General features: G+C 62.9%; 42 protein-coding genes. 22 read left to right on the top strand and 20 right to left on the bottom strand.

All coding sequences use genetic code 11. From position 1 onward, the window contains the following. Positions 1 to 41 precede the first annotated feature (41 nt). From AC2YI2_RS33335 to AC2YI2_RS33295, 9 genes are all read right to left on the bottom strand, one after another. Positions 42 to 1,352 carry a TRAP transporter large permease gene (locus AC2YI2_RS33335; protein WP_487390831.1) on the bottom strand — a complete coding sequence of 437 codons (1,311 nt, stop codon included), beginning with the start codon at positions 1,350 to 1,352 and terminating at the stop codon, positions 42 to 44. Beyond that, positions 1,349 to 1,885 carry a TRAP transporter small permease gene (locus tag AC2YI2_RS33330; protein ID WP_487390830.1) on the bottom strand — a complete coding sequence of 179 codons (537 nt, stop codon included), beginning with the start codon at positions 1,883 to 1,885 and terminating at the stop codon, positions 1,349 to 1,351. The genes AC2YI2_RS33335 and AC2YI2_RS33330 overlap by 4 nt, the downstream gene beginning before the upstream one ends. Before the next feature lie 34 nt (positions 1,886 to 1,919). Beyond that, the gene (locus AC2YI2_RS33325; RefSeq protein ID WP_487390829.1) at positions 1,920 to 2,954 is read right to left on the bottom strand and encodes a TRAP transporter substrate-binding protein; all 1,035 of its coding nucleotides are present in this window, start codon (positions 2,952 to 2,954) and stop codon (positions 1,920 to 1,922) included. A gap of 455 nt (positions 2,955 to 3,409) precedes the next feature. After that, entirely contained in the window at positions 3,410 to 3,568 is a 159-nt protein-coding gene (locus AC2YI2_RS33320; protein WP_487390828.1) for a hypothetical protein, read from the bottom strand. A gap of 152 nt (positions 3,569 to 3,720) precedes the next feature. Next, the gene (locus AC2YI2_RS33315) at positions 3,721 to 4,782 is read right to left on the bottom strand and encodes an ABC transporter ATP-binding protein (RefSeq protein WP_487390827.1); all 1,062 of its coding nucleotides are present in this window, start codon (positions 4,780 to 4,782) and stop codon (positions 3,721 to 3,723) included. A 9-nt stretch (positions 4,783 to 4,791) separates the two neighbouring features. Continuing rightward, positions 4,792 to 6,306 (bottom strand): DUF5060 domain-containing protein, encoded by a 1,515-nt coding sequence (locus AC2YI2_RS33310; RefSeq protein ID WP_487390826.1) that lies wholly within the window; start codon positions 6,304 to 6,306, stop codon positions 4,792 to 4,794. Beyond that, positions 6,303 to 7,169: a carbohydrate ABC transporter permease gene (locus AC2YI2_RS33305; RefSeq protein ID WP_487390825.1), complete on the bottom strand. Its 867-nt coding sequence runs from the start codon at positions 7,167 to 7,169 to the stop codon at positions 6,303 to 6,305. Before AC2YI2_RS33305 ends, AC2YI2_RS33310 begins: the two co-directional genes overlap by 4 nt. Next, entirely contained in the window at positions 7,166 to 8,065 is a 900-nt protein-coding gene (locus tag AC2YI2_RS33300) for a carbohydrate ABC transporter permease (protein WP_487390824.1), read from the bottom strand. Before AC2YI2_RS33300 ends, AC2YI2_RS33305 begins: the two co-directional genes overlap by 4 nt. Before the next feature lie 57 nt (positions 8,066 to 8,122). Beyond that, entirely contained in the window at positions 8,123 to 9,370 is a 1,248-nt protein-coding gene (locus AC2YI2_RS33295; protein ID WP_487390823.1) for an ABC transporter substrate-binding protein, read from the bottom strand. A gap of 236 nt (positions 9,371 to 9,606) precedes the next feature. Between AC2YI2_RS33295 and AC2YI2_RS33290 the strand changes: the two genes are divergently transcribed. From AC2YI2_RS33290 to AC2YI2_RS33205, 18 genes are all read left to right on the top strand, one after another. Next, the gene (locus AC2YI2_RS33290) at positions 9,607 to 10,821 is read left to right on the top strand and encodes an ROK family protein (protein WP_487390822.1); all 1,215 of its coding nucleotides are present in this window, start codon (positions 9,607 to 9,609) and stop codon (positions 10,819 to 10,821) included. A 476-nt stretch (positions 10,822 to 11,297) separates the two neighbouring features. Beyond that, positions 11,298 to 12,458: an MHYT domain-containing protein gene (locus tag AC2YI2_RS33285; RefSeq protein ID WP_487390821.1), complete on the top strand. Its 1,161-nt coding sequence runs from the start codon at positions 11,298 to 11,300 to the stop codon at positions 12,456 to 12,458. 165 nt (positions 12,459 to 12,623) lie between these two features. Continuing rightward, complete coding sequence (locus AC2YI2_RS33280; protein WP_487390820.1) at positions 12,624 to 13,487, top strand: FAD binding domain-containing protein; 864 nt, start codon at positions 12,624 to 12,626, stop codon at positions 13,485 to 13,487. 10 nt (positions 13,488 to 13,497) lie between these two features. Next, the gene (locus AC2YI2_RS33275) at positions 13,498 to 13,998 is read left to right on the top strand and encodes a (2Fe-2S)-binding protein (protein ID WP_487390819.1); all 501 of its coding nucleotides are present in this window, start codon (positions 13,498 to 13,500) and stop codon (positions 13,996 to 13,998) included. Then, a complete protein-coding gene (locus AC2YI2_RS33270; RefSeq protein ID WP_487390818.1) occupies positions 13,995 to 16,415 on the top strand; it encodes an aerobic carbon-monoxide dehydrogenase large subunit in 2,421 nt (806 codons plus the stop codon). Before AC2YI2_RS33275 ends, AC2YI2_RS33270 begins: the two co-directional genes overlap by 4 nt. A 279-nt stretch (positions 16,416 to 16,694) precedes the next feature. Next, positions 16,695 to 17,573, top strand: a complete 879-nt coding sequence (locus AC2YI2_RS33265) for an AAA family ATPase (RefSeq protein ID WP_487390817.1) — start codon at positions 16,695 to 16,697, stop codon at positions 17,571 to 17,573. Next, the gene (locus AC2YI2_RS33260) at positions 17,570 to 18,775 is read left to right on the top strand and encodes a vWA domain-containing protein (protein WP_487390816.1); all 1,206 of its coding nucleotides are present in this window, start codon (positions 17,570 to 17,572) and stop codon (positions 18,773 to 18,775) included. The genes AC2YI2_RS33265 and AC2YI2_RS33260 overlap by 4 nt, the downstream gene beginning before the upstream one ends. Positions 18,776 to 18,783: 8 nt before the next feature. After that, positions 18,784 to 19,620, top strand: a complete 837-nt coding sequence (locus AC2YI2_RS33255; protein WP_487390815.1) for an XdhC family protein — start codon at positions 18,784 to 18,786, stop codon at positions 19,618 to 19,620. A 17-nt stretch (positions 19,621 to 19,637) separates the two neighbouring features. Next, the gene (locus AC2YI2_RS33250; protein ID WP_487390814.1) at positions 19,638 to 20,096 is read left to right on the top strand and encodes an SRPBCC family protein; all 459 of its coding nucleotides are present in this window, start codon (positions 19,638 to 19,640) and stop codon (positions 20,094 to 20,096) included. Between the two features lie 310 nt (positions 20,097 to 20,406). Further along, the gene (locus tag AC2YI2_RS33245) at positions 20,407 to 21,105 is read left to right on the top strand and encodes a GntR family transcriptional regulator (protein ID WP_487390813.1); all 699 of its coding nucleotides are present in this window, start codon (positions 20,407 to 20,409) and stop codon (positions 21,103 to 21,105) included. A 234-nt stretch (positions 21,106 to 21,339) separates the two neighbouring features. Then, the gene (locus tag AC2YI2_RS33240) at positions 21,340 to 22,911 is read left to right on the top strand and encodes an ABC transporter ATP-binding protein (RefSeq protein WP_487390812.1); all 1,572 of its coding nucleotides are present in this window, start codon (positions 21,340 to 21,342) and stop codon (positions 22,909 to 22,911) included. Further along, entirely contained in the window at positions 22,901 to 23,977 is a 1,077-nt protein-coding gene (locus tag AC2YI2_RS33235) for an ABC transporter permease (RefSeq protein ID WP_487390811.1), read from the top strand. Before AC2YI2_RS33240 ends, AC2YI2_RS33235 begins: the two co-directional genes overlap by 11 nt. Next, positions 23,977 to 24,897 carry an ABC transporter permease gene (locus AC2YI2_RS33230; RefSeq protein WP_487390810.1) on the top strand — a complete coding sequence of 307 codons (921 nt, stop codon included), beginning with the start codon at positions 23,977 to 23,979 and terminating at the stop codon, positions 24,895 to 24,897. Before AC2YI2_RS33235 ends, AC2YI2_RS33230 begins: the two co-directional genes overlap by 1 nt. Before the next feature lie 48 nt (positions 24,898 to 24,945). Then, entirely contained in the window at positions 24,946 to 26,046 is a 1,101-nt protein-coding gene (locus AC2YI2_RS33225; protein WP_487390809.1) for a BMP family ABC transporter substrate-binding protein, read from the top strand. A gap of 266 nt (positions 26,047 to 26,312) precedes the next feature. After that, on the top strand, positions 26,313 to 27,506 hold the full coding sequence (locus tag AC2YI2_RS33220; protein WP_487390808.1) for an amidohydrolase family protein: 1,194 nt from the start codon (positions 26,313 to 26,315) through the stop codon (positions 27,504 to 27,506). Beyond that, a complete protein-coding gene (locus AC2YI2_RS33215; RefSeq protein WP_487390807.1) occupies positions 27,506 to 29,083 on the top strand; it encodes a gamma-glutamyltransferase family protein in 1,578 nt (525 codons plus the stop codon). The genes AC2YI2_RS33220 and AC2YI2_RS33215 overlap by 1 nt, the downstream gene beginning before the upstream one ends. A gap of 14 nt (positions 29,084 to 29,097) precedes the next feature. Further along, positions 29,098 to 30,345, top strand: coding sequence for an amidohydrolase family protein (locus AC2YI2_RS33210; RefSeq protein WP_487390832.1), 1,248 nt, complete (start codon positions 29,098 to 29,100; stop codon positions 30,343 to 30,345). Next, a complete protein-coding gene (locus tag AC2YI2_RS33205; RefSeq protein ID WP_487390806.1) occupies positions 30,342 to 30,824 on the top strand; it encodes a nucleoside deaminase in 483 nt (160 codons plus the stop codon). Before AC2YI2_RS33210 ends, AC2YI2_RS33205 begins: the two co-directional genes overlap by 4 nt. Positions 30,825 to 31,487: 663 nt before the next feature. Here the strand turns inward: AC2YI2_RS33205 and AC2YI2_RS33200 are convergent. The 11 genes from AC2YI2_RS33200 to ehuR form a co-directional block, all read right to left on the bottom strand. Further along, a complete protein-coding gene (locus AC2YI2_RS33200; protein ID WP_487390805.1) occupies positions 31,488 to 31,745 on the bottom strand; it encodes a hypothetical protein in 258 nt (85 codons plus the stop codon). 245 nt (positions 31,746 to 31,990) lie between these two features. Beyond that, positions 31,991 to 32,995 (bottom strand): N(2)-acetyl-L-2,4-diaminobutanoate deacetylase DoeB, encoded by a 1,005-nt coding sequence (doeB, locus tag AC2YI2_RS33195; RefSeq protein WP_487390804.1) that lies wholly within the window; start codon positions 32,993 to 32,995, stop codon positions 31,991 to 31,993. Between the two features lie 3 nt (positions 32,996 to 32,998). Then, on the bottom strand, positions 32,999 to 34,180 hold the full coding sequence (gene doeA, locus AC2YI2_RS33190) for an ectoine hydrolase DoeA (RefSeq protein ID WP_487390803.1): 1,182 nt from the start codon (positions 34,178 to 34,180) through the stop codon (positions 32,999 to 33,001). Positions 34,181 to 34,209: 29 nt separating this feature from the next. Next, the gene (gene eutC / locus AC2YI2_RS33185) at positions 34,210 to 35,202 is read right to left on the bottom strand and encodes an ectoine utilization protein EutC (RefSeq protein WP_487390802.1); all 993 of its coding nucleotides are present in this window, start codon (positions 35,200 to 35,202) and stop codon (positions 34,210 to 34,212) included. Beyond that, positions 35,199 to 36,191, bottom strand: a complete 993-nt coding sequence (gene eutB / locus AC2YI2_RS33180) for a hydroxyectoine utilization dehydratase EutB (RefSeq protein WP_487390801.1) — start codon at positions 36,189 to 36,191, stop codon at positions 35,199 to 35,201. The genes eutC and eutB overlap by 4 nt, the downstream gene beginning before the upstream one ends. Before the next feature lie 2 nt (positions 36,192 to 36,193). Continuing rightward, entirely contained in the window at positions 36,194 to 36,973 is a 780-nt protein-coding gene (gene eutA / locus AC2YI2_RS33175; protein ID WP_487390800.1) for an ectoine utilization protein EutA, read from the bottom strand. Next, a complete protein-coding gene (ehuD, locus tag AC2YI2_RS33170) occupies positions 36,970 to 37,632 on the bottom strand; it encodes an ectoine/hydroxyectoine ABC transporter permease subunit EhuD (protein ID WP_487390799.1) in 663 nt (220 codons plus the stop codon). The genes eutA and ehuD overlap by 4 nt, the downstream gene beginning before the upstream one ends. Next, entirely contained in the window at positions 37,632 to 38,291 is a 660-nt protein-coding gene (gene ehuC, locus AC2YI2_RS33165; protein ID WP_487390798.1) for an ectoine/hydroxyectoine ABC transporter permease subunit EhuC, read from the bottom strand. The genes ehuD and ehuC overlap by 1 nt, the downstream gene beginning before the upstream one ends. A gap of 220 nt (positions 38,292 to 38,511) precedes the next feature. Beyond that, positions 38,512 to 39,363 carry an ectoine/hydroxyectoine ABC transporter substrate-binding protein EhuB gene (ehuB, locus tag AC2YI2_RS33160; protein ID WP_487390797.1) on the bottom strand — a complete coding sequence of 284 codons (852 nt, stop codon included), beginning with the start codon at positions 39,361 to 39,363 and terminating at the stop codon, positions 38,512 to 38,514. Between the two features lie 58 nt (positions 39,364 to 39,421). Then, positions 39,422 to 40,207 carry an ectoine/hydroxyectoine ABC transporter ATP-binding protein EhuA gene (gene ehuA, locus AC2YI2_RS33155; protein ID WP_487390796.1) on the bottom strand — a complete coding sequence of 262 codons (786 nt, stop codon included), beginning with the start codon at positions 40,205 to 40,207 and terminating at the stop codon, positions 39,422 to 39,424. Between the two features lie 122 nt (positions 40,208 to 40,329). Continuing rightward, complete coding sequence (gene ehuR / locus AC2YI2_RS33150) at positions 40,330 to 41,715, bottom strand: MocR-like ectoine utilization transcription factor EhuR (RefSeq protein ID WP_487390795.1); 1,386 nt, start codon at positions 41,713 to 41,715, stop codon at positions 40,330 to 40,332. A 97-nt stretch (positions 41,716 to 41,812) separates the two neighbouring features. On the opposite strand from ehuR, the gene AC2YI2_RS33145 reads away from it, so the two are divergent. The 4 genes from AC2YI2_RS33145 (at position 41,813) to AC2YI2_RS33130 (ending at position 46,482) form a co-directional block, all read left to right on the top strand. Further along, positions 41,813 to 42,295 (top strand): Lrp/AsnC family transcriptional regulator, encoded by a 483-nt coding sequence (locus tag AC2YI2_RS33145; protein ID WP_487390794.1) that lies wholly within the window; start codon positions 41,813 to 41,815, stop codon positions 42,293 to 42,295. Between the two features lie 206 nt (positions 42,296 to 42,501). Then, a complete protein-coding gene (locus AC2YI2_RS33140; protein ID WP_487390793.1) occupies positions 42,502 to 43,998 on the top strand; it encodes an NAD-dependent succinate-semialdehyde dehydrogenase in 1,497 nt (498 codons plus the stop codon). A 13-nt stretch (positions 43,999 to 44,011) separates the two neighbouring features. Next, a complete protein-coding gene (locus AC2YI2_RS33135; protein WP_487390792.1) occupies positions 44,012 to 45,385 on the top strand; it encodes an aminotransferase in 1,374 nt (457 codons plus the stop codon). 11 nt (positions 45,386 to 45,396) lie between these two features. Next, the gene (locus AC2YI2_RS33130) at positions 45,397 to 46,482 is read left to right on the top strand and encodes an alcohol dehydrogenase family protein (RefSeq protein WP_487390791.1); all 1,086 of its coding nucleotides are present in this window, start codon (positions 45,397 to 45,399) and stop codon (positions 46,480 to 46,482) included. Positions 46,483 to 46,735 lie beyond the last annotated feature (253 nt).

Below are 46,735 nucleotides of genomic sequence, written 5' to 3'. Positions count from 1 at the left end.
AAAAATCTGCCAAAGTAGTGCTAGGTTCCTCAGATCTTCAATCAGATCAGGAACACGCTGATAATGGGGAATGCCGTCAGGAGTGTGATACGAAGCAGGTCCGCACCGACGAACCATATGATCGCCCGATAGGTCTCGCGGATTGGCACCTCCTTGGCCATCGCGGCTATGATGAAAAGATTGAGGCCCACGGGTGGCGTGATCAGGCCAATCTCCGCCACCATCAGCACCAGGATACCGAACCAGATTGCAAAATGCTCCGGCGAGAGGCCGAAATCCATCGCGGTGACGATCGGGAAGAAGATCGGCACCGTGAGCACGATCATCGAAAGCGAGTCCATGACGCAGCCGAAGATGATGTAGAGGACCAGGATGATGATCATGACCGTCATCGGCGCGAAGCCCTGGGCGGTCACCCATTCGGCGCCGACCTGGGGCAGACGCGAGAAGGCAAGGAAGGAATTGAACACCGTCGCGCCGAGCACGATGAAGAAGATCATGCCGGTCGAAACCGCCGTTTCCTTGAGGCATTGGAAAAGCGCGCCCTTGGCGAGCCCGCCGTTCAGCCAGGCGATCAGGCCGGTGCCGACCGCGCCGACGGCTGCTGCCTGTGTGGGCGTGAACCAGCCGAGATAGATGCCGCCGACCACCAGCAGGAAGATGAGCAGAACGGGCCAAACCGCAACCAGCGGCTGGACGCGATCAGCCCAGGGCAGCCTTGCGACGGTCCCGGCCGAGCCCGGGTTGAGGCGGACATAGATCGCAATGACGGTCAGGTAGGAAAGTGCGGCGATTATCCCGGGCACAAAGGCTGCAAGGAAAAGCTTTGCGATATTCTGCTCGGTGAGGATCGCATAGAGCACCAGCACCACGGAGGGCGGGATCAGGATGCCGAGGGTGCCGCCCGCTGCCAGCGTGGCGGTCGCGAGACCGCCGGCATAGCCGTTGCGGCGAAGTTCCGGCAGAGCGACCTGCGCCATGGTCGCCGCCGTGGCGAGCGAGGAGCCGCAGATCGATCCGAAGCCCGCGCAGGCGCCGACGGCGGCCATGGCGACGCCGCCCTTTCGGTGGCCAAGGAAGGCCGAGGCCGCATTGAACAGGGCTTGGCTCAGGCCGCCGCGTGCTGCGAATTGGCCCATTAGCAGGAAGAGCGGGATGATCGACAGCGAATAGTTCGCGTTCGTGTTCCAGGGCACCGCCTTCAACTGGTTGAAGATGATCATCCATTTGCCGGTCACCAGCCAGGTGCCGATGATGCCGGTGCCGAGCATGGCGGCCGCGATCGGGATCCGGAGGAAGATCAGGAAAATCAAGACTGGAAAGGACCAAAGGCCGATTTCGATATTGCTCATCCGTGGCCCCCGAGCGGCAATTCGACGTCGATGCCACGCCTGATATCGTGGATGTCGGCATAGACCGTCCAACCGCTGACCACGAGATTGATGACGAGCAGGATCATGGCCGCGGCAAAACCCCACCAGATTGGAATGAAGAGGATCGGCGTGAACTCTCCGTTGCGGAACTTGTCGAGCGTGCCGATCCAGTGCCGCCATGTCAGGAGCGCGAAGAGCACGGTGATGATGACGTCACCGATCAACTGCGTCCAGTTGATTGCCTTGTGCCCCAGCATGCCGATGAAGAGATCGACCCCGACATGGCCCTTGTGGAGCTGGCAGTAGGGCAGGAAGGCGAAAACCGCCAGACCGCACAGGATCTCGACCACTTCGATCTCGCCCGGCAGCGGCTTGTAGGTCAGACTGCCGGCGATGGAGATGCCCGTGAGCACAGAGGCCGCCACGAGGCAGAGGCCTCCGACGATGGCGACCCATTCGGCGAGCTTGTGTATCGTCCGTCCGGCGGTGCCGGAGGAAGCAGTGTTTTGCATCGAACTCTCCCCCGGGATCGCCTGGTGTTTCGCGTTATTGGTTGTATTTGTCGATCAGGGCAACAGCGTCGTTGAACAGGGTGGTTCCATCCAGGCCCTTGCCATTCATGTCCTCGATCCAGGCCGTCGTAACCGTCTCCGAAAGTGTCTTCCACTTCTCGGTTTCGGCTTCATCGAGCATGATGATCTTGTTGCCGGCGTCCTCGGCGATCTTCTTGCCGCGCACGTCGCCTTCATCCATGGCGATGCCGAACTTCCTGGCCAGCTCCATGCCGGAATTCTTGTCGATCACCTGCTTGAGATCGTCGGGCAACGCATCATAGGCATCCTTGTTCATGGCAAACAGGAAGGTTGCCGTGTAGAGGCCCTTGTCGCCGCTGAAGCCGGTGTGATTGGGCGCGAGCTCGGCAATCTTGATGGCAGGCGTCACCTCCCAAGGAACGACCGAGCCGTCGATCACGCTCTTGGACAGCGCTTCCGGCACTGCGGTGACCGGCATGCCGACAGGCGAAGCGCCCATGGCCTCGAGCAAGGCGTTGACGACTTTCGAGGTGCCGCGCAGCTTAAGACCGCTCATGTCCTCGACACTGTTGATCGGCTTGCTTGCAATCGTGTGGATCAGCCCCGGGCCGTGCGTATGAACGGCGAGTACGTGGTAGTCGGCGAACTCGTCCTTCAGATGCTTTTCATAATATTCGTAAAACGCCTGCGAACTCTTCTCTGCCGTGGTGATCATGAAGGGCAGCTCGAATGCTTCGGTCTTGGGGAAGCGGCCTGGCGTGTAACCGATGACCGTCCAAACGAGATCGACGACACCGTCGCGCGCCTGATCGACCAAGTCGGCGGGCTTGCCGCCAAGCTGCATGGCCGGATAAAGCTCGACCTCGATACGGCCGCCTGAATCCTTCTTGATCTGCTCCGCCCAGGGCGTCAGCACCTTCGACGGAATCGTTGCTTGCGGCGGCAGCATCTGGTGCAGCTTGAGCGTCACGTCTGCGGCCAGCGCGGCCCCACCGGTAACGAGCAGCGTGAATGCGGACAAACCGGCCAAAACGAACTTTTTCAACATTGGCTCTCCTCCTCGATCGCCTTTGGCTCGCTCGGGTGTCGCGCTTCCTCCCGACGCCCTTCGAGCGACTGGATACTTTCAAATTGCGAGTGCAGGTTCAAATAAAATAATGCGGTCCAATCATAACGAAATGGTTATGTTTTGGCGGCATTCCACAGAAACTCGATTACATCTCAGGCACGCATCCATGTGGTCCAAGCGCCGTGCATCTTCTTGCCATCCGGATACGGTTCCGAATTGTTTGGCACCCGGTCTGTTCCCAATCAAGAGGTGCGGTCACGAATGGCGGCATCGGCTGGTCGGCATCCGGCCAACGGACGCCTGATGTTCCGCCCAGTGAAGCTCCTAGAGGCCGGACGCCGCTCAGGAAAGCGTTTCGCGGCACCCCAACAGCCTGAGGAACCAAGCGGTTGAGCGGGTCGACACCGGCGAGCTGCCGCATGCTTCCCCCCTCATCACCGGTCTTCGGCAACCAGCGACGACACGATGATGAAGAGCGCGGCCATCAGGGGTCCGATGACGTTGGCTTCGTCGTGGCATTCTATGTTGTTCTTGTCGCCGCTGTCATGGTGACAAGAGATGAAGAAGGCGAACCGGCCATAGGGAACGTCCACGTCTAGCTTGGCGTCTTTGCTGCAAAGTCGGGTTCGAATGCAAACGCAATACGTCCAGCAAAACTTTAGACTTCGGTAACGGAACTCACGGATTTCCTGACCGCGCTCGACGTTCGCAGGGTCTTGATGGGAATCGAACCGCCGACATAGCTTTATTCTGAGACCGCAATGCGCACACCGCTCGCTCGGTCGAACAGATGCGCGTGCTCGGAGGCTAGCGACACCATGAGCTGGCTGCCTGGCTGTATCTCCAGCCGTTCCTTGGATACAATTGTGATCTCATGTCGCGCCAGGCGCACAGTGACATGCGTTTCAGATCCCGTTGGTTCAACCACCAAGACTTCCGCAGGTACCGCATCCGCGCCGCCGATGGAGATATGGTCGGGCCGGATCCCGTAGGAAATGTCGGTACCCGGGGCGACGCTCTCTTTGCCGGCCACAGTCACGATGCCCGCTACCAGGATTCCCGTCTCCGTCGCCCGTGCCGGCAGAATGTTCATTGCCGGACTGCCCATGAAGGTGGCAACGAAGAGATTTGCCGGCCTGTCGTAGAGTTCGAGCGGCGTGCCGATCTGCTCGACGCGGCCGGCATTCATCACCACGATCTTGTCGGCCATGGTCATCGCCTCGATCTGGTCATGCGTGACATAGACGATCGTCGACTTCAGCCGCTGGTGCAGCGCCTTGATCTCGGCACGCATCTTTACACGCAGCTTGGCATCGAGGTTCGACAATGGTTCGTCGAACAGGAAGACCTTAGGGTGGCGCACGATGGCGCGGCCCATCGCGACCCGCTGACGCTGGCCGCCCGACAACTGCGCCGGCTTGCGGTCGAGCAGCGGGGTGAGCGACAAGATATCGGCTGCCTTCTCCACCTCCGCCTTAATCTCGGCCCTGGCTCGGCCGGCGAGTTCGAGCGCGAAGCCCATGTTCTGGGCGACAGTCATCTGCGGGTAGAGCGCGTAATTCTGGAACACCATGGCGATGTCGCGGTCCTTGGGTTCGAGATCGTTGACCCGCCTTCCGTCGATCGCGATGTCACCCGCCGTGACGGTCTCGAGCCCTGCGATCATACGGAGCAGTGTGGACTTGCCGCAGCCTGAGGGGCCGACGAGGATGACGAATTCGCCGTCGGCGATCGGAACATCGACGCCGTGCATGACGGGCACCGCACCAAAGGACTTCTTCACGTTGGAGATTTCGACGGACGCCATGATGTTACCTCAGTCGAGTTTGCGCACGCGCAGTGCAAGATAGGGCTTGCCCGGCAGTTCGACGCCGAAGGCGGCATCGGCCTTGCCGCCGCGGATCACGCTGCCATGCCGCTGCGGATGCGGCACAAAGGCATCGATCCGCTTGGCCGGCGTCACCGTCATCGCCCAGGTGTCGATGAGGTCGACCTCGTAGGACCCATTCTCGGTCGGCAGGCCGGTGGTCCACTGGGTCGGCTGGTGCTCGCCGAAATAGAGGAAGCTCACCTTGCCGCCGAGATCATGCGCGCCGGATATGCGGCTCCAGGGCCACTGGTCGTTCATGCCGATCGGTTCGAGGCCCTGCAGGCCGTCTTCCTGCATCAGCTCAAGGAGGAATTTTATCCGCTTCCAGCTCTCGCCATGCAGCGTGCCGCCCTTGGCCCACCAGATCAGATCGCCGGGGTCGACATAGGTCTCGCCGTGGCCGGCATACCCGCCGCGCGTGAGCGTGATCCAGAAGCGGTGCACCAGCTCCTCGGCGCTGATATTGCCCCAGTTATAGACGATGTTGCCTTCATATTCCGGCTCGTCGTTGACCACCGGCTTGCCATAGGCGAGGCGCCATTCCGGCGTGCGCTTCACATCCCAGTTCTGAATGCAGACATGGGTGATCCAGGGCTTGCGGTGATCGAAATTCATGTTCTGGTCGCCATTGTGGATCGACCGGAGATGCTGGGCGGGATCGTTTTCCTCAAGGATATGGCAGAAGCGATCCCAGGTCTGGACCGGGATCGTGTCGAGCAGGAAATCATATTCATTGGCCATCGCCCACCAGACATTGCGGAAGGCGGAGAGCCGCGCGGCGGCATATTCGACATAGCGCAGGTTCTGCGCCTCGCTCATCGTCGCGTAACCCCAGCGGTCATAGGGGTGGAACAGGATCAGGTCGGCCTCGATGCCGAGTTCGCCCAACCGGGCGATCTGCTTTTCCAGATGGCGGAAGGCTTCCGGATTGGGACGATCGAAGTCGATGCCGCCTTCTGCTTTCTCGGTGAAGATCGGCTGCAGCGGCTCGTTGGTGTTGAAGGGGTAATCCTTCGGGAACACGGCCATGCGGATCTTGTTGAACCCGCTCTTCTTCAGGCTTTCCAGCGTCTCTTCCTGCATCTCCAGCGGTTGGTGCGTCCAAGCATAGCAGGTCGTGCCGAAGGGATAGTAGGGCTTGCCGTCGTCATAGGCGAAGTGGAAGCGGTTGCGCACGCGTACCGGTCCATGCACGCCGCCCCGCGCCGGGGTGACTGTCAACTTGCCCGACTTGCCATCGAGGGCCGGCGCCGACGACGTCGTCGTGAACGTCCACTCCCCCACCATGTCCGGCATGAAGCGGATTACATAATCATCGCCGCCATCATAAAACCCCGTGACCCGAACCGAGCGATTGCCCTGGCTGAAATGCGCATGAAAGGTGACATCGAGATAGGGATTGCCGTCGGACGGACCTTTGAAGCGGACTTCGCAGATGTCGTAGAGATGGGTCATTGTCATTCCTTGACCGCCCCGGTCGTGAGGCCGGCGACGAAATAGCGTTGGAACATGAGATAGACGATGGCCGCCGGGAGCACGGTCATGATGATGGCGGCGTTGAGCTCGCCGTAATTGCGCGAGAACTGGCCCTGGAAATTCATCAGTCCGAGCGGCAGCGTCCACATGTCGGGGTCCTGCAGGATGACGAGCGCCATGGCGAACTCGTTCCAGGTGGCGACGAAATCCAGGATCAGTAGCGCCGAGAGCACCGGCAGTGACACCGGCAGGAAGATCCGGCGGAAGACCGTGAAATGCGAGGCGCCGTCGATGCGCGCGGCTTCGGAAAGCTCCTTCGGCACGGCGGAGAAGAAGCCGTAGAGAATGAAAACCTGATAGGGGATGCCGAAAGCGAGATAGGGCAGGATGATGCCGGGATAGGTGTTGATCAGGCCGAAGGCATTCACCTGCCGGAAGATCGGCGCCAGCATGACCTGGAAGGGCAGCATCGTACCGAAGACGAAAAGCGCGAACAGTGCCTTGTTGATCCGCATCGGCACCTTGGCCAGCGCGTAGGCCGCCATCGCGGAGATGAAGAGACCGAGCGGCACCTTGATGACCGTGATGACGATGCCGTTGAAGGCCGTTGTCGAGAAATTGCCGCGCTGCCATGCGGAGGCGTAGTTCGAAACTGCGAACTCTTCCGGCAGGTTGAAGGCGCTGGAACCCATCACTTCAGCTGTCGATTTCAGCGACGTGAAGACGATGAAGACGAAGGGTGCGATCCAGATGATGGCCAGCAGGATCAGCGAGATCCAGAGCGCGACGAGCACGGGGTCGATCTTGTTGGAGCCGATCGGGCGGAAGGCCTGGGCGAACAGGTTCATCGGCCCATCTCCTCGCGGCGGAACATCCAGCGCATGTAGGGAATGACGATCACCAGCGTGATCAGCAGCAGCACGACCGAGACGGCGGCGCCGCGGCCGAAGACGCCGAGCTGCATGGATTGCGTATAGGCCCACATGGCCAGCATCTGCGTCGACTGGGCTGGACCGCCGCCGGTCATGCCGTAGACGATGTCGAAGGCCTTCAGCGAATTGATCAGCGACAGCACGAAGACGATGGTGATGGTCGGCCCCAGCGCCGGTAGCGTGACGTAGCGGAAGACGCCCCAGCGTCCGGCGCCGTCGATCCGCGCGGCCTCGATCAGGGTGATCGAGACGCTCTGCAGGCCGGCGAGGAACAGCACCATGGAGAAACCGACCGTCTGCCACGCATGGGCGACGAAGACCGACCAGAGCGCCACCTTCCGGTCGCCGAGCCAGTCGAGGATCAGTCCGTCGAGCCCCCAGCTCATCAGCAGGCCGTTGAACAGGCCGAAGAACGGGTCATACATCCACTTCCAGATCGTGGCGACAGCGATCGAGGCGATGATGACGGGAAGGTAGAAGACGACCCGCAGGCTCGAACGCCCGGGAAGGTTCTGGTTGAGCGCCAGCGCCAGGCCGAAGCTGATCAGGTTGGGAATGACGACAGCCAGCGCCGTCCACCAGATCGTGTTCCAGAGCGCCCCCCAGAAGACCGGGTCCTGGGTCAGGATCGCGCGGTAGTTCGCGAGCCCGACGAATTTCGCCTCCGGGCTCAACCCGTTCCATGACGAGAAGGACATGCGGATCACGTCGATCATCGGGTAGACGGCGAACAGGAGATAGACGATCAGCGCGGGTGCCAGGAGGAAATAGCCCTCCATGCCGGCCCGCAGGGGCGGCTGCTGCTTGGACATGAGATCACCAAAGTCGTGGTTGGGCCCCCGGCTTGGCCGGGGACCCGCCCTGGGAGGTTAGCCTCTGTTGGCGATGAAGGTCTGCATGGCCTTGCCGGCATCCTCGGGCTTGATGTTGCCCGAGGCCACTTCGTTGATGACGCGGAAATATTCCGTCGTCACGTCGAGCGGGAAGGCCTGGTCGCCATTCATGAAGATCTTCGTATACTTGGCGAAGATGTCCATCCATTTCTGGTCCAGCGGATCGACCTTGTCATATTTGACATTGGCGTTGATCGAGATCGAGCCGAAGGCGCCGAGGTTGTCCTGCTGAGCCTTGTCCGACAGCATGAAATCCAGGAACTTCGCCGCGTCATCGGCCTGCGTGCTCTTGGACGAGACGTAGAGATATTCGGCGAAGCCATAGAGCCGGTCGGTGCCCGTCGGGAACGGGAAGATGTCGTAATCTGCGATCTTGCCGGCGTCGCGAAGCTGCCCGACCAGCCAGTCGCCCTCCAGCATCATCGCGGCGCGGCCGGCGAGGAACAGGCTGAAACTCTGGTTGTTGTCGATACCCATGAAGGGCTTCAGGATATAGTTCTGCGACCAGTCGTTCAGCTCGACGAAGCTCGCCGTCGCGCAGGGCTCGGTCGACCAGTCGAGTTTCATGTCCATCAACTGGTCGTGCTTGTCGGCACCGCATTTGGCCTCGAGGATCACGTCCATCAGGCGCATCAGGTGCCAATTGACCGTGCCGCCGAAGGTCATCGCCGGGATGCCGGCTTCCTTCAGCTTGGCCGCCGTCGCCTTCAGCTCGTCATAGCTTTTGGGTAGCTCGCTGATACCGGCCTTCTCGAACAGCGCCTTGTTATAATAGAGCGCCTCGCCATGGAAGGTGTAGGGTACGCCGTGCAGGCCGGGCGGATAGATCTTGGAGAAGCTCGCAGCCGTTCCGACGAGCCGGTCATCCCAGCCATATTGCTTATAATAGTCATCCAGCGGCTTCGAGAGGCCCGCCTTGACGAACTCGCCGCCGAGGCCGAGGCCGGCCCACATGAAATAGATATCCGGGCCTTCGCTCGATTGCGCCGCGACGCGCAGCGCCGCCTTGTGTTCATCGACCGAGCGGCCTTCGCGCGAGATGGTAATGCCAGGATTGGCTGCCTCGAATTCCTTGATGATCTTGTCCCAGGCCACATTCGCGGAATTGTTGTCGAATGTGAGCGTCCAGATCTTCACCTCGCCGGCAGTGGCGGGGCTTGCCGCGATTGCCGCGGACATTGCCAGCGCCGACAGCGTGGCGGAAACCAGTTTCCGAATTGTCATGAATGCCTCCCTCATGCGGTCCTCACCGCTGCGGGCAATCAACCAAAGTCGAAACCATCCGTCAATTACTTTGTTCGATTTTGAAAATAATATACGGCAATTCGGCGATTAACTCTCAGACATATGTTCATAATGGCGAAAATTCATGCTGCAAGTGCGAGGACATTTGCATATTTGAAAAAAGTTGACAGCGCCTTGGGTTCGGGCAAGAAAGTACGGGATCAGAGGCAAGCCCCATGCAAAACATCAAGGATCTTTTTCTCGATCAGGAATCGCCTGCCGGACGTCTGGTGCGGGCGATGGCGGCCTTGGGGGCTGCCACGGCCGGCCAGCTCGTCAAGTCTACGGGTATCGGACGCTCAACGGTTTCGACCCTGTTGAGCGAGCTTCGCGATGCCGAGATCGTCATCGATGTCGAGGTGAAATCCACCGGCTTCGGCCGCCCATCGCAGTTGCTGTCGCTCAATCCCGCATCGGGCCGCTGTGCCGGCGTGTTGCTGGGCCTCGGCGAAATCCGCATCGTCATCTGCGATCTCACCCATGCCGTGCTGTCCGATGTCTGGCTGCCCATTCACCGCGACTACACGCCCGAGGAAGCGGCGGACCAGATCCGTGACACCCTGACCAGGCAATGCGCCGCGCTCGGCCAGTCGATCCCCGATCTGCTCGGCGTCGGCCTCGCGATATCAGCGCCGCTCAGCTATGACGGCAAGGTCATGAACGGCGATGTCCTGCCCACCTGGGGCGGCGTGGATCTGGCGGAGATCTTCTCGACCCGCATCGACTGTCCGCTTCATGCCGAGAACGAAAGCCATTGCGGGGCGCTCGCAGAAATGACCTGGGGTGCGGCGATCGGCGAGAAGGATTTCGTGCTCTACAAGTTCGACCTCGGCGTCGGCGGCGCGATCGTGCGCGATGGTGTGGTTCAGCGCGGCTTCAACGGCAGCGCTGCCGAATTCGGCCATATCGTGCTGGACCCCAATGGCAGTCTCTGCCGCTGCGGCAATCGCGGCTGCCTCACGACTTTCGTCGGCAGCTATCATCTGATGAAGCATGCCGAGGAATTCAGCGGCCATCCCGTGACCATCGACCAGTTCATCGAACGCGCCCGCGAGGGCCGTCTCGGCTACCGGCGGCTAATCGAGGATGCCGCCGAGAAGGCAGGATGGGGCATGGGCATGACCGCTACCATCCTCAACCCGCCACTGTTTATCATCGTGGGCAAATTAGCAACGGTTGGCGACGCCTTCGTCGAGCGGCTGAAATCCAGTTTCGAACGCCACACGCTGCCGCCGCCCGATAGCGGGCAACATCCGCGGCCGCGCTTCGTCATCGGCAAATTCCTGGCCAACGACGACACGGTGATGGGCGCGGTCGCGCTCGTCCTGCACCAGCACGGGCGCATCGCCGGACATGCTTCCGGACGACTGCGCGGGCGATCGGCCGCGTAATCTCCAAGGGTATCATAGAGGAAATGCGCACCCACTGAGTGGAAACGAGGAAATGGCATTCGAACAGGGCCCCTTTTGTTCCTCGAAGCCCAGGAGAACATCGCAATAACGACTTTCCGCCGACACACACGGGCGACCCCCGATGCTTCGCGTGCCTGTGAAAACCGCGTCCCTGCCAGGAAGAATTCGGTGCCCCCCCCTTCCTTGCACCCGTTGATCCGCAGCGACTTTTCTGCAGTTACAACCGCATTTTGCATCTGGAAACTCTAATAGGAAACAGTCGCCAGAATTCAGAACTACCTGTTCGGCCTGCCAGTCAATTGGACACGGCACGCTGGAAGGGGCGATGCAATTGTCCGTGAGCGGGCACCGGCAGCCCCTTATCGCGCTGTTCGATGCTTGCCAGCCCGTCACCTTGGCCTATATTCTCTCTTCGGAGGAGACGCCCTGTTATTGCACGGGGCGATACGTGCAAGATGCTGGCAGGCCACAATCCTTATCTCGTGACGCTCTCGGTGGCGGTCGCGGTCCTGGGCGGCTATACCGGTCTCGGGCTCGCTGCCCGCATCGTCGGCAAGTCCGGGCTACAGCGTCGTGGCCTCCTCGTAGGCGCCGCGGCCTTCCTCTCCATCGGCATTTGGACCATGCATTTCGTCGGCATGCTGGCCGCACCGCTTCCCCCGGATGCAGTTTATCTTGTGCTGCCGACGATCATATCCTACCTGATCTGTGCGCTGGTGGTCGGCGTCTCGGTGTTCTTCGTCATCGGCAGCCGGCCGGGCACGTTCGGAATCGTGGTGTCAGCATTTTTGCTCGGGACCGGCATATGTTCCATGCACTATGTCGGCATCCACGGCCTCGCCGGACATTTCGCCATACGTCATGACCTGCCGGTGATCGCGCTGTCTGTGCTGATTGCGATCGCCACGGCCTATGGGGCGCTTAGGATATTCCTCGCGCCGCAGGTTGGCCTTCGCCTCGCCATCGGCGCACTCGCTTTCGGCGTTGCCGTCTCGGGCATGCATTATACCGCCATGGCCGGGATGCAGTTCGTACCGCCAGCGGCCGGCCATGATATGTCGGCAATGGCGGCGGGCCTGCAGGTCAGCCCACAGATCGTGTCGCTGATTGTCGCCTGTCTCTGTTTTCTTATCGCCGCCGGCTTCCTGCTGTTCCTGTTGCCCGAGCAATGGGGCCAGGCCGAACCCGTCCCGCTGCTTGTCGCCGCCAACGGCGTGGTGCTGGAACATTCGCCGATGGATACTTTGCCTGCGCCCGACAAGGTCCAGCGTATCCCCGTGCAGAGCGGCAGCGCCACCCAGTTCGTCAATCTCGGCGATGTCCGCTCGGTCAGGGCCGATGCGCACTATACCTGGGTTCATGACGGCAGCCGCGAGCGCATGTGCAGTTGGTCGATTTCGGAGGCGGAAACATCACTCGATCCCGCAATCTTCTTCCGTGTCCACCGCAGCCATATCGTTGCCATGCCGCATGTCACCCTGATGCGCAAGGAAGGCGACGGCGCGGTGATCGAGGTCGACGGACCCAATCCGCATCTCGTTCCGGTCAGCCGGACCCGCGTGGCCGAAGTGAAGGCAAGGCTCGGCCTCGCGCGGCGCCATCCGGCACGCGGATAGGTAAACCTGCCTGACGCAGTTCGTGCGCGGAAATGCGCATTTCGTGCGAATAACCCCATTTCGTGCCGGTATCTCCGCCGTTGCCTTGCACGGGCACCAAACCGGACACAGGCTTCCTCCATCGCCGCGTCGGGAGCGTGGCTCATGCGTCGTCTGGAGGAGAAGATGATACCCGGAACTTTCGACTATCACCGGCCGTCGAGCGTCGCAGACGCCGTCAGGCTGCTCGCCGAACTCGGCGAGGAAGCGCTGCCGCTCGCCGGCGGCCACAGCCTGATACCGATGATGAAACTGCGTATGGCGACGCCGGAACATCTGGTCGACCTGCATGCGATTTCGGCGCTCAAGGGCATACGCCGCGAGGCCGGCACCATCGTCATCGGCGCCATGACCACCCAGCACGACCTGATGCAGTCGGGCGACATCGCCTCATCCCTGCCCATCCTGATCGAGACGGCCAAGCTGATCGCCGATCCGCAGGTGCGCTATCGCGGCACGATCGGCGGCAATGTCGCCAATGGCGATCCAGGCAACGACCTGCCGGCGCTGATGATGGTGCTCGGCGCGACCTATCGGCTCGAAGGCCCGTCCGGCAGCCGTGATGTCGCCGCGCGCGACTTCTATCAGGGCGCCTTTTTCACAGCGCTCCAAGCGGGCGAGATCCTGACGGCGATCACGCTGCCCATACCGCCATCCGGCCATGGCTACGCCTATGAGAAGCTCAAGCGCAAGGTCGGCGACTATGCGACGGCGGCCGCCGCCGTGGTGCTGACCATGGCCGGCGGCAATGTCGCGAGCTGTTCCATCGGACTGACCAATCTCGCCGATACGTCGCGACTCGCGGAGGCGGCGGCGGCCTCGCTTGTCGGATCCAGTCCCGACGACGCGGCCATCGCAAGAGCCGCCGATCTCGCCCGCTCGGTGATGGCGCCCGCGGCCGATGCCCGTGGCCCGGTCGATTACAAAATCCATGTCGGCGGCATCATGGTCGCCCGCGCGATTCAGCGCGCCGCCGCCCGCGCGGCCTGAGGAGGAACCAATGGCAAAGACCCATATCACGATGACGGTCAATGGCGAGGCGGTCGAGGGGCTGGCCGAGCCGCGCCTGCTGCTCGTCCACTTCATCCGGGAGAATCTCGGCCTGACAGGCGCCCATATCGGCTGCGACACCTCGCATTGCGGTGCCTGCACGGTCGATATCGACGGCATGTCGATCAAGAGCTGCACCATGTTCGCGGTCCAGGCCGAGGGCTCCAGCATCACCACGATCGAGGGAGTGGCCAATGCCGACGGCACGCTGTCGGCCCTGCAGGAGGGCTTCCGGCAGATGCACGGCCTGCAATGCGGCTTCTGCACGCCGGGCATGATCCTGCGTGCCCACCGGCTGCTGCAGGAGAACCCGGATCCGACCGAGGCGGAGATCCGCATGGGGATTTCAGGCAATCTCTGTCGCTGCACCGGCTACCAGAACATCGTCAAGGCGATCCAGCACGCGGCCGCCAAGATCAACGGCACCGAATTCAAGGAGGCAGCGGAATGAACGACATGACCCCCACGCGGGAACAACGGGAAGCCCGCCTTGAAGGCATGGGATGCAAGCGCAAGCGGGTCGAGGATGTCCGCTTCACCCAGGGCAAGGGCAACTATGTCGACGACGTCAAGCTGCCCGGCATGCTGCATGGCGATTTCGTCCGTTCGCCCTATGCGCATGCGCGCATCACCTCGATCAACACCGAAAAGGCGCTGAAAGTGCCCGGCGTGCTCGCGGTCATCACGGCGGAGACGCTGAAGACCGTCAACCTCGCCTGGATGCCGACGCTTGCCGGCGACGTGCAGATGGTGCTGGCCGACGGCAAGGTGCTGTTCCAGAACCAGGAAGTCGCCTTCGTCGTCGCCACCGACCGTTACGCCGCCGATGACGGCATCGCCGCCGTCGAGGTCGAGTACGAGGCCCTTCCGGTGATTGTCGATCCATTTCATGCGATGGATGCCGATGCCATCGTGCTGCGCGAGGATCTCGCCGGCAAGACATCAGGCGCCCATGGGCCGCGCAAGCACCATAACCACGTCTTCGAATGGGTGGTGGGCGACAAGGACCTGACCGACGCCGCCTTCCGCAATGCGGACGTGTCGATCAAGGAGATGATCTCCTATCACCGCGTGCATCCGTCGCCGCTCGAGACCTGCCAGTGCGTCTGCTCCTTCGACAAGATCAAGGGCGAGCTGACGATCTGGGGCACCTTCCAGGCACCGCATGTCATCCGCACCGTCGTGGCGCTGATTTCCAAGATCCCCGAGCACAAGATCCACGTCATCGCGCCCGATATAGGCGGCGGCTTCGGCAACAAAGTCGGGGCCTATCCGGGATACATCTGTTCAGCCGTGGCGAGCATCGTCACCGGCAAACCGGTGAAATGGGTCGAGGACCGGATGGAGAATCTGACCTCCACCTCTTTTGCCCGCGACTACCACATGACGACGGAAATTGCCGCGACCAAAGAGGGCAAGGTCACGGGCCTGCGCGTCCATGTGCTCGCCGACCATGGCGCCTTCGATGCCTGCGCCGACCCGTCGAAATGGCCGGCCGGGTTCATGAACATCGTCACGGGGTCCTACGACTTCCCCGTCGCACATCTCGCCGTCGACGGTGTCTATACCAACAAGGCACCGGGCGGCGTCGCCTATCGCTGCTCGTTCCGGGTGACGGAGGCTGCCTATTGCATCGAGCGCGGCATGGATATTCTCGCGCAGAAGCTCGGCATGGATCCCGTCGAACTGAGGATGAAGAACTTCATCAAGGCCGAGCAGTTCCCCTATCACTCGGCGCTCGGCTGGGAATATGACTCGGGCGACTATCACACCGCCATGACGAAGGCGATCGAAACGGTCGACTATGCCGGGCTGCGTCGCGAACAGGCCGCCAAGCGCAAGGCTTTCAAGCGTGGCGAGACCCGCGACATCATGGGCATCGGCGTCTCGTTCTTCACCGAGATCGTCGGCGCCGGGCCGTCGAAGAACTGCGACATTCTTGGCATTGCCATGTTCGACTCCTGCGAGATCCGGCTCCATCCCACCGGCGCTGGTATTGCGCGCGTCGGCTCCAAGAGCCAGGGCCAGGGTCATGAAACGACCTGGGCGCAGATCATCGCCACCGAGATCGGCATTCCCGCCGACGACATCATGGTCGAGGAAGGCAATACCGACACTGCACCCTACGGCCTCGGCACCTATGGCTCGCGCTCGACGCCGGTCGCGGGTGCCGCGATCGCAATGGCGGCGCGCAAGATCAAGGCAAAGGCGCAGATGATCGCCGCCTATCTGCTCGAAGTCCACGAAGGCGACCTCGAATGGGACATTGACGGCTTCCGGGTGAAAGGCCTTCCCGAAAAATTCAAGTCGATGAAGGAGCTGTGCTGGGCGGCCTACAATTCCGTGCCGCCGGGCATGGAACCGGGTCTGGAAGCGGTGAGCTACTACGACCCGCCCAACATGACCTATCCGTTCGGCGCCTATATCTGCGTGATGGACATCGACGTCGATACCGGCGTTTCCAAGACGCGCCGCTTCTACGCGTTGGACGATTGCGGCACCCGCATCAACCCGATGATCATCGAGGGACAGGTGCATGGCGGGCTGACCGAAGCCTTCGCCATCGCCATGGGCCAGGAGATCAGCTACGACGCGGCGGGCAATGTGATGGGCGGGTCCTTCATGGATTTCTTCATCCCGACGGCAGTCGAGACCCCGCATTGGGAAACCGACTTCACGGTCACGCCCTCGCCGCATCACCCGATCGGCGCCAAAGGCGTCGGCGAGAGCCCGAATGTCGGCGGCGTGCCGGCCTTCTCCAACGCGGTCAACGACGCCTTCGCCTTCCTCGGGTCGACCCATATCCAGATGCCGCACGACCATTGGCGCACCTGGCGGGCGGCGCAGAAGCTGGGCGTGGCGGCGTAAGGGTGGGCGTTCGGTGATGTATGCGTTCGGCCCCTCATCTGCCTGTGTGCTTGGCACCCTTATCCCCGTCAAACGGGGAGAAGGGACTTGTAGCATCGCCGGCGCTTCTGGGCTCCCTCTTCTCCCCTCGGGGAGAAGTGCCGAGCGTATGCGAGGCGATGAGGGGGCTTCGCGGCACGCCATATTGTGCTTCGCACCCCCCTCATCCGACCCTTCGGGCCACCTTATCCCCGCTGGGGAGAAGAGGGAGTGTGCGTCCACGGACAGCGGGCCTCAATCATGACCACCCTTGTCCGCCCCGAGATCGCAACCCGCCTCACCGCCGCCGGCTACATTGCCGACAGCGAACTGGTCACCGCGATCCAGATCATGCAGATGCTCGGCCGGCCGCTGCTGCTCGAAGGCGAGGCGGGTGTCGGCAAGACTGCGGTCGCTTCGGCGCTGGCAGCCGTCCACGGAACGGAGCTCATCCGGCTGCAATGCTACGAGGGGCTCGACCAGTCGGCCGCGCTCTATGAGTGGAACTACCAGCGCCAGCTTCTCGCCATCGAGGCCGGGCGCGGCCGCGATGCCGATGCGTTGGAAGAGCAGGTGTTTTCGGAAAAATACCTTCTCGAACGGCCGTTGCTGGCCGCGATCCGCCGGCCGAAGCCGCCGGTGCTGCTGATCGACGAGGTCGATCGTGCCGACGAGGAATTCGAGGCCTTCCTTCTCGAAGTGCTGTCGGAATTCCAGGTGACGATCCCGGAATTGGGCACGATCCGGGCGACTTCGATCCCCCATGTCGTGCTGACCTCGAACGGCACGCGCGAACTTTCCGACGCGCTGAGGCGGCGCTGCCTCTATCATTATGTCGACTATCCCGACGTCGACCGCGAGGCCCGCATCATCATGGCGCGGCTCGCGAACGCCGGCGCGTCGCTATCGCTTGCGATCGCCCGCATGGTCGAGGCGATCCGCAAGGAGGACCTGCGCAAGGTGCCTGGCATTGCCGAAACGCTCGATTGGGCGGCGGCCCTGACCGGCCTCGGCGTCGAGGTGCTGGGCAATTCGCCCGAGATCGTCCACGAGACGCTGATGTGCCTGCTCAAGACGCATGAGGACAAGGCGCGCGTCACGCCCGAAGTGACCGCCCGGCTGTTGGGGAGGGTTGGATGAACTGCTGCGGCACCCCTCTAACCCCCGAGGAATCGGACGATGTCGGCCGGTTGATGGCGAACAAACTCTCGGCCTTCGTCGCCACGCTGCGTGACAATGCCTTTGCTGTTGGCCTGCGGGAGGCACAGGATGCAGCGCTGCTGATGGCGCGCGGCTTCGCGGACAAGCCGGCACAGCTACGCTCGGCCTTCAAGCATCTCTTCACCGCCCGGCGAGACGAATGGGACAGGTTCGACGGCCTCTTCGATGCCTTCTGGCTGAACAAGCGCGTCCGGCAGCGCAGCACCGCATCGGGCAATGCGGGTCCCCAGGCCAATCCAGCGCTCAAGGGCTTGTCGGATACCAAATCCGCGAGCGCCGGCCAGAACGTCAGCGACCAGGTCCCCTCGAGCGACGAGGCCGACAGCGACGCCGGCGATATCGGCCGGATGGAGGGCGCCTCAGTGATCGAGACGATCGGCCAGACCGACTTCCGCAAGCTGTCCGACCCGGCCGAGGTCGCCAAAGCACATGAGATCGCCGCCCGTCTGGCACGGGCGATGCGGACCCGGCTGACCCGGCGTGAGCGCGCGAGACGCAAGGGCTACCGACTGGACATGCGTCGTACCATTCATGCCAATGTCAGCCATGGCGGCATACCGATCGACCTCGTCATGCGGCGGCGCAAGACCAAGCCGCTCCGGCTCGTCGTGCTGCTCGACGCCTCGGGTTCGATGCAGGCCTATACCGGCGTGTTTCTGCGCTTCATCCACGGCGTGCTCGACGAATTCCGCGAGGCCGAGGCCTTCCTGTTCGACACCAGGCTGGCGCATGTCTCGTCCGCGATGCGCGAGCGCGATCCGGCGCGCGCGCTCGACCGGCTCGGACTGATGGCGCAGGGCGCCGGTGGCGGCACGCGGATCGGCGAAAGCCTCGAGACCTTCAATCGCTGGCACGCCGCCCGCGTGATCCATTCCCGCACCTGCGTGATGATCGTCTCAGACGGCTACGAGACCGGCGATGCGAGCGCACTCGGCCATGAAATGGCTGCGCTGGCGCGGCGATGCCGTCGGATCGTCTGGCTCAATCCGATGATGGGCTGGGACGGCTACGCGCCGCTCGCGGCCGGGATACAGGCAGCCCTGCCGCATGTCGATCTGCATGCCCCGGCCAACACGCTTCAATCCCTGGCCGCGCTCGAACCGTATCTTGCGAGACTGTGAGGAACACCATGACCGTGCATGTCGATGTCATGGACATCATGTCGAAGATGCGATCGGCGGAAGAGAGTTTTGCAGTTGCTACCGTCGTCCGTACCGTCTCGGTCACCGCCGCCAAGGCCGGCGCCAAGGGCATCATAAAGCCTGATGGCACCATCATTGCCGGTTGGATCGGCGGTGGCTGCGCCCGGGCCGCTGTGCTGAAGGCCGCGCGCGAAGCGCTGGCTGACGGCCAGCCACGGCTGGTCTCGATCCAGCCCGAGGACCTGATGGCCGACCAGGGCCTCGGCCAGGGCGAGGAACGCGACGGCGTGACCTTCTTCGTCAACGGCTGTCCGAGCAAGGGCACGATGGACATCTTCGTCGAACCGGTCCTGCCGCGGCCGGCGCTGATCATTCTCGGCGCGAGCCCGGTGGCGCTGGCGCTCGCCGCGCTCGGCCGGCAGTTCGGTTATCATGTCGAGGTTGGGGCGCCGCGCGGCGACATCGCCGAGGCTCCGGATTGCGACAGGCTGACCGACGGCTTCGCCATCGATCCACCCGAACACGGTCGGCGCTATGTCGTGGTCTCGACCCAGGGACGCGGCGATCACGCGGCGCTGGAGGCTGCCCTCGCGCTCGAGGCGGACTATTACGGTTTCGTCGGCAGCCGCAGGAAATTTGGTGCACTCAGCGAGAAGTTTGCCTCGAGTGACGCCGTCCCGAAGCGTCTCGACGCGGTGAAGGCCCCGGCGGGCCTTGATATTGGCGGCATTGCGCCCGATGAGATCGCATTGTCGATCCTCGCCGAAATCGTCGCTGTCAGGCGTGGCAGGCAGCGGGCGGACGCAGCCCGGACAAAAGACTGAAAGCAGGAGAAAACGACATGGACATGAGCGGCAGCGAGACCATCAATGCACCGGTGGATGTGGTCTGGAAGGGTCTCAACGACCCCGACATCCTGCGCCAGTGCATCCCCGGCTGTGAGACGCTGGACAAGACATCCGACACCGAGATGACGGCGACTGTCGTCCTCAAAGTCGGGCCAGTCAAGGCGCGCTTCGAGGGCGCGGTGCAGCTTTCCAATCTCAACCCGCCGAACTCCTATACGATATCGGGCGAAGGCAAGGGCGGCATGGTCGGCTTCGCCAAGGGCGGCGCCGACGTCTCGCTTGCGGCCCAGCCGGACGGCACCACGCTCTTGACCTATTCCGTCAAGGCCGATGTCGGCGGCAAGATTGCCCAGCTCGGCGCGCGGCTGATCGACTCGACGGCTAAGAAACTGGCAGAGCAGTTCTTCTCGAGCTTCGGCGCGAGAGTCTCGGAAGCCGCGCTGTCGGCGTAACTGACCACCCAGTGGCCGTACCGGCGCGCAGCGTTCGCCACCACTGCGATGGCTGGAGGCCGACATAACGCGCGTAGGCATTGAGACTGTGGTTGAAACGGTCGAAGAGGAGCCCGAGCCGCACTGTAAACTTGACGCTTCGAAGGGACCGTGGTGCAGGGATGAGATCCTATCTGCATTTATCCCTGCAGCTATTAGAAGGGCATTTTTCGCGCCGTCGAAGCGACCCGGTCTTTCCAAAACCTTGAAGCCTTGTTGTATTCAACATCCCGCGATAACGTATACCAGTGTCAATTGTTCGCGAAGCATAATGTCATCCAATTCCGATCGGGTAGAAGTCGCCCTTCGCACGCTTCGGCAGGCGATCATCGAACAGGCGTTAAAGGCTGGAACCAAGCTGCCGGAAGACGAGATCGGCCGCCATTTTTCGATGAGCCGTACCCTGGTGCGGGCTGTGCTTGCCAAACTACAGGCCCAAGGCCTGGTCGACACCTATCACAAGCGCACGGCAACCGTCGCCCAGCCGAGCCTCGAGGAGGCGCGCGACGCCTTCGCCGTACGCCGCGCGCTTGAGCGGGAGGTGATTAAGGCGGTTGTGAAACGCTGGAGCCCGTCGGTCGAAAAGGTGCTCCGCGACCATGTGCAGGAGGAAGAGGCGGCCCATGCCAAGGGCGATGTGCGCCTCTCGACCCGGCTCGCCGGCGAATTCCACCTCAAGCTCGCCGACCTCTCCGGCAATGCGCTGCTCGAGCGCTATCTCGCCGAGTTGGTCTCCCGCTGTTCGCTGATCCTTGCCATGTACAGCCGCCCGCATTCGAGCGAATGCGCGATCAGCGAGCATTCAGGGCTCATCGCCGCGCTGAAGAAGGGCGACCTGGCATCGGCCGAGCATCTGATGGACGAGCATCTCTCGTCGGTTGAGAGCCGTGCGTTGTTCGAGGAAGAATTGGCAGCAGAGCCGGACCTCGGCTCGATCCTCTCGCGCTTTGGCGCACGCACATCGGGGTGATCTGCCGCTTTTTCAATCAAGTATACAAGATTTTGCATTTTAAGTAGACGAGAGATTGCCGACAACTGCGGTGACGGGCATTGCGTCGGCCATCTGACATGCACCGTAGCAAGTTTTATTTCAACGAATCCATGGAGCTAGATGGTCTGGCGTTCGGTCGTAGGCGATCGCGATACGTTTTGGCATCAATGTTGCATACTTGATTGGCAGGATCATGTAGCCCAGATTTTGCCCATGTCGCACACGACCCCAACGTATACCGAACATCGGCTGGAACTCCGCGGCATCCGCAAGGCCTATCCGGCTGTGGTTGCCAACGACGATATCGACCTCTGTGTCGATCCGGGTGAGATCCACGCCGTCGTCGGGGAGAACGGTGCCGGCAAGTCGACGCTGATGAAAATCATCTACGGCATGGTGCGGCCGGATTCTGGCGACATGCTGTGGGATGGCCGTGAGATTTCAGTGGCGTCACCCGCCGATGCGCAAAAGCTCGGCATCGGCATGGTGTTCCAGCATTTCGCCCTGTTCGACACGCTGACGGTGGCGGAGAATATCGCTCTGGCGCTGCCCGGCAAGCCTGGCATCGAGGCGCTGTCGAGACAGATCACCGAGGTCGCCGCCCGCTACGGCCTGCCGGTCGAGCCGGGGCGGCATATCTACACGATGTCGGTCGGCGAGCGGCAAAGGGTCGAGATCATTCGCGCGCTATTGCAGGATCCGCGCCTGCTCATCCTCGACGAACCGACCTCCGTGCTGACACCACAGGCGGTCGAGACGCTGTTCGTGACGCTGCGCCAGATCGCTGCCGAGGGCTGCAGCATTCTCTATATCAGCCACAAGCTGGGCGAGATCCGCGATCTCTGCCACAAGGCGACGATCCTGCGCGGCGGCCGTGTAACTGGCGTCTGCGATCCGCGGCAGGAAAGCCAGGCCTCGATGGCGCGGCTGATGATCGGCGCCGATCTTCCTGACTATCGCCACCGCACGGACACGTCCGCCGGATCGACGCGGTTCGCCGTCACCGGCCTGGACCTGCCGACCAGCGATCCGTTCGGGACCGTGCTATCGGGTATCGGATTTTCGGTGCGCGGCGGCGAGATCTTCGGCATCGCCGGCGTCTCCGGAAACGGCCAGCAGGAATTGCTGGCAGTGCTCGCGGGCGAGACCGTGCTCGGCAGGGCCGACACCATCATCATCGATGGCAAGCCGGCGGGACATCTCGATCCGGCCGGACGGCGCCGGCTCGGCCTTTGCTCGGTGCCGGAGGATCGGCTGAAGCAGGGCTCGGTGCCATCGCTGCCGCTCTCTGAAAATGTGCTGCTGACCGCCAATCGCGACGGCGCCGTGCAGGCCGGCCTCATTCGCTTCGACCGCGTCGCCGCCTTCGCCGAGCGCTGCATCCAGGCCTTCGACGTCCGTTGCCCTGGACCGACCGCGCGCGCCGGCAGCCTCTCGGGCGGCAATCTGCAGAAGTTCATCATCGGCCGCGAAACCCTGCAGGAGCCCGGCGTGCTCGTCGTCTCCCAGCCGACCTGGGGTGTCGATGTCGGCGCCGCAATGGTCATCCGCCAGGCTCTGCTCGACCTGCGCGACCGGGGTGCCGCCATCGTCGTCATCTCGGAGGAACTCGACGAGCTCTTTGAAATCGCCGACCGCATCGCCGTGATATCGGGCGGCCGCCTCACCGAGGCCGAACCCGTCGCCCGCGCCAGCCGCGACGCGATCGGCATCGCCATGTCGGGTGAACCGCCGGGTGACGTTTCCGGCCAACGCGCCACGCGGGAGTCCGCCCATGCGCTTTGAGCCGCGCCCCAAGCCATCGACACTGATGGTGCTGATGTCGCCCGTCATCGCCATCGCGCTGACCTCGGTCGTCGCCATGGTGATCTTCGCCTCGGCCGGCCTTAGCCCGTTCGAAGCGCTCGCGACCTTCCTGACCGCCCCGCTCGCCGATCTCTACGGACTCGGCGAACTGCTGATCAAGGCGGCCCCCCTGGTGCTGATCGGCATCGGCCTTGCCATCGGCTTCAAGGCCGGCATCTGGAATGTCGGGGCCGAGGGCCAGCTGACATCGGGCGTGATCTTCGCCGGCTATGTCGCGCTGAAATACGGTCCTGCAGGCGGCATCTGGGTTCTGCCGGCCATGGTTCTGGCCGGCGCGCTCGGCGGCATGGTCTGGGCGGCCATTCCCGCGCTGCTGCGCACCATGTTCAATGCCAGCGAGATCCTCGTCAGCCTGATGCTGAACTATGTCGCGGCCCTCTGGCTCTCCTGGCTGATCTTCGGCCTGTGGCGCGATCCGGCCGGCTTCAACTTCCCACAATCCGAGCCTTTGGCTCCCTCGGCGCTGTTCCCTATCCTGATCGAGAACACCCGCGCCAATATCAGCGTGCTTTTCGCGCTGGTCGCCGTGCTGGTGGGATGGATATTCATGAGCCGCAGCTTCGTCGGTTTCCAGCTCAAGGTGACGGGTCTCTCCGAGGGCGCGGCGCGCTATGCCGGCTTCGGCGTCCGGCGTGCCGTCTGGATCGGAATGCTGGCCAGCGGCGCGGCTGCTGGAATCGCCGGCGTCGGCGAGATCGCCGGTCCGCTGGCCCAGATCTTCCCGACCGCATCGCCCGGCTACGGCTATTCGGCAATCATCGTCGCCTTTCTCGGCCGGCTGCATCCGGTCGGCATCCTGTTTTCCGGCTTGCTGATGGCGCTGCTCTATCTCGCCGGCGACCTGGCGCAGATGTCGCTCGGCATGCCGTCCTCGATCACCGGCCTGCTGCAGAGCACGTTGCTGTTCTTCCTGCTGACATCAGACGTCTTCATCCAGTACCGCATCCGGTTCCGGTCCGCGACACCGCAGGGAGCCTCCGCCTGATGGACCAGCTTCTTCCCATTCTCGTTGCGACATTGGTGGCCGGCACGCCGCTGGTCTATGCCGCGCTCGGCGAACTGGTGGTCGAGCGCGCGGGCGTGCTCAACATGGGTGTCGAGGGCATGATGGTGATCGGCGCCGTCATCGCTTTCATCGTCATGATGGCAACGGGCAGCCTCGTGCTGTCGGTCGTCGCCGCCATGCTGGCCGCTATGCTGCTGGCGCTGATGTTTGCCGTGCTTGCCGTCAGCTTCCGCGCCAACCAGGTGGCGGTCGGGCTGGCGCTCACCATCTTCGGCACCAGCCTCGCCTCCTTCATCGGCAAGGCCTATATCGGCATGGCGATTGTGGTCGAGCCATCGTCGGTGTCGGCACGCGCAGCGAAGATCCCGCTGTTCGGCGCCGTACTCGGCCAGCTACACCCGCTGGTGTGGATGTCCTGGGTGTTCTTCGCCGGCGTCTGGTACTTCATGACCAGGAGCCGGGCCGGCCTCATCCTCCGCGCCGTGGGCGAATCCCCGACCTCGGCCCATGCGCTCGGCTATTCCGTCAACACGATCCGGTATCTCGCGACCGTGTTCGGTGGCGCCGCGGCGGGCATTGCAGGCGCCTATGTGTCGATCATCTACACCTCGCTCTGGACAGAAGGCCTGATCGCCGGCCGCGGCTGGATTGCGGTCGCGCTGGTGGTGTTTGCCACCTGGCGGCCCGGCCGCTGCTTCCTTGGCGCCTATCTGTTTGGCGGCGCCACCATCGCCCAGCTCTTCGCCCAGAGCGCCGGCATTGGTCTGCCGTCCGAGCTGATGTCCGCCCTGCCATACATCGTCACCATTGTCGTCCTGGTGCTGATCTCGCGTAATGCCGCGCTGATGCGCCTCAACGTCCCCGCTTCCCTCGGCAAGCCGTTTGCCGCCGAGGGCTGAATATCAATGCCGCCTGCCAATCAACCTTATCAACAAGAGGGAACCGACATGACAGCATTTTCCAGACGCGACTTCCTCAAGACCAGCGCCGCCGGGGCATTGGCGCTCGGTGCCGGCACAAGGCCGCTTTTCGCCGCCGAGGAACCACTCAAGATCGGCGTCATCCACATGGGCGCGATCTCCGATACCGGCTGGGAGTATTTCCAGGCCAATGCCTGGAAGTCGCTCGAGAAGGAATATGGCGACAAGGTCAAGGTGACCGTGCTCGAGAACATCGCCCAGATCCAGGATTGCGAGCGGTTGTTCCGCCAATTGTCCTCGCAGGGCAATAAGCTGATCTTCGGCACCACCTTCTCGCAATATGCCTCGTTGAAGAAGCTGGCGCCGATGCTGCCGAACTCACATTTCGAATGCTGCGCCGGCATCGAGGCGGGCAACAATCTCGGCGTCTTCGAGGCGCGTCACTACGAAGGCACCTATCTGACCGGCATCGCCGCCGGCCGCATGACCAAGACCAATGTGCTGGGCTGGGTCGGCGCCTTCCCGGTGCCACAGGTCATCTACAGCCTCAATGCCTTCCTACTCGGCGCTCGCTCGGTCAATCCCGATGTCACGCTCAAGGTGGTCTGGGCCAATGCCTGGGTCGACCCCGGCAAGGAGAAGGATGCCGTCGCCGCGCTGATTGCACAAGGCGCCGACGTGCTGTCCGGCAGCCCGAACACGCCGGTCCAGGGACTTGCCGCCGAGGAAAAGGGCGTCTGGTCGATCGGCTCGACCGGCGACTTCTCGGCCTATGTCAAGAAGAAGCAGCTCGTCTCCTTCGAACTCGACTGGAGTTCGGCGCATATCAACGCCGCCAAGGGCGTGATGGCCGGCGACTGGAAGCCCGAGAGCCGGTGGCTCGGCCTCGGACCCGGTGGCTATGTCAAGATGACGACCAGCAGCGCGGACCTGCCGGAACCGGTCGCCGCCGAGTTGAAGGCCGCCGAAGAGGCGATCATATCCGGCAAGCTCAAGCCGTTCACCGGCGAGATCAAGGACCAGGCCGGCACGGTCAAGGTCGCCAAGGGCCAGGAAATGGCCGATGCCGACATCAAGGGCATGACCTGGCTGATCGAGGGTGTCCAGGGGACGCTGCCGCAGAATTGATAGTGGGGGGTAGAATTTAACCCCTCACCAACTTCGGCCAGGGGTTCACTACGTTCACCCGGCCTGCATATCCTCTCCCACAGGGGGAGAGGTAGTGTGCCACAAGCGCGACCCCTGCTTGAGGCGAATCGGTGCCGCAAGTCTACCTCTCCCCTTGTGGGAGAGGATAGCAAGCCCGCATGAGACATCGTCGAATGCATGGGCGCGCTTGGTGAGGGGTGAACCCACGCCAACGAAACAAGAAGACAGATCAAGGGAGACCCCCGGTGACCGACACACTCTTCACCAACGCAATGCTGGCCGATGGCTCGCTCAACGATATCGCCGTCTCCGCCGGCCGCATCACCATGATCACGCCTGCAGGTTCAGGCGCCCCTTCCGCCAGCGTGGTCGACATCGCCGGCGCCCTCCTCGTGCCGAGCTTCGTCGAAGGCCATATCCATCTCGACACCAGCTTCTACGGCGACAAATGGATCCCCCACAAACCCTGCACCAACGGCTTCGACGTCCACGAACGCGTCGCGTTCCAGGCCGAGAACATGGCCACCGCCGCGCCGATGGACCAGCGCGCCCGCAGCCAGCTCGATCTCTGCATCGCCAACGGAACAGTGCAGATGCGCAGCCATGTCATGGTTGACGGCTCGGTCGGGCTGAAGTCGCTCGAAACCATCCTTGGGGTCCGCGAGGACTACAAGGATATCATCGACATCCAGCTCGTCGCCTTCCCGCAGAATGGTATCCTCAAGAGCCCAGGCACGCCTGAGCTGATGGACGAGGCGATCGCCATGGGTGCGGATCTCGTCGGCGGACTTGATCCGCTGTCCTTCGATCGCGACATCAAGGGCCATCTCGACGTGATTTTCGGCATCGCCGAAAAGCGCGGCGTCGATATCGATATCCATCTCCATGATGCCGGCACGCTCGGTGCCATGACGATCGAGGATATCTGTGCCCGCACCACCGCGCTCAGCATGCAGGGCCATGTCGCCGTCAGCCATGCCTATGGAATGGGCGATCTCGGGCCGGATGCCGCGAAGAAGATCGCCGCACTGATCGCGAAGAGCGGCGTCTCGATCATGACCAATGCACCGGGCAACCACAATTTCCCGCCGGTCGCCCTGCTGCGCGCTGCGGGCGTCACCGTCTTTTCGGGCAGCGACAATATCCGGGATTCCTGGTGGCCCTTCGGCGATGGCGACATGCTGCGCCGGGCAGAGATCATCGCCTATCGCTCCGGCTTCTACACTGATCCCGAACTGTGCGCCGCCTTCGACGTGGTCACCGCAGGTGGTGCGAAGGCGCTTTGCCTCGAAGGCTATGGCATAACCGTCGGTGCCAAGGCCGATTTCGTAACGCTTGGCGCCGAGCACGTGCCGGAGGCCGTCGTGACCATCCCCAGACCGCGCCGCGTGTTCAAGGGCGGCAAGCTCGTGGCCGAGAACGGCGCCGTGATCCGCTAATGCCATCCGTGACAAGACAGACCGCTGGGGCCAATGCGACATCGCGCCGCGGCATGGTGACGACGCCGCACTGGCGCGCCAGCGAGGCCGGCGCCAAGGTGCTGCGGGGCGGCGGGACTGCGATCGAGGCGCTGGTCGCGGCAGGTGCGGTGCTGTCGGTCGTCTATCCGCATTTCTGCGGCCTCGGCGGCGATGGCGTCTGGATTGTCTCGGACGAGACGGGAAGCGCCACGACCTTCCTCGGCATCGGCCAGGCGGCGGCCAATGCCACGCCGATGGGCGGTATCCCGTTGCGCGGCGCGGGTTCTACCCTGACGACGGCCTGCCTGGTCGACAGCTGGAACACGGCGCTCGACCATTCCACGACCGCTTGGGGCGGCACGGAGCGACTGGCGGGTCTGCTCGTCGATGCGATCGCGCTGGCCGGTGACGGCTTTGCGATCAGCCCCTCGCAACAATTCTGGTTCGATTTCCGACGCACGGATCTGGACGCCTGGCCGGGCTTTGCCGATCTCTTCCAACGCGAGGGCATCCAGCGCCAGCCGGCGCTCGCCCGGACGCTGGGTGACATCGCCCGGCATGGCGCGCGCGAATTCTACGACGGCGTGCTTGCCGATCGGATCGCGAAAGGGCTGGCGGAGGCCGGATCACCGCTGACCGCAGCCGACCTCGCGGCCACGCACACGCAGATCGCCGAACCCTTACGGATGACCTATCGCGATACGACCCTGCTCGCGCCACTGCCGCCGACCCAGGGCGTCACGACGCTCGGCATCATGGGCGTGCTCGGACACCACCGAATGGCGGACCTGCCGATCGACAGTGCGGGCTACTATCACCACCTCGTGGAAGCCGTGAAACAGGCCTTTGTCGACCGGCATTCCATCGCCGACCCGGCGTTCGGCAACGATGTGTCTCAGCAGCTTCTCGACCCCGCCCGGCTTGCCGCAAAGGTGGACTCCATCGACCCTGAGCGTGCGCTACCATGGTCGCAGCCCTGCAGGCATGGCGACACGGCGCTGCTGGCGGCGGTGGACGATAAGGGTCGCGTCGCGTCGCTGCTGCAAAGCCTCTATTTCGACTGGGGCAGCGGCGTCATCGCCGGTGACACCGGCATCCTTTGGCAGAACCGGGGCGCTGCCTTCAGCACGGACCCTGAAAGTCCCAATCGCTTCCAGCCGGGAAAGCGGCCGTTCTACACGCTCAATCCCGGACTGGCGTTGAGGGGCGGCCGACCGCATCTGGCCTATGGCACGCAGGGCGCCGATGGCCAGCCACAGACGCTTGCGCTACTCCTGAGCCTTCTCATTGACCACGGCCTCGATCCGCTCGCCGCGCTCAAGCGTCCGCGTTTCCTGCTCGGCCGCACCTTTTCCGACGGCCGCGACAGCCTCAAGATCGAGGCCAATGTCGGCGCCGGCACGGTCGCCGGGCTCGCGGCGAGGGGTCATGAAATCTCCGAGATTGACGCTTACAGCCCGCTCGGCGGACAGGCCGGTATGATCCGCATCGGTGGCGACGGATTGATCGAAGGCGCGCATGATCCGCGCAGCGACGGCGGCGCGATCGGCCTATGAGGACTGTCACCGACATGATGTTCGATCTCGTGATCCGCAATGTCAGGGTCGAGGAAAATGGCCCGCCTATCGATGTCGCCGTACAGCATGGCCGGATCGCGACCATGCAGCCGAACCTCCTCTGCACGGCGATCGAGACCTTCGATGGCGAGGGCGCCTATGCCTTTGGCGGCTTCGTCGACACCCACATCCATCTCGACAAGGCCTGCATCCTCGACCGATGCACGATTTGTGAGGGCACGCTAGCGGAGGCCGTGCGGGAGACGGCCAGCGCCAAGGCCGGCTTTGCGGAGGACGAAGTCTATGCCCGGGCGGCGCGCGTGGTCGAAAAGGCGATCTCGCATGGCACGGTCCGCATGCGGACCTTTGTAGAGATCGATCCGCGGGCCGGCTTCCGGTCGTTCGCGGCGATCAAGCGCATCAAGGCCGACTATGCCTTCGCTGTGGATATCGAGATCTGCGCCTTCGCGCAGGACGGGCTGACCAACGAGCCCGCAACGTTAGCAATGCTGGGCGCCGCGCTCTCGGATGGCGCTGACCTGGTCGGCGGATGCCCCTATACGGATCCCGATCCCATCGGCCATGTCGACCTGATTTTCGAGCTCGCCACCAGACACGACGTCGGCGTCGATTTTCACCTCGATTTCGACCTCGACCCCGGCCACACCGATCTTCCCGCCGTCGTCACCGCGACCTTGCGCCATGGCTGGCAAGGACGCGTCGCGGTCGGTCATGTCACGAACCTCTCGGCCATGCCCGAAGCGGAGGTCCTGGCGATCGCAGACCGGCTGGCTGAGGCGGGCATAGCACTTTCGGTGCTGCCCGCCACCGATCTCTTCCTCACTGGCCGCGGCAACGATCGGTTGGTGCCACGCGGCATTGCCCCCGCCCATCTCCTGGCAGCCCGGGGGGTGGTGGCGTCGATCGCCACCAACAATATTCTCAACCCATTCACGCCCTATGGTGATGCTTCGCTGATCCGCATGGCCAATCTCTATGCCAATGTCGCCCAGCTTTCGCGGGATTCCGATATGTCGCTGGTATTCGACATGGTGAGCCGGTCAGCGGCGCAGCAGCTCGGCACTGTCAATCGCCTCGAACCCGGCTCAGACGCGACAGTCGTATTGCTCGACAGCCCGGGTCCCCAATCGGCGGTACGCGAGATTGGCCGCGTCATCGCCGGCTGGAAAAATGGCTATCAGAGCTTCGACAACGGCCGGCCCCGGATTCTTCGGCCCAACTCACAAGGAACACGCCTATGATCACGGATACGGATCTCAAGCACTTGCGCCGCTGTGTCGAACTCGCCGCCGAGGCAGTCGACGCTGGCGACGAACCGTTCGGCTCAATATTGGTGGGCGAGGACGGCACGGTATTGGCGGAGGACCGCAATCGCATCCACACGACGGGGGACGGCACTCGCCATCCGGAATTCACCCTCGCTCGCTGGTCGGCTGAAAACATGCCACCCGATTCCCGCGCCCGCGCGACAGTCTATACGTCCGGCGAGCATTGTCCGATGTGTGCTGCCGCCCATGGATGGGTCGGGCTTGGCCGCATTGTCTATGCCAGTTCTTCCGAACAACTCGGGCAGTGGCTCTTGGAAATGGGAATCCCGGAATCTACGGTTCGAAGGATCGCTATCGAGGAGATTCTCACCACGGCCATCGTCGATGGCCCGGTGCTCGAACTCTCGGCCGAGGTGCGAAAGCTTCATATGCGCCGGCACAGCAAGGCATGAGAGATATATTGTCCTCCTCTGCGCCACAAATGCCCCGACTGTTGGACAAGGTAATGTGCCAACGTGTCGAATAGTCGTCCCGGTTCAATTCGGCTCGGCCACTCCTCCTACAGAAGGTGGCAATCATTCTTATTCTCAGGGCCGCCTTTTGATCGCTCGGCATTGCGCCGATCAGATTGTGAATCCTTGCTTGGCTCCGCTTTGGACGACGCAATAAAGCGATCACATCGTTGATCCGGTTCCCGCGGCAAGGCAAACCGGAGCATCTGGAAGAGGGCGCTGCCGGCTTCCGGGTGTTGATGGAAGACCTGGGAAAGAACCGAGAGCGCCGGCTTGAAACCCGCATCACGCAGTCGGTTAACATCTTCTTAAAGCCCGGGATGCATAATCGAAGTCGAGCATGATTCATCGCCGAACAGCTCGACGCTACCGCCGTCGCCGGCTTCCTCTCGTAGACAATTGATCCCTCGCAGACGCAACATGATATCAAGTGTCAATTCACTGGCGACCCACGCCGTCACAGTTCTCACAGGTCAGAAAAGGGCTACCATTCCGGTCGAGCCCGTTGCTCCCATCAAGGTTGTGAAGAGGCGCACCGGCCATGCGGACGACGTCTTCAAAGCTGGAAATGCTATCGGTTCGATGATCGTGATCGCCTCGAGGCTAGACCAGTCGAGTCGCGCCGTCGACACAGGCTCTGCCGATGGAATCGCTGACCCCGGCACTGACACGACAACGGAGCAAACCGGAATCGGCAATGTCCCCTCCAACGCGGATCGCCGAGAGCGTGGCATGGAAGCGATACGGCAGCACGCCGCCGGTACCGGCCCCCTCGCCGAGTGGGCGAGAGCTTACCTGGACGCCCAGGAGAAGCACCACGATAGCGAGTTTCGGCCCACGCGCACGGACGGTCCCCGACACATCGCCGTCTTGTAAAGAAACATCCCGGTCGCATCGGGCCGGCCATAGCGAACGTTGTCGTCGACCGATCGGTGCAACAGAGCAAAATCGTGTGCGAAGTGGTGGAACGAGCTTGATGCGATCATGGCCGATTATCCCATCATCGATGAAGGATCCGTCCACCAAAGCGGTCAGGAAGGGCTTCAGGTCAGCCCGACATTTCCCGCGTTTCACTTCAAGTCATGACCCTGTCGCTACCGCGCCGGTTAGATGCGCACCGCCAGAACGGAGACACAGTCGCCTGGCTTGACGAGCCCCGGATAGTGGCGGGCGGCGAGTATCCCGTTCATCTTGGCTTTGATCTCCCTAGGCGTGGCACCCGTGCGATCGGTCGGATAGATCAGCGCGATCGTTTCGTCCTTCTGGAATTCGTCTCCGAGATCCTTCACAAATTCGATCAGCCCTCCATCCTCGGCGAAGCAAAAACAGTCGCCATCGGGCATGTCGAGCCGCACCGAGGCCTGTGGCTCGATCTGGCCTTGGAGGATACCGGCCTTGATCAGCACGTTACGAACGCCGCGCTTGGCGATGCCCGCGGTGCGCGCCGTGGCAGAGCCGCCGCCGCCGAGTTCTGTCGTGACGAAGACCTTGCCCATCTCCTCTGCCGCCGTGTCGTACATGCCGACTGCATCAATCTCCAGCATCGCCATGGAATAGGGAGCGCCGAAGGCTTCCACGAATTCGAAACTCCTTCGCTCCTGCTTCTTGTCCGGCAGCCGATGCGCCGCGCAGTAGGGCAGGAAATCCAGCGTCTTGCCACCAGAATGGAAGTCGAGAACGATGTTTGCCATTGGCAACAGATGGCGCTGGAAATAGTCGGCGATCTTCTGGGTCACCGTTCCGTCGGGCGCGCCGGGGAAGGAGCGATTCATGTTGCCCTTGTCAACAGGCGAGGTGCGGGTGCCAGCGAGGAATGCCGGGTAGTTCATCGCCGGCACGATGATGACCGTGCCGGTCACGTCCTCGCCTTTCAACGAACGCGCGAGGTCGAACAGCGCAATTGGTCCTTCATATTCGTCGCCGTGGTTGCCGCCCGTGAGAAGGGCGGTCGGTCCCTCCCCGTTGCGGACCACCGTGATCGGGATCATCACCGAGCCCCAGGCGGAATCGTCGCGGCTATAGGGCAGCTTGAGGAACCCGTGGTTCACGCCCTGCGCCATCAGGTCGATGGTCGGAGCAATCGGCGACGGCCGCAGTACAGACGCAGCCATGGCTCAATCCCTGACAAGCAGCTTGCGCGGCACGTTGGCCAGGCATTCGACGCCAGTTTCGGTGATCAGGATGCTTTCGGTGATCTCGAGGCCCATGGTCTCCAACCAGAGGCCGGTCATGAAATGGAAGGTCATGCCGGGCTTGAGCTCGCTCTTGTCGCCCGGGCGCAGGCTCATCGTGCGCTCGCCCCAATCCGGCGGATAGGAAACGCCGATGCCGTAACCTGTGCGGTTGTCTTTCACGATGCCGTATTTCTTGAGAACTGCGAAGAAGGCATTGGCGATGTCCTCGCAGCTATTGCCGGGCTTGGCGGCGGCGAGACCGGCATCCATACCCTCCAACGTCGCCTTCTCGGCATCGAGGAATTCCTGGGTTGGCTTCCCCAAGAAGATCGTGCGCGACAGCGGCACGTGGTAGCGATGGTAACAGCCCGCGATTTCGAAGAAGGTGCCTTGGCCTGATTTCATCGGCTTGTCGTCCCAGGTGAGATGCGGCGCCGACGCGTCGCGGCCCGACGGAAGCAGCGGCACGATCGCCGGATAGTCGCCGCCGATGCCGTCGACGCCGCGCGTGCCCGCATCGTAAATCTCGGCCACGAGATCGCATTTGCGCATGCCCACTTCGATCTTGTCGGCGATGCGCTGATGCATGGCCTCGACAATGCGCGCGGCATTGCGCATGTATTGGATCTCGGTCGGGCTTTTGACCGCGCGCTGCCAGTTCACCAGCGCGGTGCAATCGACGAATGTCGCATTCGGCAGATGCCTGACCAGCGAGGCGAAGGCGGCCGCCGAGAACCAGTAATTGTCCATCTCCACGCCGATGCGTAGCGTGTCGAAGCCGCGCTCGGCGAGCTTGGCGGCGAGATAGTCCATCGGATGCCGGTCGGTCGACTGCACATAGTGGTCGGCATAGGGGATGATGTTTTCTTGGCTGAGATAGGCGGTAAGCTTGGCGCCGTTGGCGTCCTGGCCACGGCCGTACCAGATCGGCTCGCCATGCGGCGGCACGATCACCGCCTGATGGACATAGAAGGACCAGCCGTCATAACCGGTCAGCCAGTTCATGTTGGAGGGATCGCTGACGATGAGAAGATCGACGCCCTTGGCTTCCATGGCGGTCCGCGTCTTTTCAAGGCGCTGCGCATATTCCTCGCGGGTGAATTTGAGTTCGACGTCGGGCATTGTCTTCCTTCCCGTGCGGTTTGCCGCACTCACATTTCAAATGTCGTACCGGCGCCCGAAGCCCGGGCGCGGGCATAGGCAAGCGTCGCGATTGCCGTGTCCTGGATGCCGGTGCCGGTGAGGTCGGCATAGGTGATTTCGCCGTCCGACGAGCGGCCTGGCGCGAGCCCTGCCACCACTTGGCCGAGTTCGGGGAATTCCTGATCGGCCGCGACGAGGCCGGCGGCGATGGCGTGATGCAGTTCGCCGAGCTTGCGGGTCTGAGACAGGCGGTCGGCGACATACATGTCGGCGCGGATGACGAGGCGCGGATCGACCTCGTTCTTGTGCTCGGCATCCGAGCCCATGGCGGTGAGATGCTGGCCGGGCGTAAGCCACTCGGCCTTCACCAGCGGCGTGTTCGACGGCGTGGTGGTGACGATGATGTCGGCGCCAGAGATCGCCCGTTCCGGATCGCATTCGGCGGTGACTTTGATGCCGAGCCGACTGGCCAACGCCTTCGCCGACGCCTCGGCCTTGGCAAGATCACGTGCCCAGATGCGCGCTTCACGGATTGGTCGCACCAGCGTCAGCGCTTCGAGTTGCATGGTGGCCTGCATGCCGGCGCCGAAGATCGCCGCGACGGAGGCATCCACGCGCGAAAGATGCTCGGCGGCGACCGCGCCAGCGGCGGCGGTGCGGACATCGGTCAGGTAGCCGTTGTCGAGCAGCAGCGCCTGGGCAAGCCCGGTCTTGGCCGACAGCAGCACCATCATGCCATTGGTCGAGGCGAGGCCGAGCTTGGGATTGTCGAAGAAGCCGGGGCTTATCTTGATCGCGAAACCATCAAGGCCGGGCACGTAGGCCGTCTTCACATCGACCTCGCCGCGTGCCTCGACGATGTCGAGCCGAAGGATCGGCGGCATGACGACGGGCTTGGTGGCTAGCGCGCGAAAAGCTTCCTCGATGCAGGTCACCACATCGGCATCGAGCCGGATGATGCCTTTCAATTCCTTCTCGGTCAGGATCGATATGCTGCTCATGGCGCGTCCTCCAGTTCACCGCCATTGATGATGTAACGGTGGCGCCGCATATCGATATTGCGGCCGGAGAGCAGCACGGCGGTCGGCCCTTTCGGTTTGACCTTGCCGGCGAGCAGGGCAGCGATGCCGATGGCGCCGGCACCTTCGAGCACTTCCCGCTCCTGGCTGTAGGCGTGGCGGATACCCTCGGCGATTTCCGGTTCCGTCACCAGCACGATGTCGTCGAGCAGGGTCGAGCACATGGCGAAGGTCAGCCGGTTGTCGAGGCCGATGCCGCCGCCGAGTGAGTCCGCAAGGCTGGGATATTCCTCGACCGAAACAGGGCGGCCGGCATCGATGCTGACCTTCATCGCAGCGCCGCGATCCATTGTGATGCCGATGACCGTCGTGCCGGGTCTCAGCGCCTTCACGGCAGCCGCGATGCCCGAGGCGAGTCCGCCGCCCGAGACCTGCACCAGGATCATTTCGACATCCGGAAGATCCTCGACTATTTCGAGACCGATCGTGCCCTGGCCGGCGATAACATCAACATCATCGAAGGGCGGCACCATGATCATGCCTTCCTCGGCGACCAGACGGTCGACTTCCTCCTGCGCCTCGTCCTGCGACCGGCCCACGATCTTCACCGTCGCGCCGAGCCGCTTGACCTCGGCGATCTTGTTCTCAGGCACCAGGCCCGACATGCAGATCGTCGCCTTGGATCCCACCGATCGCGCTGCATAGGCCAGTGCCCGTCCGTGATTGCCCGTCGAGGCAGCCACAACGCCATGCTCCCGTTGGTCCGCGGAAAGCGAGAGCATGGCGTTGGTGGCACCCCTGAGCTTGAAGGCCCCGGTCCGCTGGTGGCTTTCGAGCTTGAGATTTACCGGCACGCCCATCCGTTTTGTCAGGCTCGCCGATAGCGCCATCGGCGTTCTCAGCACATGGCCGCGGATGCGTTCAGCGGCGGCGCGGATATCGTCGAGGCCGATATGTTTCGCGGCATGCATGATCAGGCTCCCGGCAGTGACAGGGTCATCAGCCGACCAAGTTCCGGCCGCGATGCCTCGTCGCCGCAGATCCTGAGGCACTGCCAGGCCGTCGCGAGATTGCTGGTCACGACGGGCTTGCCAATGGCCTGCTCGATCTCTGCGGCGACGCCGGCGGCACGCAGCGCGGTGCAGGAGACGAAGAGTGCATCCGAGGCCGGGTCGAGTGCCTCCTCGGCGAATGCGACGATCTCGGACGGTGAAACGCGGGCCATCTCGCGGTCGTCGGTCATGTCGAGGCAGGTGAAGCGGTCGATGTCGAAACCTAAGCCGGCGAAATAATCGGCCATCGGCCGGCTGGTCTCTCGCGTGTAAGGTGTCAGGATGCTGATGCGCTTGGCGCCGAAAGCCCTAAGGCCGAGCACCGCGGCCGCGGTCGGCGTAACCACCTGCGCGCCGGGCTTGGCTTTGCGGATTGCCGCGGCGATCTCGTTGTCGCCGATGACGACGGAGGCCGAGGTGCAGGAATACATGATGGCATCGAGCGGTTCGCCAGGCAGGATGAGGCCGGCGCCCGCGGACAGCGACGGCTGCATGGCGCGCAGGTTTTCCGGCGTCGTCGGATTGGCGAAGTGGATGCGGCTGACATAGATGCCGATTTCCTCGCTCGCGACCATGCGGGCGAAGTCCGGCTCCGTCGTGTGGTCTGTAGCAAGGATTACGAGGCCGATGCGCTTGGCGAGCGGCCGGCTGTCGAGCCGTGGCGGGCGCGAAGCCACGCCGATTTCGATGTCACGGATCATCTGTAGTCCCTCCGGGCAAAGCGTTCCTCGAGCCAGCGCAGGACGATGACCGAGATCAGGCTCATGATGAGGAAGAAGACGCCGACCATGGTGATCGGCTCGATATAGCGGTAGCTCGAATTCGCCACGCTTTTCGCCTGGTTCATCAGTTCGAGCACGGTGATCGCCGAGAGCAGCGGCGTCTCCTTGAACATGGCGACGAGATAGTTGGCGAGCGCCGGGATCATTGGCGGGATCGCCTGCGGCAGGATCACGTGGACCCAGGTCTGGCGCTCGGTGAGGTTCGCAGCCTTCGCCGCCTCCCACTGGCCGCGCGGCACATTCTCGATGCCGGAGCGATAGACTTCGGCGGTATAGGTGCCGTAGTGCAGGCCGAGGCCGATCACACCCGCCACCAGTGCCGGCAGGCGGATGCCGATATCGGGCAGGACATAGAAGATGAAATAGAGCTGCACGAGCAGCGGCGTGCCGCGGATGAACTCGACCATGAAGCCCGTTGTCTTCGACACCACGGCGACCGGCGAGCGGCGCAGCACGGCAAAGACCATGCCGACGATGGCGGCAACGATGGCGCCGAGCACGCTGGCGATCAGCGTGATCTTCAAGCCCTGAAGCAGGGTCGGCATGATCTGCCAGACGAAGTTCCAATCCCACTCCATCAGACCCTCACGCCATCGAGGTTGCGGGTGACGCGGCGTTCGAGCCGGCGCATGAGGAAGGAGATGACCCAGGACATCAGGAAATAGAGGATCAGGATCGTGCCGAAGGGGACCAGCGTGTTGCCGGTCTGGGCGCGTACGACCTGCGCCTGGAATGTCATGTCGGTCAGTGAGATCAACGAGACGACGGCCGTACCCTTGAGCAGTTCGATCGCATTGTTGCCAAAGGTCGGCAGCATCAGCGGCAGCGCCTGCGGCAGGATGATGTAGCGCATGCGCTGGTAGCGCGAAAAATTGAGCGCGATGGAAGCTTCGAGCTGTTCACGCGGCACCGACTTCACCGCGCCGCGCACCACCTCGGCACCATAGGCCCCGACATTGAGGCCGAGCGCCAGCACGCCGGCCTGCAACGGCGAGAGGCTGACACCGGCAAAGGGCAGCACGAAATAGACCCAGAACAGCTGGACGAAGATCGAGGTGCCGCGAAAGAATTCGATATAGGTGGTAGCCAGTGCCCGGACAGCGAAGAAGCGCGACAGCCGCGCAAGGCCGGCAGTGAAGGCGACGACAAGGGCCAGCGCGGAGCCGAGCACGGTTAGCTCCAGCGTCACCAATGCGCCTTGCAATATGAGGCCTATATAGCCGGACCAGTCGATCATCGGTTCCGCGTTCCGTTTGCCTGTCGCAGGCAGGACGATTCAGATGGAGTGCAGCGCGAGCCGCGTCCTCCCGCTTCTCCCCTTGGGGAGAAGATGCCCGAAGGGCAGATGAGGGGTTCTAAGCCTTGCCCTTCGCTTCATGGGAACCCCTCATCCGGCCCTTCGGGCCACCTTCTCCCCAAGGGGAGAAGCGGGAACGAACCGGATGAGGGCCTTCACTTTACTTCGCCGCGCAGAGCTTTTCGCGCGAGGTCGACATCGCCGCCTGGGCGGAGAAGCCGTAGGGCTCGATGATTTTGGCGAATTCGCCGGATTCCTTCAGCTTCTTGAGCTCGACATCGAAGGCATCGCGCAGCGCCACGTCGTCCTTGTGGAAGGCCGCGCCGTCGCAATAGACTGGCGTATTGATGACCGGGGCGATCACTTCAAGGTTCGGGTCATTGGCCTTCTTGACGAGGTCGTTGATCGACAGAACCGGCAGCGAATAGGCGTCGATGCGGCCATCCTGCAGCATCTTGAGGCCACTCTGGCCGTCGGGAACGACGATCACTCGGTCACGCGGCACGCCAGCGTCGAGCGCGAGCTTTTCCTCGGTGCCGCCGCCCGGTGCGCCAAGCTTGGCGTCGGGGTTGGCGGCGATATCGGCATAGCTCTTGAAGCCCATCGGGTTGCCCTTCTTCACCAGCATCGCCTCGGCATCGCAGAGGATCGGCTCGGAATAGGCGACGGCGGCGCAACGCTCCGGCTTCATGAAGAGGCCGGCGGTGATGACGTCATGCCGACGCGCCTGCAGGCCAGGGATCATCGCGCCATATTCGGAGATCGAGGCGACGATCTCAGGCACGCCCAAGCGCTTGAAGATCTCGCGCGCCACGTCAGGCGCCGCGCCAGAGACTTTTCCGTCGGCGGCCACGGCCGTGAACGGTGGCTCATTGGCGATGGCGACGCGGGCAAACCCCTGGTCCTTGAGTTCCTGCAGTTTGTTGTCATCCGCCGAAACCGGCGCTGCCGCAAGCAGGGTGGCAAGGGCGGAAGCCCCGGCCATCAGCTTGATCATGGTCGAAAATTTCATGTCTGTCTCCTCTGACGGTCTTGTTGGTGTTTGTTGGAGCAAGCCCTCGCGCGAACGCTCAGACGCGGTGCCCTGCCGCTATGATCTTGCGCAGGAAGGTTTGCGTGCGTTCCTGCTTGGGATTTCGGAAAATCTCGTCGGGCTTGCCTTCCTCGACGATACGGCCGCGGTCGAAGAACAGGATTCGGTCGGCAAAATCGTGGGCGAAGCCCATTTCGTGGGTCACGAGAAGCATGGTCATGTCGGTCTCGGCGGCGAGCTTTTTCATGACATTGAGCACTTCCTCGACCAGTTCCGGGTCGAGCGCCGAGGTAACCTCGTCGAACAGCATGATGCGCGGCGAAAGCGCCAGGGCGCGGGCAATCGCAGCGCGCTGCTTCTGGCCGCCGGAGAGTTGCGCCGGGACGTGCTTTGCCTTGTCGGCCATGCCGACCATGTCGAGCAGTTCCATCGCCCGCTTCTCGGCCGCCGGTCGCGCGACACTCTTGGTCAGGATCGGCGCGAGCGTGACATTGTCGAGCACGGTCTTGTGCGGAAAGAGATTGAAGTGCTGGAAGACCATGCCGATCTTGGTCCGCATCTTCTGGAGATGCCGCTCGTCGGCCGCGACGAGCGTGCCACCCTTCGGCATGTGATAAAGCTGCTCGCCGTCGACCTGGATATGGCCGCCGGAAATGCTCTCGAGCGTCATGAGGATGCGCAGGATCGTCGTCTTGCCGGAGCCGGAGGGGCCGATAAGCGCGAGCTTCTCCCCCGGCATCACGTCCATCGACAGGCCGTCGAGCACGGTCAGCGGACCGTAGCGCTTGACGATATTGTCGATGCGGATGATGGGTTCGGGCATTCATGTCTCTCCCTGTTGAGACAAGCAGTGCCCTAACGATTATCCCGATCCGAAATCATGTCAATTGTCAAAATAATATCATGACAATTTTTCCGGATATGCCCAAAACTGGCTCATTTGCCCTATATTGCGAGCAGCAATGCCTCGGGATCCGCAATGCTCAACGACGCTACAATCCCAAGCCCGGTCTTCAGTTCCACCTCGGTTGTCGATCCCAATGAGATGCGCACGGCCGGATGCCAGGCCTCGCCGCTGGTGCGGAAGGAACTGCCCGGCGCAATGGCAACGCCGCGAAGGCGGGCTTGGGAGACGAATCCCTCCTCAGTGTGCTGGCCCTTCAGCGGCATCCATACATGCAGGCTCTGCGGATGGTCGCGATAGTCGAGCCCGGCCAGCGTCTCGGCGGCAATCGCGTGGCGGACCGCGAGTGCGCGGCGCTGCCAGCCGACCAGTTCCATCGCCGTGCCGTCGCCCACCCATTTTGTGGCGATCTCGGCGATCGACGGCGTCGCCATCCAACTGGAGACGAGATGCCGGTTGGCAACGGCGGCGACATAGCGATCGGGCGCCGCGAGATAGCCGATGCGCAGGCCGGGCACGGTGATCTTGGTGAAGCTGGTGATGTAGAGCGTCCGCTCCGGCGCAAGCGCTGCAATCGGCGGCGGGCGATTTTCCACCAGGGGACCGAGAATGTCATTCTCGATGATCGCCAGATCATGCTTGCGCGCCACCGCGGCAAGCGCCTCGCGCCGCTCGGCACCCATCATCGCCGCCATCGGATTGATCACCGTCGGCTGCAAAAACACCGCGCGGGCATTGCCCTTGCGGCAGGCCGCCTCAAGCGCTTCTGGCATCATGCCCTGTTCGTCGACGGCGACGCCTTCGAGATGGAGACCGAGATAGGTCGAGAGCGGCACCAGCGTGTGATGACTGATTGCCTCGACAACAACAGTCGAGCCCGGCGGAGCAACACTCATCAGCGCCGTTGTCATGCCCGAGGTCGCGCCGTTGGTGACGCTGATATTGAGCGGTGAGACCTCGACGCCGCAACGTGCCAGCCATTCTGCCGCGGCCACACGATGCCTGGGAAACACGACATTCGGACGGAAGGAGAGCGCCGAACTGGCCGGCAGGTTCTCGGCCAGCCAGCCGAAGGCTTCCCGCATTTTCTCAAGATGGTACTGGTCGCAGGCCGGCTTGAGAATCGAGAGATCGATCAATTCGCCCAACCGCTCCGGCAGATAGGGCGGCTCGGGCTCCTTGCGCAAGGTTTGCACGAAGGTGCCGCGGCCGATCTCGCCGGATATGAGCCCGCGGCGGATCAGGTCGTCATAGGCGCGGCTCACCGTCTGAACCGAGAGCTGGAGACTATCCGCCATCGTCCGGTGCGGAGGAAGACGGTGGCCGCTGGCGAGCGTACCATCCTGGATGGCGCGGGCGATCTGCTCGGCAAGCGAGAGATAGGCCGGCCGGCGGAGAAGGGAAGGATCGGGCTGCCAATTTGTCATGATTATAGAGCTATCAAAATCAGTTCAATTGACAACAGAAATTTACTCTTCCAATGTTCCATTGTGGAATTTGTCATGAATCCGGACTGCCGAAGCCATGAAACTCGATGCCGTCGACCTGCGTATCCTGGACGCCATTCAGCGCGACGGCCGGATCACCAAGCTCGCGCTCGCCGAGAAGGTCGGCCTGTCGCCGACGCCGTGCTGGATGCGGCTGCAGAAGCTCGAAAAAGCCGGTATCGTCAGCGGCTATCACGCCCATCTCAACCTCCGGAAGATCGCGCCTGTTGCCACCGTGCTGATGGAAGTGACGCTGGCCAATCACCGCCAGGCGGATTTCGACCGCTTCGAGCGGGCGATCACGGCACTGGACGAAGTCGTCGCCTGCTGGTCGGTCGGCGGCGGCGTCGATTATGTGCTCAAGGTCGTGGCGACTGACATCGATACCTACCAACGCTTCGTCGACGGGCTGCTGGATCGTGAGATCGGGATCGAGCGGTATTTTACTTACATCGTGACGAAGACGGTGAAGGAGGAGGTCGCGCAGCCGCTGGCGGGGTTGTTGCCGGATCCGGCATGAGGCGTTGCGGCCCTGCTTCTCCCCAAGGGGTGAAGCGGGCGCAAGCTCATGCGGGTGCACCAATCTCTCTGTTGCATGACCGGAGAAACTCTCTGGGAACTGCCGCAGATATAGAGAGACTCTCTACCCACACGCACCAGAACAGACACTTTCTCCGACCAGCACGTCTAGACTCCGCGGTATCGAACCAGACCGAGGAGACCGGAATGACCGCCATTTTCGCGCGCGCCGATTTTCACGAAGGCCTTGCGGGCCTCAAAGACCGTCATCTGCTGCGCAATCTCGCCTATATTGAGGGCCGCTGGGTCGCCGGCAATGCCGGCAAGGGGTTTGACGTCACTGATCCCTCGACGGCCAAATCGCTCGCCTGGGTCGCGGCCATCGACACGGACCAGGTCAGCGCTGCGATCGATGCCGCCAGCCGCGCCTTCCCGAAATGGCAAGGGCTGCTGCCGCAGGAGCGGGCCAAAATCCTGCGCAAATGGTGCGATCTGATGCTCGCCCATCGCGAGGATCTGGCGCTGATCATGACGCTGGAACAGGGCAAGCCGCTCGCGGAGTCGCGCGGTGAGATCGACTACGCCGCCGACTTCGTCGAATGGTATGCCGAAGAGGGCAAGCGGCTGAATGCGGAGAGCGTGACCAGCCATCTGCCCGGTGCCGAGATGATGGTTCGCCGCCAGGCGATCGGGGTTGCCGGCCTCGTCACGCCCTGGAATTTTCCTGCTGCCATGCTGACCCGCAAGGCTGCGGCGGCGCTTGCTGCCGGTTGCACGGTCGTGGCTCATCCTTCGTCGGAAACCCCGCTCTCGGCTCTGGCGCTCGCTGAACTCTCCGAGCGCGCCGGCATGCCGGCCGGTGTGTTCAACGTGTTGACGGGCGACGCTGCCGCGGTCGTCGGGCAGATGTGCCGCAATACACGCGTCCGAGCCATGAGCTTCACTGGCTCGACCGAGGTTGGTCGGTTGATCGCCCAGCAGAGTGCGCCGACGATGAAGCGGCTCGTCATGGAGCTCGGTGGGCACGCGCCGCTTATCATCTTCGAGGACGCCGATATCGACCGCGCGGTGGATATCGCCGTCGATGCCAAATTCGCGACTTCGGGCCAAGATTGTCTGGCCGCCAACCGTATCTATGTTCAGCGCTCCATCCTCGACGCCTTCTCGGCCAAGTTTGCCGACCGCATCCGGGCACTGAAGGTCGGCACCGGGCTTGAGCCCGGCGTCGATATCGGCCCGCTGATGCATGACCGCGCCGTCGCCAAGGTCGTAGAACAGGTGAAAGACGCCATCGCCCGTGGCGCGACATGCGTGACGGGCGGAAAGCGCCACAAGGCCGGACCGCTGTTCTTCGAGCCGACGCTGCTGACCCATGTGCCCGATGACGCGCTGATCATGCGCGAAGAGACTTTCGGTCCGGTCGCTGCCGTCAGCGCCTTTGACACCGAAGACGAGGTCGTCGCCCGCGCCAATGACACCGAATACGGCCTCGTTGCCTATGTCGTGACTGAAAACGGCGCCCGCCAGATGCGGCTTGGCCGCGCGCTCGACTATGGCATGGTCGCCATCAACCGGGTGAAGATCACAGGCGGGCCGGTACCGTTCGGCGGCTGGAAGCAATCCGGCCTCGGCCGCGAGGGCTCGCGCCACGGCATGGAGGCCTTCACCGAACTCAAATACATCTGCGTCGACACAGCTGCCTAGAAGGAATTCCCCCATGCTCGACCACAACAACGAACTGACCGCCTGGGACCGCGATCACTTCTTCCATCCCTCGACCCATATGGGCATGCATGCCCGCGGCGAGACCCCGACCCGGGTCATGGCGGGCGGCGAGGGCGTCTACATCACCGATGTGAACGGCAAGAAGAGCCTTGATGCCTTCGCCGGCCTCTATTGCGTCAATGTCGGCTATGGCCGGCAGAAGATCGCGGATGCAATCGCCGAGCAGGCTAGGAATCTCGCCTATTACCACGCCTATGTCGGCCACGGCACCGAGGCGTCGATCACGCTTTCCAAAATGATCATCGACCGTGCGCCCGAGCATATGAGCCGCGTCTATTTCGGCCTGTCGGGTTCGGATGCCAACGAGACCAACATCAAGCTGATCTGGTACTACAACAACGTTCTCGGCCGGCCGGAGAAGAAGAAGATCATCTCGCGCTGGCGCGGCTATCACGGTTCGGGCGTGATGACCGGTTCGCTGACCGGCCTGCATCTCTTCCACAATGCCTTCGACCTGCCGCGCGCGCCAATCCTGCACACGGAAGCGCCCTATTATTTCCGCCGAGACGATCGCTCGATGAATGAGGAACAGTTCGCCGACCATTGTGCCCAGAAGCTCGAGGAAATGATACTGGCCGAGGGCCCGGACACGGTCGCCGCTTTCATCGGCGAGCCGATCCTTGGCACCGGCGGCATCGTGACGCCGCCGAAGACCTATTGGCAGAAGATCGGCGCGGTGCTGGAGAAATACGATATCCTGCTCGTCGCCGACGAGGTCGTGACCGGCTTCGGCCGTTTGGGCACGATGTTCGGCTCGGATCACTACGGCATGAAGCCCGACCTGATCACCATCGCCAAGGGTCTGACCTCGGCCTATGCGCCGCTTTCGGGCACCATCGTTTCCGACAAGATGTGGCAGGTGCTGGTCAAGGGGTCCGATGAACTCGGCGCCATCGGCCATGGCTGGACCTATTCGTCGCATCCGATCTGTGCCGCCGCCGGCGTCGCCAATCTCGAGCTGATCGACGAACTCGGCCTGGTCGAGAATGCCCGCACCACCGGCGCCTATTTCCGTCAGCAGCTGACGGATGCGCTGGCAGGCCACAAACATGTCGGCGAAGTGCGCGGCGATGGCTTGATGGCCGCCGTGGAATTCGTCGAGGACAAGGACGACCGGAAGTTTTTCGACGTCTCACGCAAGATCGGTCCGCAGGTCTCCGCGGCACTGCTCGAACGCGGTGTCATCGGTCGCGCCATGCCGCAAGGCGACATCCTCGGCTTCGCGCCGCCGCTCTGCCTCACCAGGGACGAAGCCGATGTCGTGGTGAAGGCCGCGGTCGGCGCAGTCGACGCGGTTCTCGACTAAGGGTGGCAGGTATGAACACGATCCCAAAAACCATGGCCGCCGTGCAACTCGTCGGCCACGGCGGGTTGGATAAGCTCGTCTTCAATACCGAGACGCCAGTACCTTCCCCGGTGGCCGGCGAAGTGCTGATCAGGGTCACAGCCTGCGGAATGAACAACACCGACGTCTGGGTCCGCCAGGGCGCCTACGGCACAGAGGATGACCCCTCCGCCGTCTCGACCTGGCGGCGCCAGGGCAACACGCTGACCTTTCCGCGCATCCAGGGCACCGACACCGTCGGCCATGTGGTCGCCGTCGGCGCGGGCGTCGATGCCAGCCGCATCGGCGAGCGCGTGATGGTCGATTTCTCGATCTACAACCGCGAAGACGATAGTCTCGCCGACATTGATTACATGGGCCACGGCCGCGACGGCGGCTATGCCGAATATATGGCACTGCCCGCCGCGAATGCGCATGTCGTGACGACCGATCTCTCAGATATCGAGCTCGCGACCTTCTGCTGTGCCTACCTCACCGGCGAACGCATGCTGGAAAATGCCCGGCTTGCGGCTGGCGAGCGCGTGCTGGTCACCGGCGCATCGGGCGGAGTAGGCTCGGCGATCATCCAGCTCGCCCGCGCACGCGGCGCCATACCCTATGCGGTCGCCGGCGCAGGCAAGGAACAGGCGGTACTCGAGATCGGCGCCGAGGCGGTTGTCACGCGCGGTGACGGCGATCTACCCCTCGCTGTGGAACGCGCGACGGGTGGCGCGCCTATCGATGTCGTGGCCGATCTGGTCGCGGGGCCCATGTTCAACGACCTTCTGAAGATCCTGCGTCCGGAGGGACGTTACACCACCGCCGGCGCGATCGGCGGACCGGTGGTCCAGCTCGCCCTCCGCACCCTCTATCTCAAGCAGCTCGAGCTGCATGGATCGAGCCAGGGCACCCGCGGCGATTTCCGCCGGCTCGTTCGCTACATCGAGGACGGGAAGATCCGCCCGCTTGTCGGCGGTGTTTATCCGCTCTCGGAATTTCATCGGGCGCAGACGGATTTCATGGCGAAGAATTTTGTCGGCAAGCTGGTGGTGGTGCCCGATGGCTCGTTTGAGGATTGAGCCCCCCCGACATTCAACTGACGCGAAATCGCACAAGCATCGTTCGAAACTGCAGATGGGAATTCTCTGCACGATTGTTGAGACGCTGTTTGATCAGCGTCCTTTATCCGCCTTCAGCGCTGATGCGATCGCCCATCACATGGGCGCAGTCAGATTGCGAGCTCCGCTGACGGCACCAAAAACGCACCCCGTGACGTTGCCCTAGGCTCAGGCCCTATTGATTAACGCGCTTTTCATTTTCGCGTGTTTTTGG

This window comes from Rhizobium sp. SRI_017 (genome assembly GCF_057586295.1).
Note: the sequence above shows the minus strand (reverse complement) of the source record. Positions and strands in the feature narration are given on the sequence as shown.

What these genes read in the sequence shown, in the direction of transcription:
- AC2YI2_RS33225 (WP_487390809.1), top strand. Translation starts at nt 24,946, where the DNA reads ATGACAGCATTTTCCAGACGCGACTTCCTCAAGACCAGCGCCGCCGGG.
- ehuC (WP_487390798.1), bottom strand. Translation starts at nt 38,291, where the DNA reads ATGATCGACTGGTCCGGCTATATAGGCCTCATATTGCAAGGCGCATTG.
- ehuR (WP_487390795.1), bottom strand. Translation starts at nt 41,715, where the DNA reads ATGACAAATTGGCAGCCCGATCCTTCCCTTCTCCGCCGGCCGGCCTAT.
- AC2YI2_RS33210 (WP_487390832.1), top strand. Translation starts at nt 29,098, where the DNA reads ATGATGTTCGATCTCGTGATCCGCAATGTCAGGGTCGAGGAAAATGGC.
- AC2YI2_RS33295 (WP_487390823.1), bottom strand. Translation starts at nt 9,370, where the DNA reads ATGACAATTCGGAAACTGGTTTCCGCCACGCTGTCGGCGCTGGCAATG.
- AC2YI2_RS33285 (WP_487390821.1), top strand. Translation starts at nt 11,298, where the DNA reads ATGCTGGCAGGCCACAATCCTTATCTCGTGACGCTCTCGGTGGCGGTC.
- AC2YI2_RS33280 (WP_487390820.1), top strand. Translation starts at nt 12,624, where the DNA reads ATGATACCCGGAACTTTCGACTATCACCGGCCGTCGAGCGTCGCAGAC.
- AC2YI2_RS33245 (WP_487390813.1), top strand. Translation starts at nt 20,407, where the DNA reads ATGTCATCCAATTCCGATCGGGTAGAAGTCGCCCTTCGCACGCTTCGG.
- AC2YI2_RS33235 (WP_487390811.1), top strand. Translation starts at nt 22,901, where the DNA reads ATGCGCTTTGAGCCGCGCCCCAAGCCATCGACACTGATGGTGCTGATG.
- AC2YI2_RS33315 (WP_487390827.1), bottom strand. Translation starts at nt 4,782, where the DNA reads ATGGCGTCCGTCGAAATCTCCAACGTGAAGAAGTCCTTTGGTGCGGTG.
- eutC (WP_487390802.1), bottom strand. Translation starts at nt 35,202, where the DNA reads ATGAGCAGCATATCGATCCTGACCGAGAAGGAATTGAAAGGCATCATC.
- AC2YI2_RS33215 (WP_487390807.1), top strand. Translation starts at nt 27,506, where the DNA reads ATGCCATCCGTGACAAGACAGACCGCTGGGGCCAATGCGACATCGCGC.
- AC2YI2_RS33270 (WP_487390818.1), top strand. Translation starts at nt 13,995, where the DNA reads ATGAACGACATGACCCCCACGCGGGAACAACGGGAAGCCCGCCTTGAA.
- AC2YI2_RS33145 (WP_487390794.1), top strand. Translation starts at nt 41,813, where the DNA reads ATGAAACTCGATGCCGTCGACCTGCGTATCCTGGACGCCATTCAGCGC.
- AC2YI2_RS33205 (WP_487390806.1), top strand. Translation starts at nt 30,342, where the DNA reads ATGATCACGGATACGGATCTCAAGCACTTGCGCCGCTGTGTCGAACTC.
- AC2YI2_RS33290 (WP_487390822.1), top strand. Translation starts at nt 9,607, where the DNA reads ATGCAAAACATCAAGGATCTTTTTCTCGATCAGGAATCGCCTGCCGGA.
- AC2YI2_RS33135 (WP_487390792.1), top strand. Translation starts at nt 44,012, where the DNA reads ATGCTCGACCACAACAACGAACTGACCGCCTGGGACCGCGATCACTTC.
- AC2YI2_RS33305 (WP_487390825.1), bottom strand. Translation starts at nt 7,169, where the DNA reads ATGAACCTGTTCGCCCAGGCCTTCCGCCCGATCGGCTCCAACAAGATC.
- ehuD (WP_487390799.1), bottom strand. Translation starts at nt 37,632, where the DNA reads ATGGAGTGGGATTGGAACTTCGTCTGGCAGATCATGCCGACCCTGCTT.
- AC2YI2_RS33330 (WP_487390830.1), bottom strand. Translation starts at nt 1,885, where the DNA reads ATGCAAAACACTGCTTCCTCCGGCACCGCCGGACGGACGATACACAAG.
- eutB (WP_487390801.1), bottom strand. Translation starts at nt 36,191, where the DNA reads ATGCATGCCGCGAAACATATCGGCCTCGACGATATCCGCGCCGCCGCT.
- eutA (WP_487390800.1), bottom strand. Translation starts at nt 36,973, where the DNA reads ATGATCCGTGACATCGAAATCGGCGTGGCTTCGCGCCCGCCACGGCTC.
- ehuA (WP_487390796.1), bottom strand. Translation starts at nt 40,207, where the DNA reads ATGCCCGAACCCATCATCCGCATCGACAATATCGTCAAGCGCTACGGT.
- ehuB (WP_487390797.1), bottom strand. Translation starts at nt 39,363, where the DNA reads ATGAAATTTTCGACCATGATCAAGCTGATGGCCGGGGCTTCCGCCCTT.
- AC2YI2_RS33130 (WP_487390791.1), top strand. Translation starts at nt 45,397, where the DNA reads ATGAACACGATCCCAAAAACCATGGCCGCCGTGCAACTCGTCGGCCAC.
- AC2YI2_RS33140 (WP_487390793.1), top strand. Translation starts at nt 42,502, where the DNA reads ATGACCGCCATTTTCGCGCGCGCCGATTTTCACGAAGGCCTTGCGGGC.
- AC2YI2_RS33275 (WP_487390819.1), top strand. Translation starts at nt 13,498, where the DNA reads ATGGCAAAGACCCATATCACGATGACGGTCAATGGCGAGGCGGTCGAG.
- AC2YI2_RS33335 (WP_487390831.1), bottom strand. Translation starts at nt 1,352, where the DNA reads ATGAGCAATATCGAAATCGGCCTTTGGTCCTTTCCAGTCTTGATTTTC.
- doeA (WP_487390803.1), bottom strand. Translation starts at nt 34,180, where the DNA reads ATGCCCGACGTCGAACTCAAATTCACCCGCGAGGAATATGCGCAGCGC.
- AC2YI2_RS33325 (WP_487390829.1), bottom strand. Translation starts at nt 2,954, where the DNA reads ATGTTGAAAAAGTTCGTTTTGGCCGGTTTGTCCGCATTCACGCTGCTC.
- doeB (WP_487390804.1), bottom strand. Translation starts at nt 32,995, where the DNA reads ATGGCTGCGTCTGTACTGCGGCCGTCGCCGATTGCTCCGACCATCGAC.
- AC2YI2_RS33310 (WP_487390826.1), bottom strand. Translation starts at nt 6,306, where the DNA reads ATGACAATGACCCATCTCTACGACATCTGCGAAGTCCGCTTCAAAGGT.
- AC2YI2_RS33300 (WP_487390824.1), bottom strand. Translation starts at nt 8,065, where the DNA reads ATGTCCAAGCAGCAGCCGCCCCTGCGGGCCGGCATGGAGGGCTATTTC.
- AC2YI2_RS33240 (WP_487390812.1), top strand. Translation starts at nt 21,340, where the DNA reads ATGTCGCACACGACCCCAACGTATACCGAACATCGGCTGGAACTCCGC.
- AC2YI2_RS33265 (WP_487390817.1), top strand. Translation starts at nt 16,695, where the DNA reads ATGACCACCCTTGTCCGCCCCGAGATCGCAACCCGCCTCACCGCCGCC.
- AC2YI2_RS33250 (WP_487390814.1), top strand. Translation starts at nt 19,638, where the DNA reads ATGGACATGAGCGGCAGCGAGACCATCAATGCACCGGTGGATGTGGTC.
- AC2YI2_RS33255 (WP_487390815.1), top strand. Translation starts at nt 18,784, where the DNA reads ATGACCGTGCATGTCGATGTCATGGACATCATGTCGAAGATGCGATCG.
- AC2YI2_RS33230 (WP_487390810.1), top strand. Translation starts at nt 23,977, where the DNA reads ATGGACCAGCTTCTTCCCATTCTCGTTGCGACATTGGTGGCCGGCACG.
- AC2YI2_RS33260 (WP_487390816.1), top strand. Translation starts at nt 17,570, where the DNA reads ATGAACTGCTGCGGCACCCCTCTAACCCCCGAGGAATCGGACGATGTC.